The 56,949-nt window shown below is 72.7% G+C and carries 52 protein-coding genes (1 of these 52 only partly in view); 19 read left to right on the top strand and 33 right to left on the bottom strand.

The features are described from left to right. Nucleotides 1-260 carry the 5' portion of a VOC family protein gene (locus OO54_RS45890; RefSeq protein ID WP_017238730.1) on the bottom strand. It extends 121 nt beyond the left edge of the window, so 260 of the gene's 381 nt are visible here — the first part of the coding sequence; it begins with the start codon at nucleotides 258-260; the stop codon falls past the left edge of the window. A 51-nt stretch (nucleotides 261-311) separates the two neighbouring features. Continuing rightward, on the bottom strand, nucleotides 312-488 hold the full coding sequence (locus OO54_RS47460; RefSeq protein ID WP_234439462.1) for a hypothetical protein: 177 nt from the start codon (nucleotides 486-488) through the stop codon (nucleotides 312-314). On the opposite strand from OO54_RS47460, the gene OO54_RS19045 reads away from it, so the two are divergent. Further along, the gene (locus tag OO54_RS19045) at nucleotides 474-1,073 is read left to right on the top strand and encodes an aldo/keto reductase (protein ID WP_234439461.1); all 600 of its coding nucleotides are present in this window, start codon (nucleotides 474-476) and stop codon (nucleotides 1,071-1,073) included. The genes OO54_RS47460 and OO54_RS19045 overlap by 15 nt on opposite strands. A gap of 91 nt (nucleotides 1,074-1,164) precedes the next feature. On the opposite strand, the gene OO54_RS19040 is transcribed toward OO54_RS19045, so the two are convergent. After that, nucleotides 1,165-1,884 carry a vWA domain-containing protein gene (locus OO54_RS19040; RefSeq protein WP_033204662.1) on the bottom strand — a complete coding sequence of 240 codons (720 nt, stop codon included), beginning with the start codon at nucleotides 1,882-1,884 and terminating at the stop codon, nucleotides 1,165-1,167. After that, nucleotides 1,875-2,459 (bottom strand): PadR family transcriptional regulator, encoded by a 585-nt coding sequence (locus OO54_RS19035; protein WP_017238733.1) that lies wholly within the window; start codon nucleotides 2,457-2,459, stop codon nucleotides 1,875-1,877. The genes OO54_RS19040 and OO54_RS19035 overlap by 10 nt, the downstream gene beginning before the upstream one ends. Before the next feature lie 95 nt (nucleotides 2,460-2,554). Here OO54_RS19035 and OO54_RS19030 point away from each other — a divergent pair, with 95 nt between their 5' ends. The 4 genes from OO54_RS19030 to OO54_RS19010 all read left to right on the top strand — a co-directional run bounded on the left by OO54_RS19030 (nucleotide 2,555) and on the right by OO54_RS19010 (nucleotide 9,693). Beyond that, nucleotides 2,555-3,682 (top strand): LLM class flavin-dependent oxidoreductase, encoded by a 1,128-nt coding sequence (locus OO54_RS19030; RefSeq protein WP_033204660.1) that lies wholly within the window; start codon nucleotides 2,555-2,557, stop codon nucleotides 3,680-3,682. A gap of 89 nt (nucleotides 3,683-3,771) precedes the next feature. Next, nucleotides 3,772-7,950: an HD domain-containing protein gene (locus tag OO54_RS19025; protein WP_033204658.1), complete on the top strand. Its 4,179-nt coding sequence runs from the start codon at nucleotides 3,772-3,774 to the stop codon at nucleotides 7,948-7,950. Further along, complete coding sequence (locus OO54_RS19020) at nucleotides 7,947-8,924, top strand: wHTH domain-containing protein (protein ID WP_033204656.1); 978 nt, start codon at nucleotides 7,947-7,949, stop codon at nucleotides 8,922-8,924. The genes OO54_RS19025 and OO54_RS19020 overlap by 4 nt, the downstream gene beginning before the upstream one ends. A gap of 316 nt (nucleotides 8,925-9,240) precedes the next feature. Then, nucleotides 9,241-9,693, top strand: coding sequence for a hypothetical protein (locus tag OO54_RS19010; RefSeq protein ID WP_033204711.1), 453 nt, complete (start codon nucleotides 9,241-9,243; stop codon nucleotides 9,691-9,693). Nucleotides 9,694-9,834: 141 nt separating this feature from the next. Here OO54_RS19010 and OO54_RS19005 read toward each other — a convergent pair whose 3' ends face one another. From OO54_RS19005 to OO54_RS18995, 3 genes are all read right to left on the bottom strand, one after another. Further along, nucleotides 9,835-11,295 (bottom strand): glutamate synthase subunit beta, encoded by a 1,461-nt coding sequence (locus OO54_RS19005; protein WP_033204652.1) that lies wholly within the window; start codon nucleotides 11,293-11,295, stop codon nucleotides 9,835-9,837. Continuing rightward, on the bottom strand, nucleotides 11,288-15,847 hold the full coding sequence (gene gltB / locus OO54_RS19000) for a glutamate synthase large subunit (RefSeq protein WP_033204650.1): 4,560 nt from the start codon (nucleotides 15,845-15,847) through the stop codon (nucleotides 11,288-11,290). The genes OO54_RS19005 and gltB overlap by 8 nt, the downstream gene beginning before the upstream one ends. A 542-nt stretch (nucleotides 15,848-16,389) precedes the next feature. Next, the gene (locus OO54_RS18995; protein WP_033204648.1) at nucleotides 16,390-17,118 is read right to left on the bottom strand and encodes a VIT1/CCC1 transporter family protein; all 729 of its coding nucleotides are present in this window, start codon (nucleotides 17,116-17,118) and stop codon (nucleotides 16,390-16,392) included. A 253-nt stretch (nucleotides 17,119-17,371) separates the two neighbouring features. Here OO54_RS18995 and OO54_RS18990 point away from each other — a divergent pair, with 253 nt between their 5' ends. The 7 genes from OO54_RS18990 to OO54_RS18960 are packed head-to-tail and all read left to right on the top strand — an operon-like array spanning nucleotide 17,372 to nucleotide 25,290. After that, nucleotides 17,372-18,370, top strand: coding sequence for an ADP-ribosylglycohydrolase family protein (locus tag OO54_RS18990; RefSeq protein ID WP_033204646.1), 999 nt, complete (start codon nucleotides 17,372-17,374; stop codon nucleotides 18,368-18,370). Next, nucleotides 18,367-19,785 carry an ADP-ribosylglycohydrolase family protein gene (locus OO54_RS18985; protein ID WP_078905259.1) on the top strand — a complete coding sequence of 473 codons (1,419 nt, stop codon included), beginning with the start codon at nucleotides 18,367-18,369 and terminating at the stop codon, nucleotides 19,783-19,785. The genes OO54_RS18990 and OO54_RS18985 overlap by 4 nt, the downstream gene beginning before the upstream one ends. After that, on the top strand, nucleotides 19,721-20,917 hold the full coding sequence (locus tag OO54_RS18980; protein ID WP_033204644.1) for an ADP-ribosylglycohydrolase family protein: 1,197 nt from the start codon (nucleotides 19,721-19,723) through the stop codon (nucleotides 20,915-20,917). The genes OO54_RS18985 and OO54_RS18980 overlap by 65 nt, the downstream gene beginning before the upstream one ends. Further along, a complete protein-coding gene (locus OO54_RS18975; protein ID WP_033204643.1) occupies nucleotides 20,914-22,326 on the top strand; it encodes an ADP-ribosylglycohydrolase family protein in 1,413 nt (470 codons plus the stop codon). The genes OO54_RS18980 and OO54_RS18975 overlap by 4 nt, the downstream gene beginning before the upstream one ends. After that, a complete protein-coding gene (rbsK, locus tag OO54_RS18970) occupies nucleotides 22,323-23,243 on the top strand; it encodes a ribokinase (protein ID WP_033204641.1) in 921 nt (306 codons plus the stop codon). The genes OO54_RS18975 and rbsK overlap by 4 nt, the downstream gene beginning before the upstream one ends. Next, entirely contained in the window at nucleotides 23,240-24,478 is a 1,239-nt protein-coding gene (locus OO54_RS18965) for a CaiB/BaiF CoA transferase family protein (protein ID WP_033204639.1), read from the top strand. Before rbsK ends, OO54_RS18965 begins: the two co-directional genes overlap by 4 nt. Next, nucleotides 24,475-25,290, top strand: coding sequence for an HpcH/HpaI aldolase/citrate lyase family protein (locus OO54_RS18960; RefSeq protein WP_033204637.1), 816 nt, complete (start codon nucleotides 24,475-24,477; stop codon nucleotides 25,288-25,290). Before OO54_RS18965 ends, OO54_RS18960 begins: the two co-directional genes overlap by 4 nt. A gap of 63 nt (nucleotides 25,291-25,353) precedes the next feature. Here the strand turns inward: OO54_RS18960 and lgt are convergent, their stop codons facing one another. From lgt to hisI, 11 genes are all read right to left on the bottom strand, one after another. Beyond that, entirely contained in the window at nucleotides 25,354-26,340 is a 987-nt protein-coding gene (lgt, locus tag OO54_RS18955; RefSeq protein ID WP_053194528.1) for a prolipoprotein diacylglyceryl transferase, read from the bottom strand. 64 nt (nucleotides 26,341-26,404) lie between these two features. Further along, nucleotides 26,405-27,226, bottom strand: coding sequence for a DsbA family protein (locus tag OO54_RS18950; protein ID WP_033204633.1), 822 nt, complete (start codon nucleotides 27,224-27,226; stop codon nucleotides 26,405-26,407). Nucleotides 27,227-27,289: 63 nt separating this feature from the next. Next, complete coding sequence (gene trpA / locus OO54_RS18945; protein ID WP_017238748.1) at nucleotides 27,290-28,111, bottom strand: tryptophan synthase subunit alpha; 822 nt, start codon at nucleotides 28,109-28,111, stop codon at nucleotides 27,290-27,292. Next, nucleotides 28,108-29,346, bottom strand: a complete 1,239-nt coding sequence (gene trpB, locus OO54_RS18940) for a tryptophan synthase subunit beta (RefSeq protein WP_017238749.1) — start codon at nucleotides 29,344-29,346, stop codon at nucleotides 28,108-28,110. The genes trpA and trpB overlap by 4 nt, the downstream gene beginning before the upstream one ends. Nucleotides 29,347-29,547: 201 nt before the next feature. Continuing rightward, entirely contained in the window at nucleotides 29,548-29,829 is a 282-nt protein-coding gene (gene trpM / locus OO54_RS18935) for a tryptophan biosynthesis modulator TrpM (protein WP_106970049.1), read from the bottom strand. A gap of 7 nt (nucleotides 29,830-29,836) precedes the next feature. After that, a complete protein-coding gene (gene trpC, locus OO54_RS18930) occupies nucleotides 29,837-30,646 on the bottom strand; it encodes an indole-3-glycerol phosphate synthase TrpC (protein ID WP_026058123.1) in 810 nt (269 codons plus the stop codon). Between the two features lie 147 nt (nucleotides 30,647-30,793). Then, entirely contained in the window at nucleotides 30,794-31,240 is a 447-nt protein-coding gene (locus tag OO54_RS46790) for a DUF2752 domain-containing protein (RefSeq protein ID WP_324611688.1), read from the bottom strand. A 287-nt stretch (nucleotides 31,241-31,527) separates the two neighbouring features. After that, nucleotides 31,528-31,782 carry an HGxxPAAW family protein gene (locus tag OO54_RS18920; RefSeq protein WP_033204629.1) on the bottom strand — a complete coding sequence of 85 codons (255 nt, stop codon included), beginning with the start codon at nucleotides 31,780-31,782 and terminating at the stop codon, nucleotides 31,528-31,530. A 137-nt stretch (nucleotides 31,783-31,919) separates the two neighbouring features. After that, nucleotides 31,920-32,570, bottom strand: a complete 651-nt coding sequence (locus tag OO54_RS18915) for a TIGR02234 family membrane protein (protein ID WP_033204627.1) — start codon at nucleotides 32,568-32,570, stop codon at nucleotides 31,920-31,922. Between the two features lie 14 nt (nucleotides 32,571-32,584). After that, a complete protein-coding gene (locus OO54_RS18910) occupies nucleotides 32,585-34,075 on the bottom strand; it encodes an anthranilate synthase component I (protein ID WP_033204626.1) in 1,491 nt (496 codons plus the stop codon). A gap of 11 nt (nucleotides 34,076-34,086) precedes the next feature. Next, complete coding sequence (hisI, locus tag OO54_RS18905; RefSeq protein ID WP_033204624.1) at nucleotides 34,087-34,437, bottom strand: phosphoribosyl-AMP cyclohydrolase; 351 nt, start codon at nucleotides 34,435-34,437, stop codon at nucleotides 34,087-34,089. An 84-nt stretch (nucleotides 34,438-34,521) separates the two neighbouring features. Between hisI and OO54_RS18900 the strand changes: the two genes are divergently transcribed. Continuing rightward, nucleotides 34,522-35,157 (top strand): TIGR03085 family metal-binding protein, encoded by a 636-nt coding sequence (locus OO54_RS18900; protein WP_033204622.1) that lies wholly within the window; start codon nucleotides 34,522-34,524, stop codon nucleotides 35,155-35,157. A 6-nt stretch (nucleotides 35,158-35,163) separates the two neighbouring features. Here the strand turns inward: OO54_RS18900 and OO54_RS18895 are convergent, their stop codons facing one another. The 10 genes from OO54_RS18895 to hisD all read right to left on the bottom strand — a co-directional run bounded on the left by OO54_RS18895 (nucleotide 35,164) and on the right by hisD (nucleotide 42,848). Continuing rightward, nucleotides 35,164-36,417, bottom strand: a complete 1,254-nt coding sequence (locus OO54_RS18895; protein WP_033204620.1) for an MFS transporter — start codon at nucleotides 36,415-36,417, stop codon at nucleotides 35,164-35,166. Nucleotides 36,418-36,419: 2 nt separating this feature from the next. Continuing rightward, a complete protein-coding gene (locus OO54_RS18890; protein WP_017238758.1) occupies nucleotides 36,420-37,007 on the bottom strand; it encodes an ArsR/SmtB family transcription factor in 588 nt (195 codons plus the stop codon). Between the two features lie 118 nt (nucleotides 37,008-37,125). Continuing rightward, a complete protein-coding gene (gene hisF / locus OO54_RS18885) occupies nucleotides 37,126-37,881 on the bottom strand; it encodes an imidazole glycerol phosphate synthase subunit HisF (RefSeq protein ID WP_033204619.1) in 756 nt (251 codons plus the stop codon). Continuing rightward, the gene (locus OO54_RS18880; RefSeq protein WP_033204617.1) at nucleotides 37,878-38,279 is read right to left on the bottom strand and encodes a RidA family protein; all 402 of its coding nucleotides are present in this window, start codon (nucleotides 38,277-38,279) and stop codon (nucleotides 37,878-37,880) included. The genes hisF and OO54_RS18880 overlap by 4 nt, the downstream gene beginning before the upstream one ends. Further along, nucleotides 38,276-39,004: a bifunctional 1-(5-phosphoribosyl)-5-((5-phosphoribosylamino)methylideneamino)imidazole-4-carboxamide isomerase/phosphoribosylanthranilate isomerase PriA gene (gene priA, locus OO54_RS18875; RefSeq protein ID WP_017238761.1), complete on the bottom strand. Its 729-nt coding sequence runs from the start codon at nucleotides 39,002-39,004 to the stop codon at nucleotides 38,276-38,278. The genes OO54_RS18880 and priA overlap by 4 nt, the downstream gene beginning before the upstream one ends. Next, nucleotides 39,001-39,648, bottom strand: a complete 648-nt coding sequence (hisH, locus tag OO54_RS18870; protein ID WP_033204615.1) for an imidazole glycerol phosphate synthase subunit HisH — start codon at nucleotides 39,646-39,648, stop codon at nucleotides 39,001-39,003. Before hisH ends, priA begins: the two co-directional genes overlap by 4 nt. After that, nucleotides 39,645-39,809, bottom strand: coding sequence for a hypothetical protein (locus tag OO54_RS46430; protein ID WP_017238763.1), 165 nt, complete (start codon nucleotides 39,807-39,809; stop codon nucleotides 39,645-39,647). Before OO54_RS46430 ends, hisH begins: the two co-directional genes overlap by 4 nt. A 2-nt stretch (nucleotides 39,810-39,811) precedes the next feature. Next, on the bottom strand, nucleotides 39,812-40,405 hold the full coding sequence (gene hisB, locus OO54_RS18860) for an imidazoleglycerol-phosphate dehydratase HisB (protein ID WP_017238764.1): 594 nt from the start codon (nucleotides 40,403-40,405) through the stop codon (nucleotides 39,812-39,814). Further along, entirely contained in the window at nucleotides 40,402-41,529 is a 1,128-nt protein-coding gene (locus OO54_RS18855; RefSeq protein WP_078905258.1) for a histidinol-phosphate transaminase, read from the bottom strand. The genes hisB and OO54_RS18855 overlap by 4 nt, the downstream gene beginning before the upstream one ends. Continuing rightward, complete coding sequence (gene hisD / locus OO54_RS18850) at nucleotides 41,505-42,848, bottom strand: histidinol dehydrogenase (protein WP_033204611.1); 1,344 nt, start codon at nucleotides 42,846-42,848, stop codon at nucleotides 41,505-41,507. Before hisD ends, OO54_RS18855 begins: the two co-directional genes overlap by 25 nt. A 225-nt stretch (nucleotides 42,849-43,073) precedes the next feature. On the opposite strand from hisD, the gene OO54_RS18845 reads away from it, so the two are divergent. From OO54_RS18845 to ybaK, 4 genes are all read left to right on the top strand, one after another. Beyond that, nucleotides 43,074-44,693, top strand: a complete 1,620-nt coding sequence (locus tag OO54_RS18845) for a hypothetical protein (protein ID WP_033204610.1) — start codon at nucleotides 43,074-43,076, stop codon at nucleotides 44,691-44,693. Between the two features lie 203 nt (nucleotides 44,694-44,896). Beyond that, a complete protein-coding gene (locus tag OO54_RS18840) occupies nucleotides 44,897-45,988 on the top strand; it encodes a hypothetical protein (protein ID WP_051787035.1) in 1,092 nt (363 codons plus the stop codon). 11 nt (nucleotides 45,989-45,999) lie between these two features. Next, nucleotides 46,000-46,737: an LON peptidase substrate-binding domain-containing protein gene (locus OO54_RS18835; RefSeq protein ID WP_033204606.1), complete on the top strand. Its 738-nt coding sequence runs from the start codon at nucleotides 46,000-46,002 to the stop codon at nucleotides 46,735-46,737. A 40-nt stretch (nucleotides 46,738-46,777) separates the two neighbouring features. Further along, nucleotides 46,778-47,275, top strand: a complete 498-nt coding sequence (ybaK, locus tag OO54_RS18830) for a Cys-tRNA(Pro) deacylase (RefSeq protein ID WP_033204604.1) — start codon at nucleotides 46,778-46,780, stop codon at nucleotides 47,273-47,275. Nucleotides 47,276-47,308: 33 nt separating this feature from the next. On the opposite strand, the gene OO54_RS18825 is transcribed toward ybaK, so the two are convergent. The 4 genes from OO54_RS18825 to OO54_RS41605 all read right to left on the bottom strand — a co-directional run bounded on the left by OO54_RS18825 (nucleotide 47,309) and on the right by OO54_RS41605 (nucleotide 51,341). After that, nucleotides 47,309-47,947: a hypothetical protein gene (locus OO54_RS18825; protein WP_017238771.1), complete on the bottom strand. Its 639-nt coding sequence runs from the start codon at nucleotides 47,945-47,947 to the stop codon at nucleotides 47,309-47,311. A gap of 34 nt (nucleotides 47,948-47,981) precedes the next feature. Then, on the bottom strand, nucleotides 47,982-48,809 hold the full coding sequence (locus OO54_RS18820) for an ABC transporter permease (RefSeq protein ID WP_033204602.1): 828 nt from the start codon (nucleotides 48,807-48,809) through the stop codon (nucleotides 47,982-47,984). A gap of 67 nt (nucleotides 48,810-48,876) precedes the next feature. Next, a complete protein-coding gene (locus OO54_RS18815) occupies nucleotides 48,877-49,848 on the bottom strand; it encodes an ABC transporter ATP-binding protein (RefSeq protein ID WP_200146701.1) in 972 nt (323 codons plus the stop codon). Between the two features lie 20 nt (nucleotides 49,849-49,868). Next, the gene (locus OO54_RS41605) at nucleotides 49,869-51,341 is read right to left on the bottom strand and encodes an NYN domain-containing protein (RefSeq protein WP_037944638.1); all 1,473 of its coding nucleotides are present in this window, start codon (nucleotides 51,339-51,341) and stop codon (nucleotides 49,869-49,871) included. 217 nt (nucleotides 51,342-51,558) lie between these two features. Here OO54_RS41605 and OO54_RS46425 point away from each other — a divergent pair, with 217 nt between their 5' ends. Continuing rightward, nucleotides 51,559-51,732, top strand: coding sequence for a hypothetical protein (locus OO54_RS46425; protein WP_017238775.1), 174 nt, complete (start codon nucleotides 51,559-51,561; stop codon nucleotides 51,730-51,732). A gap of 67 nt (nucleotides 51,733-51,799) precedes the next feature. Here OO54_RS46425 and dnaE read toward each other — a convergent pair whose 3' ends face one another. Then, nucleotides 51,800-55,339 (bottom strand): DNA polymerase III subunit alpha, encoded by a 3,540-nt coding sequence (gene dnaE, locus OO54_RS18805; protein ID WP_033204599.1) that lies wholly within the window; start codon nucleotides 55,337-55,339, stop codon nucleotides 51,800-51,802. A gap of 190 nt (nucleotides 55,340-55,529) precedes the next feature. Here dnaE and OO54_RS18800 point away from each other — a divergent pair, with 190 nt between their 5' ends. Then, nucleotides 55,530-56,855: a DUF2252 domain-containing protein gene (locus OO54_RS18800; protein ID WP_033204597.1), complete on the top strand. Its 1,326-nt coding sequence runs from the start codon at nucleotides 55,530-55,532 to the stop codon at nucleotides 56,853-56,855. The last annotated feature ends 94 nt before the right edge of the window (nucleotides 56,856-56,949 follow it).

The raw sequence follows: 56,949 nt of genomic DNA, 5'->3' as shown, positions 1-56,949 counted from the left end.
CCGAGGCCGATCAGCCGCTCGACCTCCTCGTCGCGGGTGCGGTCCTGCGGCTGGAGGTCGAGGTGGACACGGTTCTTCACCGCCTTCGGCTCGGGCACCTGGATGAAGAGGAGGCCCGCGCCGGCCGACTCGACGAGCGCCTCCTCGTCACCCGGCTGGTCGTCGTCGGAGACCTTGGAGTCGAGGACGCCGGCCCAGAAGGTCGCCAGGGCGTAGGCGTCGGCGCAGTCGATGGTCACGTGTCGCACGAGAGAAGTCATGGCCTCATGATCGCCCGCGTCCGCGACGGCGGGCCACCGGATTCCCATCCCTCAGTCGCCGGCGGCCAGTTGCCTTCCCTCGGTCGCCGCCACGAGCGCGGCGAGGGAGGAGCGGGTGCCCTGGAGGCCGTGGATCTCCTCGTCGATGGCGTCGAGTCGGGCGACGAGCAGCGGGCTGAGGTGGGCGTGGTCCGGCCGTCCCCCACCGACTGGGTGCCGCTCGGCCACCCCGCCTACCTGTGCCGGCAGGCCGAGCTGAGCCTGCGCCGGCTCCGTACCGAGCGCATCGACCTCCTCCACCTGCACCGCCTCGACGAGAACTTCCCGGTCGCCGAGCAGGTGGGCGCCCTGCGGCGGCTCCAGGAGGAGGGCAAGGCCCGGCACATCGGCCTCTCGGAGGCGACGGTCGCCCAGCTGGAGGAGGCCGAGGCCGTCGCGCCGATCGCGGCCGTCCAGAACCTCTACAACCTCGCCACCCGCGACCACGAGGCCGTGGTCGAGCACACCGCCGGACGCGGCATCGCCTTCGTGCCGTTCTTCCCGGTCGCCATGGGCGGTCACGCGGGGCCGGACGGCCCGGTGGCCCGGGCCGCCCGCGAAGTCGGCGCCACCCCATCCCAGACGGCCCTGGCCTGGCTCCTCCACCGGGCCCCGCACATCCTCCCGATCCCCGGCACGTCCTCGGCCGCCCACCTCCTGGAGAACCTGGGCGCCCTCGACGTCACCCTCACCGAGGAGCAGTTCGCGCCTCGGCGAGGAGGTGGGAGCGGCGTCGGCCGCGTGACGCAGCGCCGCACGACCGGGGGCTCGTGACCGGGGGCTCGTGCTCGTGACCGGGAGCTCGCGACCGGCCCGTACCGCAGACCGGCCGCTCACGACGTCCGCCCGTACGCGGCCGGCCGGTTCAGGACCGGACGATGCCCTGGGCCCGGGCCGCGGCGAGCCAGGCGGGGAACTCGGAGACGATCCTGTCGTACAGCTCCGCGTCCGGGACGCGGTTGGGGTCCTGCCCCGCGTGGAAGAAGCCCGCGTTGTCGACGGGTCGTTTCGTCGGCACGGCCAGCTCGTCGAGCCGGCGCAGGAACTCGAACTGCCGGCTCGCGGGGTCGCCGAAGCCGATGAACTGCCAGAAGATCGGCAGCCGGGCCGCCTTGCAGACGTACCGCTCGGCCGCCAGCTTGTTGATCGGCCCCCCGTCGGTCTGGAAGACGACGAGCGCGGGGGCGGTGGAGCCGCTGTCCAGGTAGTGGTCGATGACGGCGTCCATGGCGAGGTGGTAGCTCGTCTTGCCCATGTGGCCGAGCCCGGCGACGATCCGGTCGATCCTGCCCGCGTGGTCGTCCAGCCGGATGTCGGTCTCGGCGTCGATGTCGGTGGAGAAGAACACCACCGGCACCCGGCCGTCGTCGTCGAAGTGCGCGGAGAGCCCCAGCACCCGGTCCGCCAGCGCCTGGACGCTCCCGTTGTTGTAGTACGGCTTCATCGACCCCGAGTAGTCGACCACGAGGTAGACCGCGACGCGCTGCCCGCTGATCCCGTGCCGCTGGAGCGAGGCCCCCGCCGATTTGTAGAGACTGACCAGCGCGGGCGCGGTCTCCTCGACCTTCCGCAGGCTCAGTGCCATGGACGTTCCCTCTCCCACTCCTCGATGTCCGCGAGCATGGCGTCGGCCAGGTCGCGCTCGGCCGCGTAGTACCGCTCGGCCCAGGTGAGGGTGAGCCGGGGAAAGGCCCACGCCTCGTCGGCGCCCGCGTCCGCCGCGTCCGTCTCGGCGCGCTGCCGCATGCCCTCGGCGTACTCCCGGTGCCCGGCGAGGATCTCCCGCATCCGGTCGGGTTCGAGGAGGTGGCCGAGCCAGAGCCGCAGCATCGGCCCGTGCTTGAGGACCGGCGGATCGAGGGGCGCCTCGCGGGCCCAGGCGGTGACGGCCGCGAGTCCCTCGTCGGTGATGCGGTAGGCGCGCTTGTCGCGGCTGCCGGATTCGGGGGCGACGAGGCGCGATGTCGCGTAGCCGCCGTTCTCCAGTCGTTTCAGCTCGCTGTAGACCTGGCTGAAGGACGGGCTCCAGTAGAAGAGGCCCAGCGACCGGTCCGCCCACTTCTTGACGTCGTAGCCGGACAACTCCCGCCCGAACGACAGCAGTCCGAGCACCGCCCAGCCGGTCGCCGGAAGGCCCGGCACGGTCTCTTCGTCCGCCACGGACGGCAGTCTACGGCCCTTCACTCCTCCACCTGTGCCTGCTAGAAGTATTTCGATTAGGCATAGTCGCCTGGCCTTCCTGGGAGGAGCTCCCGTTGAAGTTCTCCATGATCTTCGAAGCACAGCTCGTCGACCCCACCCCCGACCGCGAGCACCGCGTCCTCCACGACTGCGTCGAACAGGCCGTCCTCGCCGAGGAGATGGGCTTCGACCGGATCTGGGCGGTCGAGCACCACTCCCTCACCCAGTACGCCCACATGAGCGCCTCCGAGATCTTCCTGACCTGGGTGGCCGCCCGCACCCGCACCCTCCGCGTCGGCCACGGCGTGGTCACCATGCCCTTCGGCTACCAGCACCCCGTCCGCGTCGCCGAACGGGCCGCCATGCTCGACGTGCTCTCCGGCGGCCGCGTCGACATCGGCGCCGGCCGGGGCGCGACCCGCCAGGAGATGCGGATGTTCGGGGTGCGCCCCGACGACACCCGCCCGCAGACGGAGGAGGCCCTGCGGATCTTCGCCGCCGCCTGGCGCGAGCCGGAGTTCGAGTGGCACGGCTCCCTCGACATCGGCCCCGGCGCCGTCCTGCCCCGCCCCGTCCAGCGCCCGCACCCGCCCCTCTTCATGGCCTGTTCGCAGCACGAATCGCTCCGCCAGGCCGCCGAACTCGGCATCGGCGCCCTGGTCATGGGCTTCGCCGGCGCCGACGACGTCCGCGCGATGCGAGCGGTGTACGACGAGGCCATCGCCGCACGCGACGGCTCCCGGTTCGTGTCCACGGAGGTCAACGACCACTTCTCCGTCCTCTGCCCGACGACCGTCCTCGACGACGCCGACCGCGCCCTCCGGCTCGGCACCCGCGGGCAGCGCTTCTTCGCCGAGTCGATCGCCCACTGGTACGGAGGCGCACCCGCCCCCACCGGATACGCCGAGGACGAGGACCACGCGGGCGCGCTCTCCCGCGAACGGGAGGCCCTCGTCGCCCGCCTCCACGAGGCGGACGTCCCCGCCCGCCCGGTCGACACCGGCACGTACGACACCGACCACGCATACGGCGACGCCGACACCGCGATCGCCTACGTCGAACGGCTCCGGGAGATCGGCGTCGACGAGGTCATGTGCCTGATCCAGATGGGAACCGTCCCGCAGGACGTCTGCCTGGAGACCATCCGCCAGTGGGGCACCAAGGTCATCCCCCACTTCCGCGAACCGGCGCCCGCCGCCTGACCGACCTCCTCAACGGCCCCTGGGCGGCACGCGCGTTCTGGAATCATGGACGTCCAGGGCGGGGCCGCACAGGGGAGTCGGGGGTAAGGGTGAGCGCGACGACGGACACGTCGGCGGACACGACCGAGGAGCAGGTCACCGGCAGACGGCGGGCCCTGCTCATCGGAGTGGGCCGGACCGACTTCCTGGAACGCGACGAGGCCCTCTCCCGGCGCTTCCCCCCGCTCGGCTTCGTCGACCGGGACGTCGAACTCGTCGGCACCGCCCTCGCCGCGTCCGGCTACACGGTCGCCGCCCTCCACCCCGGCCACCCCCGCCCCGAGCGGCAGGACACGGGCGTGGGCTCGATCGTCAGCGCCGTCGAGGAGTTCCTCCTCTCCTGCACGGCCGGGGACACGGCGTTCCTGTACGTCTCCGCCCACGGCGTGACCGTCGGCGAACGCGAGTACCTCCTCACCTCCGACGCCCGCCCCCGAGCCGACGGCTCCCTGATCGCGCAGACGATCCTCGAGACCGCGCCCGACGTCCTCCTCGGCGCGATACCCGAGGGCGTCACCGTCGTCGTCTGCCTCGACACGTGCCGCAGCGACCAGCCGTCGTCCGCCACGCAGCCGCGTCTGACGCGCCTCGTGGACTCCTCGTACGAGAACGTGGCCTGGCTGCGCGGCAGCGGCCCCGGGCAACCCGCCTACGCCGACCCCGAGAAGGGCAGCTTCTTCGGCATCGCCCTGTCGGAGGCCCTCTCCCCGCAGAGCCCGCCCCGGACGTTCGAGAAGGTCCACGCGTTCGTACGCGCCCGGGTCCACCGGCTCACCTCCCTCCTCACGGAACCCCCGCCGACCGTCGAGTTCCAGTGCGCGGAGGAGCTCGCCGCCCGGCTGGTCCTCTGCGAGGGCTCCGAGGAGACCGAACTCTGGACCGAGGCGGTCGACGCCTCCGTCCTCTGGCGGCACACCTCGCAGCCCGCCGTCCACGAACGGGTCAAGGACCGGCTGGCCGACCTGGCCCGCGAAGTGGCCAAGAGCCGTCTCGGCACGGACTCGGCCCTCGCCACCCCCTGGAGCGATCCCGGCTACCCGATCCGCGTCGTGGAGCGCCTCGGCCACCTCGTCGAATCCGCCGCACTCACCGGTCGCGAACTCCTCTCCCCCGCCGAGACCGCGGCCCTGCTCGCCGCTCCCCTCCTCCACGAGGGCGTCGTCGCCGTCGCCCTGAGCGAACTGGCGGCGCTGCGTCCGGACCGGATCGACCGCAGCGAGGACGGCCGCGGCCGTACCGTGACCACCTCCCACGACCGCCTGGTGTGCGACGCCGCACGCGACGTCTCACGCGCCCACTCCCAGGTCGGCCAGACGGCCGAGACCCTCCGCCGGCGCCACCTCCCCGCACCGGCCACCGCCGCCGACCACTGGCTCCGGCACCGCTTCATCGCCGACTGGGACCTCCTGTGGGACGGCACGGGCGACTACGCGGCGATCGACCACCTCATCGACCGCGTGGTCACGGCCGTCGCCGCCGGTGGTCCCGGCGAACCCTCCCCGCAGAACCGCGTCCTGATCGACCGCCAGATCCGCCAGGTCCTCGCCCACGTCACCGTCGCCCCGGGCAGCAGCCCCCGCATCAACCACACCGGCGAGCCCCGCTGGAGCGAACACCCGGCCGTGTCCGGCAACACCTGGCGCGCCCGCGACCTCGCCTACCTCGTCTGGCTCGCCTCCCTCCTCGCCGCCGACCCCCGCCGCATGTCCAGCGCCCTCGTCGACCACCTCGGCTCCGCCCACCGCCGCCTGGTGCCCTCCGAAGTCGTCGCGGCCCTCGCCGAGTACCGTCTCCACCCCCTCGCCGAACCCCCGACGAACGGCACCGACGGCGCCTACGACCTCGCCGTCAACTTCCACTGTCCCCACCCCGCGCTCCACGCGGCCCTGGAAGAACTCGCCGCGATCGCCGACGCCTCGGTCCGCGCCCTCCACAAGAGCTGGAAGGAGGCCCGCACCACCGCCCCCGACCTGCTGCGCGGCATCCCCCGCAAGGTCACCACCGAGTTCCTGGAGCCCCTGGAGCAGCAGTACACCAAGCCCCTGGAGCGCTTCCGCCTCGCCGAGGACGAGATCCGCCCCCTCCTCATGGGCACCCAGCTCTACGGCGACAAGATGCTCGCCGTCCGCGAGCTCTACCAGAACGCCCTCGACGCCTGCCGCCACCGCCAGCTCCGCGCTGCCTACGGCGAAAAGCTCGGCAAGTGCGGGGCCACCGACCGCGAACCGGACATCACCTTCGTCCAGGGCTACGACGACGAGGACCGCCCCTACATCGAGTGCCGCGACACCGGCACCGGCATGAGCCGCAAGAAGCTCACCTCCATGTTCGCCCGCGCCGGCAAGCGCTACGAACAGGACCCCGACTTCGTCCAGGAGCGCCGCAACTGGCGCCGCGCCGGCATCGAACCCGTTCCCTTCAACAGCCGCTTCGGCATCGGCGTCTTCAGCTACTTCATGCTCGCCGAGGAAGTCGTCGTCACCACCGCCGCCGTCGACCCCCACGGCAACCCCTCCCGCACCGAAGCCCCCCTCCAGGCCACCATCCAGTCCGGCTCCGGCCTCCTCGAGATCCGCGACACCACCACCGCCCCCACCACCGGCGGCACCACCGTCCGCCTCTACCTCAACGCCGACGGCGAGACCCCACCGTCCCTGGTGGAGACCCTGCGGAACCTGTTGTGGGTGAGCGACCACGCTGTGACGGCGGTGGAGCTGGACCGGGAGGGCGGGACGATCCGGTCGGAGGAATGGACACCGGGCCGGCTCCAGGCCTCGGAGCACTGGACCACCGCGCCCGCCCGAGCCGGGGACGACGCGTGGATCGTCCAGGGCCGAGGCCAGCTGCTGCTCGACGGCGTCGTGGTCAAGAACGCGCCCGACGTGCACGGCTACGTCTTCAACCTGCGCGAGCGGGACCAGCCCGTACCCACCGTCGACCGCAACGGTCTGCTGCGCTACGACGAGGAGGGGGTGACGCGCCGGGTCCTGGCCGGCGTGCCCGAGGCGGTCGCCGCGTTCGAGGAGGTGTCGCTGCGGTGGCTGTGGAAACTCGCCGGCCAGGAGCCCAGGCTGGCGGTGAGAATCTTCGACTCGCTGGACGACGACTCTGTGGGAGTCCTGCACCCGACGCACGAGGAACGCAGCCTGGCCGCCTCGTCCTTCCCCCTGCGCAAGGTGGGATGCCACCCGCCCGACCAGGCATCGTTGAGCCAGCACCAACTCATTCGCCCTTTCGGGCAGGAGCGGTTGCACGAAGGCGCCTTGCACCATCGGTGGCGCACCACCTTGCTGGGCGTCCTCGGTGGCACGCGGGAGGCGTTCGCGCCTCGCGGGTACCCCGATCCCGTCGGACTCGACATGTTGATCTTCGGGCGTGGCGCGCCCAACGGGTCCTGGGCGGGGCCACTGCGCGTGGCCGCGCTCGCCGGTGAATCCCTCACGGCGGCCGTGCGCGCCCAACGACGCTTCGCCATCGCCGGATTGAAGGTGCCCGAGATCGCGGACATCGGTGCGCTCCGGGAGATGTTCCCGACCGTGGTCGCAGCCGACCTCTGCGCCGCGTACGGACCGGTGGACGGCGGACCCGAAGCGGGAAAACCGGATCCGGCCGTCACCGCGATTCTTCCGATCATGGCCACCCACGACGTGCCCCTGTCCGAGGCTCTCGCCACGGTCCGGGACCTCGCGAGCCGCCTGCCGCTACCGCGCTGGAACGACATCCCCCAGGTCGAGGAAGACGTCCTCCCCGAGTCGGACAGGATCGCGGCCTTCTTCACGGAGGTGGGGGCGGCCCACTGGCAGAAGGGGATCGCCCACCCCGTCGACCTCCTCGTGGACGCCCCCTCCGTCGAGCAGCGCAGGCACCTCGTCGACCGGATCGAGAGCTTGAAGCCGTTCGGCTTCTTCCTGGGTACGGGGTGTTCGCCCGCGACTCTCGCCCATCGCGCCCTGAACGGCGACGAGCGCCGTCTCCTGTCGCGGGGGGTGGACGGCGAATCACCGTGGCTCGAAGGCGACCTGACCATGCTCGACGTCCTGGAACGCTCCCGAGCCATGAGCATCCCGATCGGCCGCGTGGTGGAGCAGGTCAACGCCCTCACGCCCGCGACGGGTATATCGGCACCACCGGTCCCCGGCACGGTCACCGACTGGACGGTCCCCCATGGGTCGCCGCCCTCGTTCCGTGGCCGGACGAGGAGTCCGGCCCCTTCGGCCCTTGGCGTGTGACCGCCGCGCTGCGGCACGCCGCTCCGTCCGACTTCGCGTCGACGCGTCAGGACCTGCGCCATCTGGATGCCTGCGGACTCCTGGCACCGGGTTGCCTGTCGCTCGTCGAAGCCCACAGCGAGCGGATCACCGAGGACTCCGCCGTCGACGATCTGCTGGAGATCGTGCACCCGTTCTCGAAGTACGGCCACGGGCGGTGGGATCTCGACAGCCGCGGTCTCGGCGTCGAACCGCTGATCCACCTCGCGTCCGGGAGCAGGTCCACACTGGGCTCCGAGGCGGAGCGCCTGGCGACCCTCGGCCTACCCTTCCCCCTGGCGGTCGCCGACCTCCCGGACTCCCTCCGCTCGCTCACCCCGGGTACCGGGTTCCGGTTCCTCTTCGAGATGGGCAGGGGCCGCAGCATGGCGTTCCGGAGCGCCCTCACCCTCGGGCAGCTCCTCGCCCACGCCGTCTACGAACCGGACGGCCTCGGCGAGACCGTCCGCACCGCACAGGCCTTCCTCCCCGTCGGCGGCCCCACCCTCCCCGGCCCCTTCACCGGCCCCGACGCCGAAGCCCTGGAGCACTTCACGCCCGACGACTTCGACCTGGCCGCGTTCGACCCGGGTCTCCTCGGCCCCGGCCTCCTCGGCCCCCTCGAACTCGTCCTCGTCGCCGGCCGCTTCGGCTGGACGCTCGGGAAGGCGTACGACCGCTACGCGCCCTTCCGTTGCCTCGGGCTCGACGTGACGGTCGAGGCGCCCACCGGGGACGAGCGCGAGATCGTGCCCGACTGGCGGGACGTCATCGTGCTGACGGCGCGGCTGACGGGGCGGGCGCCGGCGGTCGAGGGGGCCGTGGAGCCCGATCACGTACTGCTCTGCTCGGAGGAGACGGACCTGTCCGAGGAGGAGGTCATGGACCGGTTCCGCCGGTACGAACGACTTTTCAAGCTCATACTTCCCACCACCGTTGGAGGCCCGCGCCCATGAGTTCGACCGTTCCCTACCGCGTCACGGACCGGCCGTTGACCTCGCCCGTCACCACGTTCCTGTGGGAGTCGAGGGGAGGGGGCCGGGTGGAGGCGTCGGGTGAGTGCCCGGAGTGCCGGTGTGTGACGGTGCGGGTGTGGGAGGACGTGCAGTACGTGACGAAGGGGCCGGGGTCGTCGCGGGGGCCGTCGGGGGACGGCGGGGTGCCGAGGTACGCGCGGTGTGCGTGTACGACGTGGCATGTGGACCGGCCGGCGGGGGTCGAGCAGGGGTGCGGGGCGTCGTTCTGGATCGCACCGCCTCGGGGGGCCGCGCGGTGAGCGAGTTCACGCCCGCGGAGTTGCGGGAGGCCGATGAGCGCGTCCTGGCGATGGCGAAGCCGGAGGAGCAGTTGAGGGCGGCGCTCGCGCAGGCGGAGGGGTACCGGAACTTCCTGACGACGCTGACGGGGCTGCTGACGGTCGTCTTCGTGCTGAAGGGGCAGGAGAACCTGAGCAAGATGACCACCGGGCCGCGGTGGTGGGTGATCGGGCTGCTCGCCGGGGCGTTCCTGGTGCTCGTGCTGGCGTCGTGGCTGATGGTGTCGGCGGTGCACGAGCGACCGGGCCGGAAGCTGCGGTCGGGGGCGGAGGATCTGCTGCGGTACGAGAAGCGGCGGGCCGGGGCCGTGCGCCGGATGACGGGGTGGGCGCGGTGGATGGGCCTGGTCGGGGTGCTTGCGGTGTCGGCGGCCTCGCTGATCACGTGGATCTGGCCAGGGAAGAGCTAGGGAGGGCCCGCGGGGGTGCGCGCCCGGTGCCGGAACGCGCATCGGCGCCCTCCCAGTCGTCCGGTCGGGGACATTCGGGGGGCGCCGCGCTCAGTTCCGTACGTCGTTGTACGGGACGTGTTGGGGGGTGATCCGGTCGGATCAGACCATCAGGGAACGGTCCGTCGGGCGGATCGGGGCCGGCAGGGAGCTGGCTCCGGTCAGGTAGCGGTCCACGCCACGGGCGGCGGAGCGGCCCTCGGCGATGGCCCAGACGATGAGGGACTGGCCACGGCCGGCGTCGCCGGCGACGAAGACGCCATCGACGTTGGTGGCGAAGTCCGCGTCACGTGCGATGTTACCCCGCTCGTCGAGGTCCAGACCAAACTGGGAGACGAGGCCGTTCTCCACGTCCGTGCCGGTGAAGCCCATCGCGAGCGTGACCAGCTGGGCGGGGATCCTGCGCTCCGTGCCCGGCTTCTGGGTCAGCTTGCCGTCGACGAACTCGACCTCGATGAGGTGGAGGAACTGGACGTTGCCGTCCTCGTCGCCCTCGAAGTGGGTGGTGGAGACGGAGTAGACCCGCTCGCCGCCCTCCTCGTGCGCGGAGGTGACCTTGTAGAGCATGGGGAAGGTCGGCCAGGGCTGGCCGGCGTTCCGCTCCTCGCCCGGCTTGGGCATGATCTCCAGCTGCGTGACCGAGGCCGCGCCCTGGCGGTGTGCCGTGCCGACGCAGTCGGCGCCGGTGTCGCCGCCGCCGATGACGACGACGTGCTTGCCCTCGGCGGTGATCGGCGGGGCCACGAAGTCGCCTTCGACGACCTTGTTGGCGAGCGGCAGGTACTCCATCGCCTGGTGGATGCCGCCCAGCTCGCGGCCCGGGACGGGCAGGTCGCGGGCGGTGGTGGCGCCGGCGGCGATGACGACCGCGTCGTACCGGTTGCGGAGCGCCGTGGCCGGCATGTCGCGGCCGATCTCGACGCCGGTGCGGAACTTGGTGCCCTCCGCGCGCATCTGCTCGATGCGGCGGTTGATGTGCCGCTTCTCCATCTTGAACTCGGGGATGCCGTACCGGAGGAGGCCTCCGATGCGGTCCGCGCGCTCGTAGACGGCGACGGTGTGGCCGGCCCGGGTCAGCTGCTGGGCGGCGGCGAGACCGGCCGGGCCGGAGCCGATGACGGCGACGGTCTTGCCGGAGAGGCGGTCGGGCGCCTGCGGCTTGACGTCGTTGGCGTCCCAGGCCTTGTCGATGATGGAGACTTCGACGTTCTTGATGGTGACGGCCGGCTGGTTGATGCCGAGCACGCACGCCGACTCGCACGGAGCCGGGCACAGGCGGCCGGTGAACTCCGGGAAGTTGTTGGTGGCGTGCAGGCGCTCCTGCGCCGCCGACCAGTCCTCGCGGTAGGCGAAGTCGTTCCACTCGGGGATGAGGTTCCCGAGGGGACAGCCGTTGTGGCAGAACGGGATGCCGCAGTCCATGCAGCGGCCGGCCTGCTTGCTGATGATCGGCAGCAGGGAGCCGGGGACGTAGACCTCGTTCCAGTCCCTGACGCGCTCGCCCACCGGACGGGTCTCGGCGACTTCGCGCCCGGTGGTCAGGAAGCCCTTGGGGTCAGCCATTGGTCGCCGCCTCCATCATCTTCTCGGTGGTCTCGGTCTCGGAGAGACCGGCGAGCTCAGCGGCGTCCTTGGCGGCGAGCACTGCCTTGTACGTGGTGGGGATGATCTTGCTGAACCGGGCCGCCGCGGCGTCCCAGTCGGCGAGGAGCTTCTCGGCGACCGTGGAGCCGGTCTCCTCGAAGTGGCGGCGCACGACGTCGTGCAGCCAGGTCTTGTCGGTGTCCGACAGGGCCTCGATCGCCTCCAGGTTGCCGGAGTTGACGTTGTCCCGGTCGAGGTCGACGACGTAGGCGACACCGCCCGACATGCCGGCCGCGAAGTTGCGGCCGGTCTCGCCGAGGACGACGGCCTGGCCGCCGGTCATGTACTCGCAGCCGTGGTCGCCCACGCCCTCCGAGACGACGAGGGCGCCGGAGTTGCGGACGCAGAAGCGCTCGCCGGTGCGGCCGCGGAGGAAGAGCTCGCCGCCGGTCGCGCCGTATCCGATGGTGTTGCCCGCGATGGTCGAGTACTCGGCCAGGTGGTCGGCGCCGCGGTCCGGGCGGACGATCACGCGGCCGCCGGAGAGGCCCTTGCCGACGTAGTCGTTGGCGTCGCCCTCCAGGCGGAGGGTGACACCGCTCGGCAGGAAGGCGCCGAAGGACTGGCCGGCGGAGCCGGTGAAGGTGATGTCGATGGTGTCGGCCGGGAGGCCGGCGCCACCGAACTTCTTCGTGACCTGGTGGCCGAGCATGGTGCCGACCGTGCGGTTGATGTTGCGGATCGCGACCTGGGCGCGGACCGGCTGGGCCTCTTCGGCGGTGGCCGCGTTCAGGGCCTCGGCGGCGAGCTGGATCAGCTCGTTGTCGAGGGCCTTCTCCAGGCCGTGGTCCTGCTCGATCAGGGCGTGGCGGACCGCGCCCTCGGGCAGCTCCGGCACGTAGAAGAGCGGCTCCAGGTCGAGCCCCTGCGCCTTCCAGTGGGTGACGGCGCGGCTGGTGTCGAGCAGCTCGGCGTGGCCGACGGCCTCTTCGATCGTGCGGAAGCCCAGCTCGGCGAGGAGCTCGCGGACCTCCTCGGCGATGAACTCGAAGAAGTTGACGACGTACTCGGCCTTGCCGGAGAACCGGTCGCGGAGCGCCGGGTTCTGGGTGGCGATGCCGACCGGGCAGGTGTCCAGGTGGCAGACGCGCATCATGACGCAGCCGGAGACGACGAGCGGCGCGGTCGCGAAACCGAACTCCTCGGCGCCGAGGAGCGCGGCGATGATCACGTCGCGGCCGGTCTTGAGCTGGCCGTCGGTCTGGACGACGATCCGGTCGCGCAGGCCGTTGAGCAGCAGCGTCTGCTGGGTCTCGGCGAGGCCGAGCTCCCAGGGGCCGCCCGCGTGCTTGAGCGAGGTCAGCGGGGAGGCGCCCGTTCCGCCGTCGTGGCCGGAGATGAGGACGACGTCCGCGTGGGCCTTGGAGACACCGGCGGCGACCGTGCCGACGCCGACCTCGGACACCAGCTTCACGTGGATGCGGGCGACCGGGTTGGCGTTCTTGAGGTCGTGGATCAGCTGAGCCAGGTCCTCGATGGAGTAGATGTCGTGGTGCGGCGGCGGCGAGATGAGGCCGACGCCGGGCGTCGAGTGACGCGTCTTGGCGACCCACGGGTAGACCTTGTGGCCGGGCAGCTGGCCGCCCTCGCCGGGCTTGGCTCCCTGGGCCATCTTGATCTGGATGTCGTCGGCGTTGACCAGGTACTCGCTGGTGACGCCGAAGCGGCCGGAGGCGACCTGCTTGATCGCGGAGCGGCGCGCCGGGTCGTACAGGCGGTCCGGGTCCTCGCCGCCCTCACCGGTGTTGGACTTGGCGCCCAGCTGGTTCATGGCGATGGCGAGGGTCTCGTGCGCCTCGCGGGAGATGGAGCCGTACGACATGGCGCCGGTGGAGAAGCGCTTGACGATCTCGGAGGCCGGCTCGACCTCGTCGAGGGGGATGGAGGGGCGGTCCGAGGTGAAGCCGAAGAGGCCGCGGAGCGTCATGAGGCGCTCGGACTGCTCGTTCACCCGCTCCGTGTACTTCTTGAAGATGTCGTACCGCTTGGTGCGCGTGGCGTGCTGGAGGCGGAAGACCGTCTCCGGGTCGAACAGGTGCGGCTCGCCCTCGCGGCGCCACTGGTACTCGCCGCCGATCTCCAGTGCGCGGTGCGCGGAGGGGACGCCGGAGACGGGGTACGCCTTGGCGTGGCGGGCGGCGACCTCCTTGGCGACGACGTCGAGACCGGCGCCGCCGATCTTGGTGGCCGTGCCGTTGAAGTACGTGGCGACGAAGGTCGCGTCGAGGCCGACGGCCTCGAAGACCTGGGCGCCGCGGTAGGAGGCGACGGTGGAGATGCCCATCTTGGACATGACCTTGAGGACGCCCTTGCCGAGCGCGTAGATCAGGTTCCGGATGGCCTGCTCGGGCTCCAGGCCCTCGATGAAGGTGCCGGCGCGGACCAGGTCCTCGACGGACTCCATGGCGAGGTACGGGTTGACCGCCGCGGCGCCGTAGCCGATGAGCAGGGCGACGTGGTGGACCTCGCGGACATCGCCGGCCTCGACGAGCAGACCCACCTTGGTGCGCTGCTTGGTGCGGATGAGGTGGTGGTGGACGGCCGCGGTGAGCAGCAGCGAGGGGATCGGCGCGTGCTCGGCGTCGGAGTGCCGGTCGGAGAGCACGATCAGGCGGGCGCCGCCCTCGATGGCGGTGTCGGCCTCGGCGCAGATGGCCTCGATGCGGGCGGCGAGGGCGTCGCCGCCGCCGGAGACCCGGTAGAGGCCGGAGAGGGTCGCGGCCTTCATGCCGGGCATGTCGCCGTCGGCGTTGATGTGGATGAGCTTGGCCAGCTCGTCGTTGTCGATCACCGGGAAGGGCAGGGTGACGCTGCGGCACGACGAGGCGGTGGGCTCGAGCAGGTTGCTGCCGGGGCCGAGGGAGGAGTGGAGGCTCGTCACCAGCTCTTCACGGATGGCGTCCAGCGGCGGGTTCGTGACCTGCGCGAACAGCTGCGTGAAGTAGTCGAAGAGCAGCCGCGGGCGGGCGGACAGGGCCGCGATCGGCGAGTCCGTGCCCATGGAGCCGAGCGGCTCGCCGGCGGTGCGGGCCATCGGCGCGAGGATGACGCGGAGCTCTTCCTCGGTGTAGCCGAAGGTCTGCTGGCGGCGGGTGACCGAGGCGTGGGTGTGCACGATGTGCTCGCGCTCGGGGAGGTCGGAGAGCTCGATCTCGCCGGTCTCCAGCCACTCCGCGTAGGGGTGCTCGGCGGCGAGGGCGGCCTTGATCTCGTCGTCCTCGACGATGCGGTGCTCGGCGGTGTCGACGAGGAACATCTTGCCGGGCTGGAGGCGGCCCTTGCGGACGACCTTGGCGGGGTCGATGTCGAGGACGCCGACCTCGGAGGAGAGGACGACGAGGCCCTCGTCGGTGACCCAGTAGCGGCCGGGGCGCAGGCCGTTGCGGTCGAGGACCGCGCCGACCTGGACGCCGTCGGTGAAGGTGACGCAGGCCGGGCCGTCCCAGGGCTCCATCAGCGTGGAGTGGTACTGGTAGAAGGCGCGGCGGTCCGGGTCCATGGTCTCGTGGTTCTCCCACGCCTCCGGGACCATCATCAGGACGGCGTGCGGCAGCGAGCGGCCGCCGAGGTGGAGCAGCTCCAGGACCTCGTCGAAGGAGGCCGAGTCGGAGGCGTCCGGGGTGCAGATCGGGAAGATCCGCTCCAGCGAGCCCTCGCCGAAGGCGGTGGACTCGAGCTGGGCCTCACGGGCGGTCATCCAGTTCCGGTTGCCCTTGACGGTGTTGATCTCACCGTTGTGGGCGACGAAGCGGTACGGGTGGGCCAGCGGCCAGCTCGGGAAGGTGTTGGTGGAGAACCGGGAGTGGACCAGGGCCACGGCGGTGGCGCAGCGGCGGTCCGACAGGTCCGGGAAGAAGGGCTCCAGCTGGCCGGTGGTCAGCATGCCCTTGTAGACGATGGTGCGGGCGGAGAGCGACGGGAAGTAGGTCGCGGCCTCGCGCTCGGCGCGCTTGCGCAGGACGAACGCCTTGCGGTCCAGCGCGATGCCCGTGTTCTCGCCGGCGGCGACGAAGAGCTGGCGGAAGACCGGCATGGTGGCGCGGGCGGAGGCGCCGAGCAGCTCGGGGGCGACGGGGACCTCGCGCCAGCCGAGGACGGTCAGGCCCTCTTCGGCGGCGATCGTCTCGATCTTGGCGACGGTCTCGTCGGTGCCGTCCTCGGGGAGGAAGGCGATGCCGACGGCGTACGCGCCGGCCTCGGGGAGCTCGAATCCGGCGACCTCGCGGAGGAAGGCGTCCGGGACCTGGAACAGGATGCCGGCGCCGTCACCGGAGTCGGGCTCGGAGCCGGTGGCGCCGCGGTGCTCGAGGTTGCGCAGTACGGTCAGCGCCTGCTCGACCAGCGCGTGGCTGGCTACACCGGTGAGGGTGGCCACGAACCCGACACCACAGGCGTCGTGTTCGTTACGGGGGTCGTACATCCCCTGCTGAGCGGGGCGACCGTCCATGGGCGACCAGGCGTCGGAACGCATCGGCTCTCCCGTCGTCGTCGTGGCATATGCAGATGCCGAGGGACGACGTTGGCCCTCCGCGAAATTTCGTGCAGGTTACATGATGGCTGGCTTCTCGCGAAGTGGATAGCTCATTCCAGCATGCGGACACCGCCGATACGGAGCGGTGGTGTGGGTTCACCTTGTGAGGTGCGAGGACAGAGGCTGCCCCGCGGGGACGGATCGAAGGAGTCGGAGGATCTCCGGGGCTCCGGCGGTCCGTCACTGGGCGGGCATCGTCGCCCGCTCGAAGGGGGCCTCATTGCCCCACGACGCTCATGCCTCATTCCCGTTGGTCACGGGTTCGAAACCGCCGAGTAACCGGCTATATATGTGGCGCCCCGCATAGTGTCTCATCGCTGCGGCGGATCGGACCAGGGAGATACGTCACAGCCGATTCACCCCGTACGTCCGGAAAAGTCGCCCCGAAAAGACCGAAAGGCCCCTTCAGGGGCCTCTCGGTCTTCCGTACGGGTACGAAATCCGCGCCGCCGCGGAATCCGCACCGGCGCGGGCGCACGGCGCTACAAGGCCGCCCCGAAGAGCATGCCGAGCCCGTACGTGACGGCCGCGGCGGCGCCGCCCAGGAGGAGCTGGCGCATCCCGCTGAAGAACCAGCCGCGGGCGGTCACCCGCGCCACCAGGGCACCGCAGGCGAAGAGGCCGAGGAGCGCGAGCAGCACGGCCGGCCAGAGCGCGGTGGCGCCGAGCAGGTACGGCAGCACGGGAAGCAACGCGCCGAGCGCGAAGGAACCGAAGGACGAGACCGCGGCGACCATCGGCGACGGCAGGTCGTCCGGGTCGATGCCGAGCTCCTCGCGGGCGTGGATCTCCAGCGCCTGCTCGGGGTCCCTCGACAGCTGCATCGCGACCTCGCGGGCGAGCGCCGGCTCGACGCCGCGCGACACGTAGAGCGCGGCGAGCTCCTCCATCTCGTCGATCGGATGCTTGCGCAACTGCCGACGCTCGACGTCCAGTTCCGCCTGGACGAGTTCGCGCTGCGAGGCGACGGAGGTGTACTCGCCGGCGGCCATCGAGAAGGCGCCGGCCGCGAGGCCGGCGAGGCCGGTGATGACGAGGGTCTGCGAGGAGACCGAACCGCCCGCGACACCGGTCATCAGGGCGAGGTTGGAGACGAGTCCGTCCATCGCGCCGAACACCGCCGGCCGCAGCCAACCGCCGTTCACGTCACGGTGGGTGTGGTTGTCGCGGTGGGCCTCGTGCAGTGGCGCCTGAGCTTCGATGATGGACATGACTCTCCCCTCGTTCCGGCGGGCCGGGATGCACCCGCCGCCCCCAACACCCTCGAAAATACGCCCGATGTAAGGGGTCCGCCAGCAAGGCAGGCCGTACTTACTAAGGCCTCCCTCACCTGACGGACCGGATTCTGGCGAGGTGTCAGCCGGGTGACAGAGACGTTTCTTCGGCGAGTTCGCGGCCCGCGGTGGCACAGATGCAGGCATCGGGGCGCCGACCGCGCGCCCCACCCGAGGAAGGGGCCGCGAGATGGTGACCACCACGGCAGGCGACACGCGCGAACGGGCGAGGGGGGCGCTCCTCGGCCTCGCCGTCGGCGACGCGCTCGGCGCTCCCGCCGAGAACATGCGCCCCTCCGAGATCCGCCGCCGCTGGGGCCGCATCGAAGGATTCGTCACGGAGAGCCCGGCCGGCACCGACGACACCGAGTACGCGATCTTCTCCGCGCTCCTCCTCGCCCGCCACGGCTCGGCCCTCACCGTCCACCACGTCGAACGGGCCTGGCACCACTGGATCGCCGACCTCGACGAAGGCCCCTTCCGCGGCGCCGGCTTCTCCGAACGCGGCACCCTGGAGAACCTCCGCCGTGGCCTCGCCGCCCCCATCTCCGCCCAGCACCGGCACGCCTGGAGCGACGGACTCGCCATGCGCGCCGCGCCCTTCGGCGTCTTCGCCGCCGGCCGCCCGGCGGAGGCCGCCCGCCTCGTCGCCATCGACGGCAGCGTCAGCCACGACGGCGAGGGCATCTACGGCGGCCAGGCGGTCGCGGCGGGCGTCGCCGCGGCGATGGGCGGTGCGGGGGTCACCTCCGTCATCGCCGCCGCCCTCTCCGTCGTCCCGATGGACTCCTGGACCGCCCGCTCCCTGCGCCGGGCGGTCGTCGCCGCCCAGCGCGTCCAGCCCGACCCCCTCACCCGCGAACGCCAGGTCCGCTCCGCCGTCGTCATCGGCGGCTACCCCTGGACGGACCTCGCCCCCGAGGCCGTCGGCCTCGCCTTCGGCGCCTTCGCCGCCGCCCGCGGCGACTTCCGCACGGCCGTCCTCACCGCCGTCAACATGGGCCGCGACGCCGACACCACGGCCGCCGTGGCCGGCGCCCTCGCCGGCGCGGCCGGCGGCCTGGGCTCCATCCCGCACGACTGGGCCTCCGCCATCGCCCCCGTGACGGGCAGCTGCCTCCCCTCCATGCGCGGCTACCACGTCCTCGACATCGCCGACCTCCTCACACCGGAAGCAGACCCCCGATGAGCGCAGACCCGACGACCCCCGCCTCGGCCACCGCCGCCTCCACCCCCGCCACCCCCGCTGTGGGCAATCGTCCCGCAGGGCGGGACGGGTGGGCACAGCCCCCGTTGCCGGGTCCCGGCCCCCTGCTCGGCACCCCGCAGGGCCCGCCTCCCGCCGCCCCGGTCCGCGGCACCGGCTCATGGGGCGGCCCCCAGGAGAGCCCGCACCGACACGAGACCCCCCACCGCCCCACCCGCGACGCGGTCGAAGGCCTTCTCCTGGGGATCGCCGCGGGCGACGCCGCAGGATGGCCGGCCGCCCGCCACCGCGCCGCCCGCATGCCGGAGTGGACCCGCCGCCTCACCCGCGAACTCGACACCTTCGCGGAGCAGAACGCGACGACGACCCTCCCCGTCCCCATCGCCCTCAACCAGCCCCCCGAGCCGCTCCGACTCGGCCCGTCGGACGACGCCGAGTGGGCGGTGTTCACGGCCGAGGCGGTCCTCGCCTCCGCGGGCCCGGTCTTCGCGGGACTCCCCCCGGAGCGCCGGCTGCGGGCCGCCGTCGACCTGGCGTGGAACTCCCTCGCGGGCCAGGTCGCCGCCGCGGCCGAGCGCGCGCCCGAGGTCGAGTCGGCCGTCCTCCCCCTCCGCGCCCGGATCTCGGTCCGCGCGGGCCTCGGCAACCTCGCCACCGGTCTGCGCCCGCCCGCCACCGGTCACGACAACCCGCACTTCTTCGACGACGCCGCCTGCGTCCGCGCCGCGGTCCTCGCGGTGGTCCACCCCGGCGACCCGCGCGCCGCCGCCGAACTCGCCGAGTTCGACGCCCGGTACACGCAGGACGGCGACGGCGTGCACGGCGCCCGCGCGACGGCGGCCGCGGTCGCGGCGGCGCTGGGCGGGGCGTCGGTCGACGAGGCCGTGGGGGCGGCGGTCGCCGAACTCCCGCCGGTCACCGAGATCGGCCGCAACGCCCGGCACGCGCTGAAGCTGGCCGGGACCGTCGGTTCGGCGTTCGAGCTGGTCCCGCTCCTGGAGCACCAGATCGTGGACCACGTCTACAGCTACGGCATCGCGGCCGCCGAGACCGTCCCGGTCGCCCTGGCCCTCGCGACCGCCGCCCGGGGCGAGATGACGGCGGCGGTACCGGCCGCCGCCTGCCTCTCCCGGGTCGCCGACTCGGCGCCGGCGCTCGCGGGCGCGCTCACCGGTGCGCTGGGCGGCGGCCGTTCGGTCCCGCCGAGCTGGCGGGACGCCTGCCGGACGCTGGCGGGCTGCGCGCTGCCCCGGCTCGCGGGTACGGATCTGGTGGAACTCGCCGGGCTGCTCGGAGCCACGGAACCGGCCGCCTCAGGTGGACAATTCCGACATGACACCCACACAGGACGTGCCCGCGCCGGCCGTACCGACGGCGGACGTACCCACGCTGGATGACCGGATCACCGGAAGCCTCGTCGGGGCCGCCGTCGGCGACGCCCTCGGCGGCCCCGTCGAGGGCTACACCCCGGAACAGATCCTGGAACGCCACGGCGGCCGCGTCACCGGCATCGTCGGCCCCTGGAACGGCGGCGACTGGCGCACCGCCCGCCCCATCGCCCCGTACCACAAGGGCGACGGGCACGTCACCGACGACACCTTGATGACCCACGCCCTGATCCGGGTGTACGAGAAGGTCCGCGGCCACCTCGACGCGTACGCGGTCGCGGACCACCTCGTGCCCGAACTCATGGGCTCCCCCGTCTGGATCCCCGAGCTGGAGGCCGAGGCCCTCCCCCTCCAGCGGATCTTCCTCGCCGAGAAGTGGATCGTGACCCGGCTCCACTACGGCCATGTCGACCCGCGCGAGGCGGGCGCCGGCAACGTCGTCAACTGCGGTGCCGCGATGTACATGGCGCCCGTCGGCCTGGTCAACGCCGGCCACCCCGCCGCCGCCTACGCCGAGGCGATCGACCTCACGGGCGCCCACCAGTCCTCGTACGGCCGGGAGGCGGCCGGTGTCTTCGCGGCCGCCGTGGCGGCGGCCTGCGCGCCCGGCGCCACCCCGGAATCCGTGGTCGCGGCCGCCCTCTCGCTGGCGAAGGACGGCACGCGCGCGGCCGTCGAGGCGGTCACCGAAGCGGCCCGCGGACACCGGGACTTCGAATCCGCACTCGCCCCCCTCCGCAGGGCGGTCGCCCCCTTCGACTCGGTCGGCCCCGACTACCGCTCCCCCTCCCTCGGCGCCCGCCGCCCCTCCCGGCTCCACGCCATCGAGGAACTCCCCGTCGCCCTGGGCATGCTGCTCGTCGGAGGGGGCGACTTCCGTCGTACGGTCCTCGGTGCCGTCAACTACGGCCGCGACTGCGACTCGATCGCCACGATGGCCGGCGCGATCGTCGGCGCCCTGCACGGCGAGTCCGGCGTGCCCTCCGAGTGGGCGAAGCGGGTGGCGGAGGCCAGCCGGCTCGACCTGCACGCCCCGGCGAGGGCCCTGAGCACGGTGGCCCGCGAGATCTTCGCCCGCGACACCGCGCTGCGGCGCGCCCACGAGTCGGCCTTCGCGACGCTGACGAGCGCCGACCGGTGACCCTCCGCCTGACCTGGGTCCAGCCGGAGGACCTGGTGGGCCACGAACTCCGCCAGGCGGCGGAGGACGGCCGCGACGGCCGCGCCCTCGCGGCCCGTTGGGCGGCGGCGGGCGGGCCGCCCGCCCCGAGGACCGCCGGCGCCTCGGAGACCCCCCGCCCGGACCTCCGCCCCCTGGCGGAGGAACTCCTGGACGCCCTCGCCGCCCTCCCCGCCCCCCTGTCGGCGGACGAACCCACCTCCCTCCCCGCGATCCGATCCCTGACGCCCCCCGAACCCGCCCCCGGACGGGCCACGGGCCCGGCCGGCCCTGTGGAACGGCCGGGAGCGGGGAGAGGCGTGGAGGAAGCCGCCACCGCCCGCGACCGCCTGCACGCCGCCTGGCTGGGCCGCGCCGCCGGCTGCCTCCTCGGCAAGCCGGTCGAGAAGCTCCCCCTCCCCGCCATCCGCGCGCTCGCCCGCGCCGCCGGCAACTGGCCCCTCACCACCTGGTTCACCGCCCGCGGCGTCCCGCCGGAGCTGCTCGCCGCGCACCCCTGGAACCGCCGCTCGGCCGCCACCTCCCTCGCCGAGAACATCGACGGCATGCCCGAGGACGACGACCTCAACTACCCCCTCCTCGACCTGCTCCTCCTCCAGCGGTGCGGCCGCGACTTCACCACCGCCGACGTCGCCCGCCTCTGGCTCGACGAACTCCCCGCCGGCCGCACCTTCACGGCCGAGCGCGTCGCCTACCGCAACCTCCTCGACGGGGTCGAACCCCCGCTGACCGCCGTACGCCGCAACCCCTTCCGCGAGTGGATCGGCGCCCAGATCCGGGCCGACGTGCACGGCTGGACCAACCCGGGCGACCCGGCGGCCGCCGCGGCGCAGGCCTACCGGGACGCGGCGCTCACGCACACGGCGAACGGGGTCTACGGCGCCATGTTCGTCGCGGCGACCCTGGCCGCGGCGGCGACGGGCACCGCCGACGTGCACCGGGCACTCGCCGCCGGCCTGGGGGTGATCCCGCCGCGCTCGCGTCTGGCGGCGGCCGTCCGCCTCGGCATCGCGGCGGCCCGCGCCACATCCGACTTCGACGCCGTCGTGGACCGGCTGCACGCCGAGCTCGGCGGGTACCACTGGGTGCATGCCGTCCCCAACGCCGCCGTGCTCGCCGCCGCCCTCACGCACGGCGACGGCGACTTCTCCCGTTCGATCTGCGCGGCGGTGTCGGGCGGCTGGGACACCGACTCCAACGGCGCCACCGCCGGTTCCGTCGCCGGCCTCCTGGCCGGGCACCCCGACCGGCTGCCGGAGCGCTGGACCACTCCCCTCAAGAACCGCCTGGCGACGTCGATCCCGTCCTACGACGGCATCGGCTTCGACACGCTGGCCGAACTGACACACACGGAGGCAGTACGCCCATGACCAGCATCGTCGTGCTCGGCAGCACGAACATGGACCTGGTGGCCTACGTACCGAGGGCCCCGGCCCTCGGCGAGACGGTCACCGGCCGCGCGTTCCGCACGATCCCGGGCGGCAAGGGAGCCAACCAGGCCGTCGCCGCCGCTCGCGCGGGCGCCGAGGTCGCGATGATCGGCGCGGTCGGCGCGGACGACTTCGGGGTACGGCTCCGGGCCGCCCTCGAGCACTGCGCGGTGGACACCGACCTGTTGCGCACCGTCGAGGGCCCCTCCGGCACGGCCCACATCGTCGTCGACGACGAGGGCGGCAACGCGATCGTCGTCGTCCCCGGCGCCAACGGCACCCTCACCTCCCTCAGCCACGGCGACGAGGCCCTCATCGGCACCGCCGACGCCCTGCTCCTCCAGCTCGAACTCCCCCTCCCCGTCGTCGTCGAGGGCGCCGTCACCGCCCGCCGGCTCGGCGTCCGCACGGTCCTCACCCCCGCCCCGGCCCAACCGCTCCCTCCGGAACTCCTCGCCGCCACCGACCTGTTGGTGCCCAACGAGCACGAGGCCGCCGCCCTCACCGGCCTCACCGACCCGCGCGCGGCCGCCCAGGCCCTGCTGCGGTTCGTCCCCGAGGTGGTGATCACCCTGGGCGCGGCCGGCAGCCTGTACGCGTCCCGCGGCGCCGAGCCGGTCACCGTGCCCGCCCCCCGGGTCCGGGCGGTGGACACCACCGGGGCCGGCGACACGTTCGTCGGCGCCCTGGCGGTCGCCCTCGGCGAGGGCCGGCCCGCCCCGGAGGCGCTCGCCTGGGCGCAGACCGCCGCCGCGCTCTCCGTCCAGCGCGAGGGCGCGTCGACCTCGATGCCGTACCGCGTCGAGATCGAGGCGGCCTTCCTCTCCCCCCACATCCTGGAGGTCGACTCCGCATGACCGTCCACGCACCGGCCACCGCGCCGACCGGCCCCGCCTCCCCCGCCGCCGGAGCCCCGCTCCGGGGACTGCGCGTCCTGGACCTCGCCACCCTCTTCGCCGGGCCGCTCGCGGCCACGATGCTCGGCGACTTCGGCGCCGACGTCGTCAAGGTCGAGCACCCCCGCAAGCCCGACCCGTCCCGCGGGCACGGTCCCGCCAAGGACGGCATCGGTCTCTGGTGGAAGGTCCTCGGCCGCAACAAGCGGACGATCACCCTGGACCTGTCGTCCCCCGGCGGCCGCGACACCCTGCTCGCGCTCGCCGCCGACGCGGACGTGATCGTGGAGAACTTCCGCCCCGGCACCCTGGAGCGCTGGGGTCTGGGCTGGGAGGAGCTCTCCACCGTCAACCCGCGGCTGGTCCTCGCCCGGGTCACCGGCTTCGGCCAGTTCGGTCCGTACTCCCACCGTCCCGGTTTCGGCACGCTCGCCGAGGCCATGAGCGGCTTCGCCGCCATCACCGGCGAGCCCGACGGCCCGCCCACCCTGCCCCCCTTCGGTCTGGCCGACTCGATCGCCGCCCTCGCCACCGCGTACGCGGTGATGACCGCGCTGACCGCCAGGAACACGACCGGCCGCGGCCAGGTCGTCGACATGGCGATCATCGAACCGATGCTCTCCGTCATCGGACCCCACCCCCTCTGGTACGACCAGCTCGGTTACGTCCAGCCCCGGACCGGCAACCGCTCCCGCAACAACGCCCCGCGCAACACGTACCGGACCGCCGACGGTTCCTGGGTCGCCGTCTCCACCTCCGCCCAGTCGATCGCCGAGCGCGTGCTGCGCCTGGTCGGCCGCCCGGAGCTGATCGACGAGCCGTGGTTCGCCGACGGCACCGGCCGGGCCGAGCACGCGGACGAACTGGACGAGGCGGTCGGCACCTGGATCGCGCGCCACACCCGCGACGAGGCCATGGACGCCTTCGAGAAGGCGGAGGCCGCCATCGCCCCGGTCTACGACGTCCGGGACGTCCTCGACGATCCGCAGTACCGGGCGCTCAACACCGTCACCGAGGTGCACGACCCGGAACTCGGCCCGATCAAGATGCAGAACGTGCTCTTCCGGCTCTCCGAGACCCCCGGGGCGATCCGCTGGGCCGGCCGCCCGCACGGCGCCGACACCACGGACGTCCTCACCGAACTCGGCCTCACGCCCGCCGAGATCGACGCCCTCCGCGACCAAGGAGCGGTATGAACGGTATGGAGCGGCTGCGCACTCCCCTCACCTGGCTGTACGCACCCGGCGACCGCCCCGAGGTCGTGGGCAAGGCCCTGGCCTCCGGCGCCGACATCGTCATCGTCGACCTGGAGGACGCGGTCGCCCCGCACCGCAAGGCGTACGCCCTCGCCGCCACGGTCGATCTGCTCGCCGACGCCCACCCCGTCCCGGTGCACGTCCGCGTCCACTCCCCGCTCGACATCCCCACCCTGGCCCCCCTCCCCGGCCTCTGCGGTCTCCGTGTACCCAAGGTGACACACGCCACTGACATCCACCGGATCGCCGGCCTCGCCCCCGGCCTGCCCCTCTACCCGCTCCTGGAGAACGCCCTCGCCGTGGAGCACGCCTACGCCATCGCCACCGCCCACCCCGACGTGCGCGGCATCGCCCTCGGCGAGGCCGATCTCCGCGCCGACCTGGGGGTACGGGACGACAGCGGCCTCGACTGGCCGCGCAGCCGCGTCGTGGTCGCCGCCCGCGCGGCCGCCCTGCCGCCCCCGGCCCAGTCGGTCCACCCCGACATCGGCGACCTGGACACCTTGGCCGCCGGCTGCGCCCGGGGCCGGGCGATGGGCTTCCTCGGCCGGGCCGCGATCCACCCCCGCCAGCTCCCCGTCATCGAGCGGGCCTACCTCCCCACCCCGGAGGAGGTCGACGCGGCGTGGGAGGTCGTCGCAGCGGCCCGGACCGACCGGGGTGCCCTGGCCCTCCCCGACGGCCGGTTCGTCGACGCGGCGGTCGTGGAGGGCGCCCACCGGGTCCTCGCCCTCGCCGCCCGCGCGGCCTGACCCGCCGTACGCGAAAGGGCCGTCGGAACCTCTCGGTCCCGACGGCCCTGTGACGAGGGAGGATCAGCCCTTGGCGGCCGACCCGGCGCCGTTGCCGGCGCCGTGTTCCACGTCCGTATCGGCAGCCGTGTCCGTATCCGTTTCCGCGTCCGGGGCGGCGTCCTCGGGCTCGCCGTCCACGACGTCGTCGTCGGACAGCTCGGCCCCGTCGGCCTCACCGGCCTTCTCGGTCTTCTCCGCCTTGGGCTCCACGATCTCCTCGCGGCCCGGCCGGATCCGCGCCGAGATGACGATGTAAGTCACCGCGAGCAGGAAGACGACGATCGCCGTCCACACGTTCAGCCGCAGGCCGAGCACGTGGTGCGCCTCGTCGACGCGCATGTACTCGATCCAGCCGCGGCCGGCGCAGTACGCGGCGACGTACACCGCGAAGGCCCGCCCGTGGCCGAGCTTGAAGCGGCGGTCGGCCCAGACGACGAGGACGGCGACGCCGACGCACCAGAGCGACTCGTACAGGAAGGTCGGGTGGTACAGCCCGGCCTCGCGGTTCGCGCCCTCGGTGATCTTCAGGGCCCAGGGCAGGTCGGTCGGCTTGCCGTAGAGCTCCTGGTTGAACCAGTTGCCCCAGCGGCCGATGGCCTGGGCGAGGGCGATGCCGGGCGCGATCGCGTCCGCGTACGCCGGGAGCGGGATGCCCCGGCGGCGGCAGCCGATCCAGGCACCCACCGCGCCGAGCGCGATGGCGCCCCAGATGCCGAGGCCGCCCTCCCAGATCTTGAAGGCGTCGACCCAGTTCTCACCCTCGCTGAAGTACAGCTGGTAGTCGGTGATCACGTGGTACAGGCGTCCGCCGACGAGGCCGAAGGGCACCGCCCAGACGGCGATGTCGGCCACGGTGCCGGCTGTGCCGCCCCGGGCGATCCAGCGCTTGTTGCCGTACCAGACGGCGACGAAGACACCGATGATGATGCAGAAGGCATAGCCGCGCAGCGGGATCGGTCCGAGGTGGATCACGCCGGTCGACGGGCTGGGAATGTAGGCAAGGTCCATGGCAGGACCGACGCTACCCTGCCGGGCGGGCGGGACGGCAGCCCGCCCGGCAACGTATGGGTAACTAACCCGCCGAGGGGGAGGCCGTGCCGGCCTTCTTGCCCTTGTTGGCCTCGGCCACCCACTTCTTCAGGTTCTCCGGGGAGATCTGCTCGTCCCCCTTGGTCGGGAAGATCGATTCGCCGTTGAGGAGGACGGACGGGGTGCCGCGGAAGCCGCCGTTCTGGAAGGCCTCGTTCGACTTGGCGACCCAGCCGTCGTGCGTGCCGTCGTTCACACAGCTGCGGAACGCGGGCGTGTCGAGCCCCGGGACCTTCGCCGACAGCTCGATCAGCTTGGCGTTGTTCCCGAAGGCGTCGTCCGTCTCCTGCGGCTGGTTCGTGTAGAGCGTGTCGTGGTACGCGGTGAACTTGCCCGCGTCCTGCGCGCACGCGGCCGCGTTCGCCGCGCGCAGCGAGCCGCTGCCGCCCATGTTCCCGTCGATGAGGGTGGCGAGGTGGTACTCGGCCTTGAGCGCGCCGGAGGCCTCCAGCTCGTGGATGGTGTCCCGCATGACGTTCTCGAACTGGGCGCACGCCGGGCAGCGGAAGTCCTCCCAGACGGCGAGCGTCGAAGGGGCGTCCGTCCGGCCCGTGGGGATCGCGGGCTTGTCGCCCTCGATCGATCCGGCCGGCGCGACCACCGGACCCGCCTTGTCGGATCCGCCGTCCTTGTCGCCGCTCGCGGCGATCACCCCGACGACCGCGGCGAGGCCGAGGACCCCGACCACCGCCGCCGACACGATCAGGACGCGCCGCTGCTTCTCGCGGGCCTTGTCGCGCTCGCGCTGCTGCTGGAGGCGCTCCCGCGCGCTCCGGTTACCGTCACCACGGTTCTTCTCGCTCACGCCTCAGGAACGAACCGGGGAGGCACGTACGTGCCTCCCCGGTCGCAGGTCCACCCATATGGGTTACGAAACGCGGCGGACACCCTCGGCGAGTTCGCCCGCCAGTTCCCTTACGGCGGCGAGTCCGGCGGCCTCGTCGCCGTCGGCGTCGAGGATGCGCTGCACGAACGCGGAGCCGACGATGACGCCGTCGGCGAAGCCGGCGACCTCCTTGGCCTGGGTGGCGTTGGAGACGCCGAGCCCGACGCAGACCGGGAGCCCGGAGGTGGCCCGGGTGCGGCGGACCAGGTCGGCGGCCTGCTCGCCGACCGACTCGCGGGTGCCGGTGACGCCCATGAGCGAGGCGGCGTAGACGAAGCCGGAGCCGACCGACGTGATGGTGGCGAGGCGCGCGTCCTTGCTGCTGGGCGCGACGACGAACACGGTGGCGAGACCGCGCTTGTCGGCGTGCTCGCGCCAGACCGCGGACTCCTGGACCGGCAGGTCGGGCAGGATGCAGCCCGCGCCGCCGGCCGCGGCGAGCTCCTCGGTGAAGCGCTCGATGCCGTACCGGTCGATCGGGTTCCAGTAGGTCATGACGAGGACCGGCTTCCCGGTGGCCTCGTGGGCCTCGCGGACCGTCCGCATGACGTCGGCGATCTTGACGCCGCCGCGCAGGGCGATGTCGTCGGCGGTCTGGATGACCGGCCCGTCGAGGACCGGGTCGCTGTGCGGGAGGCCGACCTCGACCACGTCGGCGCCGCCGTCGAAGGCGGCCTTGATCGCCGCGATGCCGCCGTCGACGGTCGGGAAGCCGGCCGGCAGGTACGCGATGAGCGCGGCCCTGTTCTCGGCCTTCGCCTTGGCGAGGGTGTCGCTCAGCAGCTGGATGTTCCCGTTCGTCACTTGGAGCCCTCCCCGTCGTACAGCCCGAAGTAGCGGGCGGCCGTGTCCATGTCCTTGTCGCCGCGCCCCGAGAGGTTCACGACGAGCAGCGCGTCCTTGCCGAGCTCCTTGCCGACCTCCAGGGCCCCGGCGAGGGCGTGCGCCGACTCGATCGCGGGGATGATGCCCTCGGTACGGGAGAGCAGCCGCAGCGCCTGCATGGCGGCGTCGTCGGTGACGGCCCGGTACTCGCCGCGCCCGCTGTCCTTGAGGTAGGCGTGCTCGGGGCCGATGCCGGGGTAGTCGAGTCCGGCCGAGATCGAGTACGGCTCGGTGATCTGGCCCTCCTCGTCCTGGAGGACGTACGAGCGCGAGCCGTGCAGGATGCCGGGCTCGCCCGCGGTGAGGGTGGCCGCGTGCTCGCCGGTCTCGACGCCGTGGCCGGCCGGCTCGCAGCCGATCAGGCGCACGCCGGCGTCCGGGACGAAGGCGTGGAAGAGGCCGATGGCGTTGGAGCCGCCGCCGACGCAGGCGATCGCCGCGTCGGGCAGGCGCCCGGCGCGCTCCAGGATCTGGCGGCGGGCCTCGACGCCGATGACCCGGTGGAAGTCGCGGACCATGGCGGGGAAGGGGTGCGGGCCGGCCACGGTGCCGAACAGGTAGTGCGTCCTGTCGACGTTCGCGACCCAGTCGCGGAACGCCTCGTTGATGGCGTCCTTGAGGGTGCGGCTGCCGGACTTCACCGCGATGACCTCGGCGCCGAGCATGCGCATCCGGGCGACGTTCAGGGCCTGGCGCTGGGTGTCGACCTCGCCCATGTAGATGGTGCAGTCGAGGCCGAACAGGGCGCAGGCGGTGGCCGTGGCCACGCCGTGCTGGCCGGCGCCGGTCTCGGCGATGACCCGCGTCTTGCCCATGCGCTTGGTCAGCAGAGCCTGACCGAGCACGTTGTTGATCTTGTGCGAGCCGGTGTGGTTCAGGTCCTCGCGCTTGAGGAAGATCCGGGCGCCGCCCGCGTGCTCGGCGAACCGGGGCACCTCGGTGAGGGCGCTCGGGCGGCCCGTGTAGTTGACCATCAGGTCGTTGAGCTCACGCGCGAACTCGGGGTCGGCCTTCGCCTTGTCGTACTCGACGGCGACCTCGTCCACGGCGGCGACCAGTGCCTCCGGGATGAACTTTCCGCCGAAATCGCCGAAGTAGCCCTCGGCGTTGGGGACCTGGCCCTCCAGGTCCGGAATGAAGAACTCGCTCGTCATGCGGATGCTCCTCGCGGGGCGGGTGCCCCGGGATACGTGTGGTCGATGGTCACGTTATGCGCGCGCCACGCTCACGCACGGCAACACGGACGCCTGTCGGCCCGCCCCGTCATGGGCGCCCGCCCCGTTGTGGGCAATCGTCCGCCAGGGGCGGGACGATTGCCCACACGGGCGGTGGCGACGGGCCCTACGCGACAGGGGTCAGGCGTTGTGTGTGGAGGTGCGCGGGGCGCGCGGGCGCCATCGCATGCCGTTGACCTGGCCCGGCTCGGAGCCGATGACGTAGCGGACCCGGCGGCCGTGGACTCGGCGGGCGGGCGCGCGGCAGCCGCGCGGACGGCAGCCCCTGGCCAGCGGAGCGTGCTTGGAGACGGGGGCCGCGGCGGTACGGAGCCGGCCGCGACGGCCCGAGGCGTCCGCGGGCACGACCGGTCCGCCCGGGGCGGTGCCCTGGGCGGTCGGCGTGGCGCGGACGGGGGTCATGGCGGGGTCAGCTCCGGCCGTGACGGAGGGCCGGGTGGGCGCCGGCGGCGACGAGGTCGGCGACGGCGGCCTTCGGGTCGCGGCCGGTGACGAGGGACTCGCCGACCAGGACCGCGTCCGCGCCGGCGTTGGCGTAGGCGATGAGGTCGTGCGGGCCGCGGACGCCGGACTCGGCGATCTTGACGATGTGCGCCGGGATCTCGGGGGCGACGCGCTCGAAGGTGGAGCGGTCGACCTTGAGGGTCTTGAGGTTGCGGGCGTTGACGCCGATGATCCGGGCGCCCGCGTCGACGGCGCGCTCGACCTCCTCCTCGTCGTGGACCTCGACCAGCGGGGTCAGCCCGATGGACTCGGCACGCTCGATGAGGGAGACCAGCGCCTCCTGCTCCAGGGCGGCGACGATGAGGAGCGCGAGATCCGCTCCGTACGCCCGGGCCTCCCAGAGCTGGTACGCGGTGACGATGAAGTCCTTGCGCAGCACCGGGATGTCGACCCGGGCCCGGACGGCCTCCAGGTCGGCGAGCGAGCCGCCGAAGCGGCGCTGCTCGGTGAGGACGGAGATGACGGCGGCGCCGCCGGCCTCGTAGTCCGCGGCGAGTCCGGCCGGGTCGGCGATCGCGGCGAGTGCGCCCTTGGACGGGCTGGAGCGCTTGACCTCGCAGATCACCTTGACGCCGTCCCCGCGCAGTGCGGCGACGCCGTCCTTGGCCTGCGGCGCCTTGGCGGCGCGCTCCTTGAGCTCGTCGAGGGTGACCCGCGCCTGTCGCTCTGCGAGGTCGGCGCGTACGCCTTCGATGATCTCGTCGAGCACACTCACGCGAGGGGCCCCCTTCCGGGACGGTGATGATGAAACAGGTTCAGCCACTTCGATCCTATCCGCAGGACGGCTCCGGAATCGCATCGGCCGGAGCGCGTCCCATCTGCTGGGACTCCCGTCGGGGTCCCCGAACGCCCGTGACGGGCCTCAGGGGGCCAGCGCGGAGCCGAAGGGAAGGTTCCGGACCAGGGTGAAGAGGGCGAGGACAGCCCCGATCCCCCACCACCAGGCCGGGGCGATCGCGAGGCGCATCGGTACCCCGCGGATGGCACGAATCAGCCAGAGGGTCATGACGACGGCGAAGAGTCCGTAGCCGGCGACGGCCAGGGCGTTGGCGCCGACGGCGGCCGGCAGGTCGCCGGTGACGAAGGCGTGGGCGCTGCGGAGTCCGCCGCATCCGGGGCAGTACAGACCGGTGAAGCGGAGCAGCGGGCAGACGGGGTAGTGCCCGGGTTCGTTGGGGTCGACGGCCCCGACGTACGCGAACGCGGCGGCGACCCCGGCGAGCGTCCCGACCGGGGCGAGCAGCCGTCGCGCGAGCGGCCGGTGCGAGGGCGGCACGGGACCGCCCTGGCCTCCGTGCCACGGCGGCACGGGACCGCCCGGACCTCCGTGCCACACGGGTGGGGCACCGTCCGGATCCGCGTGCCACGCCGGTGCGGCACCGTCCGGGGCATGGGACCGCGCGGCGTGGGTCGGGGACGGGCCGGGGCCGACCGGGCCGGGGCCCCCGGGCGGGGTGGATTCACCCGGTCGGGTGGGGGAAGCGTCGGTCGCGGCGCCGGCCGTCGGGTGCGTGTCCACCCGGTGATTCTCGCCCCTGACGCGCGAGGGCGCAGCCCGGCACGGCCGGACTGCGCCCTCGGGTGCGTCGTGTCGCGTCAGGAACGGGCCCGCGCGGTCGCGGTGGCCGCCTCACGGGCGGCGGCGACGGCCGCCGACTCCTTCGGCATGCCGAGGCCCGCCGCCTTCATCGCGCCGCCGACGATGCCGCCGAGGACGATGACACCCACGCCGGCCCAGAAACCGGGCAGGTTGGCGGCCACCATGAAGACGCCGGCGATGCAGAAGCCGATGAAGGAGATGATGACACCGGTCCAGGCGGCCGGGGTGTGTCCGTGGGCGCTGCCCGCCATGAGTTGCTCCTCGTTGCAGTTGCTCGATGGTGAGGTCTCGCGTGCGCGGACACTCGGCGCTCATTGTCCCGCACGTGGGCGCGCGAGGATGAATCGGGGGTGCCGGGACGATCACGCGTCGCGATCGGTCGTACGGGTCAGCCGCCGTGCGTGGGGTCCTCGCCGCGGTCGAGGGCCTTCCACAGGTCCTCGGGCCGGTCGGGGTCGGTGGCGGGTGCCTTGCGGCCGCCGCGCGGGGGTCCGGAGCGCTCGTAGCGGCCGCCCATGGCCGGCCAGCTCTTGCCGAAGCGCAGCGCGAAGAGGCCGGCGAGCAGGATGAGGGCGGCGCCGACGGCGGTCACGTACGGCCAGACGGTGTGGGTGAGGCCGGCCACGGCGGCGGCGGTGTCGCCGCTGATGCGGGCGGCCTCGGCGTCGAGGGCGGCGCTGTCGGAGGCGCCGAGGACCGCGGCGAGCGCGGCTCCGGCGCCGCTGAGCGCGAGGAGCGCGGCGACGAGGGTGCGGCCGGTGCGGCGGACGGCGAAGACCGCGAAGAGGGCGGCGAGGCCGACGATCGCGAGGGCGGTCGGCACGCCGGTGACGGCGCCGCCGTCGGCCTCGACGGGGACGCTGCCGCCGCCGACGGACGCGGTGCCCTCGGCCCAGATCTGGCCGGCGGAGAGCAGGACGACGGTGGCGCCGAGCGCGCCGAGGAGGAGGGCCGCGGCCAGGCTGCGGCGGCCGCCGGTGGGGACGGCCGCACGGGCGGCCCGGGGCTGGGGTACGGGTACGGCACTCACGTACCCCACTATCCCCTACGTCCTCAGTTGTCGTTCATCCGGTTGGCGGTGTGGACGGCGCGGAGGACGGCCGCGGCCTTGTTGCGGCACTCGTTGTCCTCGGCGACGGGGTCGGAGTCGGCGACGACACCGGCTCCGGCCTGCACGTACGCGGTGCCGTCGCGGAGCAGGGCGGTGCGGATGGCGATGGCGGTGTCCGCGTCGCCGGCGAAATCGAGATAACCGACACATCCGCCGTACAGGCCGCGCCGGGAGGGTTCGAGCTCCTCGATGATCTGCATCGCGCGGGGCTTGGGGGCTCCGGAGAGCGTGCCGGCGGGGAAGCAGGCGGTGAGGACGTCGAAGGCGGTCCGTCCGTCGGCGACCCGGCCGGTCACGGTGGAGACGATGTGCATGACGTGCGAGTAGCGCTCGATCGACATGAAGTCGACGACCTCCACCGAGCCGGGCGAGCAGACGCGGCCGAGGTCGTTGCGGCCGAGGTCGACGAGCATGAGGTGCTCGGCGCGCTCCTTGGGGTCGGCGAGCAGTTCCTCGGCGAGGTCGTGGTCCTCCTGGGGGGTGGCGCCGCGGTGCCGGGTTCCGGCGATGGGGTGGAGCATCGCCTGCCCGTCCTCGACCTTGACGAGGGCCTCGGGGCTGGATCCGACGACGTCGAAGCCGTTCTCGAAGCGGAAGAGGTACATGTACGGGGACGGGTTGGTGGCCCGGAGGACCCGGTAGACGTCGAGCGCGGAGGCGGCGCACGGGGTCTCGAAGCGCTGCGAGGGCACGACCTGGAAGGCTTCGCCGGCGCGGATGCGCTCCTTGATGTCCTCGACGGCGTCCTGGTACGCCGGGCCGCCCCAGAGCGCGGAGAACTCGGGGAGCTCGGAGGCCGGGAGCGCGGTGGGTGCGGTGGCGACCGGGCGGGCGAGGTCGGCCTGCATGGCGTCGAGGCGGGCGACGGCGTGTGCGTACGCCTCGTCGACGCCGGTCTCCAGGTCGTTGTGGTTGATCGCGTTGGCGATCAGCAGGACCGAGCCGTCCCAGTGGTCGAGGACGGCGAGGTCGCTGGTGAGGAGCATGGTGAGCTCGGGGAGCCGCAGGTCGTCGCGGCCGTGCTCGCCGATCCGCTCCAGGCGGCGGACGATGTCGTAGCCGAGGTAGCCGACCATGCCGCCGGTGAACGGGGGCATCCCGGTGGAGAGGTCCCGGGGGGTGTGGAGGGCTTCGACGGTGGCGCGCAGGGCGTCGAGGGGGTCGCCGTCGGTGGGGACGCCGACGGGCGGGGTGCCGAGCCAGTGGGCCTCGCCGTCCCGCACCGTCAGGGTGGCGTCGCTGCGCACTCCGATGAAGGAGTACCGGGACCAGGAGCGGCCGTTCTCCGCGGATTCGAGGAGGAAGGTGCCGGGCCGTTCGGCGGCGAGCTTGCGGTAGAGCCCGACCGGGGTGTCGCCGTCCGCGAGGAGCCTGCGGCTGACGGGGATGACGCGGCGGTCGGCCGCCAGCTTGCGGAACGTCTCGAGATCCATGGCGCCAGACCTTACTGGGATACGGGGAGCACGTCGGTGTCGAAGCAGGTGCGGGTGCCGGTGTGGCAGGCGGCCCCGACCTGGTCGACCTTGACGAGGACGGTGTCGGCGTCGCAGTCGAGGGCGACGGCCTTGACGTGCTGGACGTGGCCGGAGGTGTCGCCCTTGACCCAGTACTCCTGGCGGCTGCGGGACCAGTAGGTGGCGCGGCCGGTGGTGAGGGTGCGGTGCAGGGCCTCGTCGTCCATCCAGCCGAGCATCAGCACCTCGCCGGTGTCGTACTGCTGGGCGATGGCGGGGACGAGCCCGTCGGGGCTGCGCTTGAGCCGGGCGGAGACGGCCGGGTCGAGATTGCTGCTCATGGCGTCATTGTGCCGTGGTCCGGGACGGTGTCCGGCCGGGCGTCCACTGGGCGGACCGGTCGTCCCGGTCGTACGCTGGCGGGCATGTCGACCCATGCGAAACGTGAACGGCTTCTGCTCGCCGATCTGTTGGAGGCGGCGGGCCCGGACGCCCCGACGCTCTGCGAGGGCTGGCGCACCCGGGACCTCGCGGCCCATGTGGTGGTGCGCGAGCGGCGGCCGGACGCGGCGGCGGGTGCGGTCGTGCCGGTGCTGAAGGATCGGATGGACCGGGTGACGGCGGAGTTCGCCGACAAGCCGTACGAGGAGCTGATCCGGCTCATCCGTACGGGCCCGCCGAAGTTCTCGCCGTTCACCATCAAGCAGGTGGACGAGGGGGCGAACGTCGTCGAGTTCTACGTCCACGCGGAGGACGTGCGCCGGGCCCAGCCCGAGTGGTCGGCGCGCGAGCTGGACCCGGTCTTCGCGGACGCCCTCTGGTCCCGTCTGGAGAAGTCGGCCCGCCTGCTCGGCCGCAAGGCCCCCGTGGGCCTGGTGCTCCGCCGTCCGAACGGCCAGACGGCGGTGGCCCACCGCGGCACCCCGGTGGTGACGGCCTCCGGGGAGCCGGGCGAGCTGGTGATGTACCTGTACGGGCGCCAGGACGCGGCGAAGGTGGCGCTGGACGGGGAGCCGGAGGCGATCGAGCGGCTGCGGGAGACGAAGCAGCTGGGGATCTGACGCGGGCTACTTCGGGAGTTCGGCGCGGCGGAGGGCCGGGACCGCGAGGGCGTACACGCCGGACAGGGCGCAGACCGCCGCGCTGGCGACGAAGACCGGGCCGGGGCCCCACAGGCCGATGGCCGCGCCGGTGACCGGGAAGCTCAGCGGGGCGAGGCCGAGGCTGCCGAGGCTGGAGACGGCGCTCACCCGGCCGAGGTAGGCGGGGTCGCACTCGGTCTGCACGAGGGCGTTGCACAGGGCTCCGGAGAGTCCGGCGAGCAGGCCGATGGAGACCGCGGCGAGGGCGGCGAGCGGCAGCAGCGGGATGTAGGCGAGGGCGCCGATCGATACGGCTCCGACCGCCATGGTCCAGCCCATGACGAGGCCGGCCCGGGGGACGTGGCCCTTGACGGTCAGCAGCAGGGAGGCGCCGGCGGCGCCCGTGCCGAAGCCGGCGAGGACCCAGCCGATGCCGGAGGCGCCCCAGCCGCGCTGTTCGGAGAGGACGGCGAGGCCGACGTTGAGGGGGCCGGTGAAGCCGAGGTCGGCGAGCAGGACGACGATCATCAGCGGGCCGAGCGCCTGGTGGCCGCGGAGGTAGCGCAGGCCGTCGGCGAGGTCGCGCAGGGCGGTGCCGTCGCGTGTCTCCTCCTGCGGCAGCGAGCGGAGCTTGAGCGCGCCGAGCAGGGGCAGGGAGAGCGCGAAGAGGATCCCGGCGATGCCGAAGGCGGTGGCCGGGCCGCCGAGGGCGACGGCGAGGCCGCCCAGCGGGGCGCCGAGGACGGCGCCGAGCCGGTGGGCCAGGCCGCGCATGCCCTGGACGCGGGCGAGCTGGTCGCGTTCGGCGATGCGGGGCGGCAGGGCGCCGACGGCGGGCAGGAACAGGGCGTCGACGACGCCGAAGACGAGGGCGACGGCGGCGAGCGCCCACAGGCCGGGCGAGGCGAGGAACAGGGTCGCGGCGAGGCCGAGGACGACCAGGCAGCGGACGGCGTCGGAGGCGATGACGACGCGGCGCGGGCCGAGGCGGTCGGCTATCACTCCCCCGCCGAGCATCAGCAGCGCGCGGGGTACGGCGGCGACGGCCATGACGAGGCCGGCCTGGGCGGGGCTGCCGCTGCTGACGGCGGACCAGGAGAGCGTGAGGTAGTAGACGCTGTCGCCGAGCGTGGAGGCGGTGTAGGCGCCGAGCCAGCGCAGGACCTGGGGGCTGCGGTGGGCGGGGCGGGTGGCCTCGGGGACGGTGGCGGTGGCGGTGGCGGCGTTCGTCGTGGTCATCGTCAGCCTCGGTAGGGGAAGCCGTGCAGGTGGATGGCGACGTTCTCGCGGCCTTCGGTGTCGCCGGCGTCCTCGGCGGCGCGGGCCCGCTGGTCGTACTTCTTGAGGAGCGCGTCGAGCTCGTCGCCGAGGGCGGCGAGTTCGGCGGCGGTGAGGCGCGGCAGCCACTCGGAGCTGATGGCCGCCGAGCGCCATTCGTCGGGCCAGGTGAGCCGCTCGTCGATGAAGCGGCGGTGGAGCGCGGTGCGCTGCTCGTGGATGGTCCGGCCGACGGCGTCGCTCGCGGCGGCCATCTCCGGGTTTCCCCGGACGTCCTCGTCGCGGATGGACAGCCCGTACGAGCTGGGCTGCCACCAGCGCTCGCGGCCGTCGGTGGACTGCGTCTCGGCTTCCTCGATGAGGCCGTGCTCGGCGAGTTTGCGCAGGTGGTAGCTGACGAGCGAGACGGCCTCGTCGACCTGCTCGGCGAGCTGGGAGGCGGTCGCGGTGCGGGCCACGAACAGGGCCCGGTAGAGGCGCATGCGCAGGGGGTGCGCGATGGCCTTCAGGGTGCCGAGGTCGTCGATGCGGCGGTTCTCCTGCGAGGTCATGTCCACGACCCTAGATACGAAAGAAAACTTGCGCAACAAGATTTGCACAAATAATCCTGCGCACTTGGCGAAGAAGAAGGGCCCCCGAGGGGGCCCTTCCCGCAAGCGGAACGACGGCTCAGCGGACCGGGTGGCCCGCTTCCCGCAGTGCGTCCTTGACCTGCGCGATCCGCAGGTCGCCGAAGTGGAAGACGGAGGCCGCGAGCACCGCGTCCGCGCCCGCCGCCACGGCCGGCGCGAAGTCGGAGAGCTTGCCGGCGCCGCCGGACGCGATCACCGGCACCGTGACGTGCTTGCGCACCGCCGCGATCATCTCGGTGTCGTAGCCGTCCTTCGTGCCGTCCGCGTCCATCGAGTTGAGCAGGATCTCGCCCGCGCCGAGCTCGGCGGCGCGGTGCGCCCACTCGACGGCGTCGATGCCGGTGCCCCGGCGACCGCCGTGCGTGGTGACCTCGAAGGAGCCGGACCCGGTGCGGCGCGCGTCCACGGACAGGACGAGCACCTGGCGGCCGAAGCGCTCCGCGATCTCCTGGATCAGCTCGGGGCGCGCGATGGCGGCGGTGTTGACGCCCACCTTGTCGGCGCCGGCCCGCAGCAGTTTGTCGACGTCCTCCGCAGACCGGACGCCGCCGCCGACCGTGAGCGGGATGAAGACCTGCTCGGCGGTGCGGCGCACCACGTCGTAGGTGGTCTCCCGGTTCCCGGAGGAGGCGGTGATGTCCAGGAAGGTCAGCTCGTCGGCGCCCTCGGCGTCGTACAGCTTGGCCATCTCGACGGGGTCGCCCGCGTCCCGGAGGTTCTGGAAGTTGACGCCCTTGACGACCCGGCCGTTGTCCACGTCCAGGCAGGGGATCACACGTACGGCGAGACTCATGCCGACTCACCGTCCCGGTAGGCCTCGACCTCGACCTCGACGACCAGGCGCGGGTCGACGAAGCCGGAGACGATGATCATCGACGCGGCGGGGCGGACGGCGTCGAACAGCTCCTTGTGTGCCCGGCCGACCTCCTCCACGTCCCGCGCGTGGGTGATGTACATCCGGGTCCTGACGACGTGCTCGGCGCCCAGGTCCAGCTGCTTCAGCGCCCCGAGGGCCACGTTGAAGGAGTTGACCGCCTGGTCGTACGGACCGCCGTCGGCGATCTGGCCGTCGACCACCGACGTACAGCCGGAGACGAGGACGGTTCCGTTCGGCAGCTCCACCGCGCGCGAGTAGCCGAACTGCTCCTCCCAGGGAGCGCCGGTGACGACCTTGCGTACGGAGTCGGTCATACGGCAGCCACCGCCGCGATCGCCTCTTCGAGGGTGAAGGCCTTGGCGTACAGAGCCTTGCCGACGATCGCGCCCTCGACGCCGAGCGGGACGAGACCGGACAGGGCCCGCAGGTCGTCCAGGGAGGAGACGCCGCCGGAGGCGACGACGGGCTTGTCGGTGGCCGCGCAGACGTTCTTCAGGAGCTCCAGGTTGGGGCCCTGGAGGGTGCCGTCCTTGGCGATGTCGGTGACGACGTACCGCGCGCAGCCCTCGGAGTCGAGGCGGGCCAGAGTCTCGTACAGGTCGCCGCCGTCGCGGGTCCAGCCGCGGCCGCGCAGCGTGGTGCCGCGCACGTCGAGGCCGACGGCGATCTTGTCGCCGAACTCGGCGATGACCTTGGCGACCCACTCGGGAGTCTCCAGGGCCGCGGTGCCGAGGTTGACGCGGGTGCAGCCGGTGGCGAGGGCCGCGGCGAGCGAGGCGTCGTCGCGGATGCCGCCGGACAGCTCGACCTTGATGTCCATGGCCTCGGTGACCTGGCGGACCAGGTCGCGGTTGTCGCCCGTGCCGAAGGCGGCGTCCAGGTCGACCAGGTGGAGCCACTCGGCGCCGGCCCGCTGCCAGGCCAGGGCGGCCTCCAGCGGAGAGCCGTAGGAGGTCTCGCTGCCGGACTCGCCGTGGACGAGCCGGACGGCCTGGCCGTCGCGGACGTCGACGGCGGGGAGGAGTTCGAGAGTGCTCACAGGGTTCCGATCCAGTTGGTGAGGAGCTGGGCTCCGGCGTCGCCGGACTTCTCGGGGTGGAACTGGGTCGCCCACAGGGCACCGTTCTCCACGGCCGCGACGAAGGGCTCGCCGTGCGTCGCCCAGGTGACCTTGGGGGCGCGGATGTTCTTGTTGCCGACCTCCAGGGTCCACTCGCGCACCGCGTAGGAGTGCACGAAGTAGTACCGGGCGTCGGCGTCGAGGCCGGCGAACAGCTGGCTGTCGGCGGGCGCGTCGACCGTGTTCCAGCCCATGTGGGGGACGACGGGGGCGTTCAACGGCTCGACCGTACCCGGCCACTCGTCGAGGCCCTCGCTCTCCACGCCGTGCTCGATGCCCTGGGCGAAGAGGATCTGCATGCCGACGCAGATGCCCATGACGGGGCGGCCGCCGGAGAGGCGACGGCCGACGATCCAGTCGCCGCGGGCCTCCTTGAGGCCCTTCATGCAGGCGGAGAAGGCGCCGACGCCGGGGACGAGGAGTCCGTCGGCGTTCATCGCCTTGTCGTAGTCGCGGGTGATCTCGACGTCCGCGCCGACCCGGGCGAGCGCGCGCTCGGCCGAACGGACGTTGCCGAAGCCGTAGTCGAAGACGACGACCTTCTTCGGGGAGGCCGCGCTCATGCCCACACGTCCAGCCGCAGCACGCCGGCGCCGAGGCACATCGCGGCAGCCAGGGCGACGAGCACGATCACGCCCTTGGGCATCTGCTGCTTGACGAAGGAGTAGATGCCGCCGAGCAGGAAGAGCCCGACGACGATCAGGATGGTGGAGAGGCCGTTCACGACTAGAGCGCGCCCTTCGTGGAGGGGAGGATTCCGGCGGCGCGGGGGTCGCGCTCGGCGGCGTAGCGGAGCGCGCGGGCCAGGGCCTTGAACTGGCACTCCACGATGTGGTGGGCGTTGCGGCCGTACGGCACGTGGATGTGCAGCGCGATCTGCGCCTGGGCGACGAACGACTCGAAGATGTGCCGGGTCATCGTCGTGTCGTACGAGCCGATCATCGGCGCCATGTTCTCGGGCTCGGTGTGCACGAGGTACGGGCGGCCGGAGAGGTCGACGGTCACCTGGGCGAGCGACTCGTCCAGCGGGACGGTGCAGTTGCCGAACCGGTAGATGCCGACCTTGTCGCCGAGGGCCTGCTTGAAGGCGGCACCGAGGGCGAGGGCGGTGTCCTCGATGGTGTGGTGCGAGTCGATGTGCAGGTCGCCGTCGGTCTTGACGGTCAGGTCGAACAGACCGTGCCGGCCGAGCTGGTCGAGCATGTGGTCGTAGAAGCCGACCCCGGTCGACACGTCGACCTTTCCGGTGCCGTCGAGGTCGATCTCGACGACGACGGAGGTCTCCTTGGTGGTGCGCTCAACGCGGCCTACGCGGCTCATCGTTCCTGCTCCTTCATCAATTCACGGACCGCGTCGAGGAACGCGTCGTTCTCTTCGGGGGTGCCGGCGGTGACCCGCAGCCATCCCGGTACGCCGTTGTCCCGGACCAGGACGCCCCGGTCGAGGATCCGCTGCCAGGCGGCGTGCGTGTCGGCGAACCTGCCGAACTGCACGAAGTTGGCGTCGGACTCGGTGACCTCGCAGCCGATCGCCCGCAGCTCGGCGACGAGCCGGTCGCGCTCGGCCTTGAGCTGTTCGACGTACCCGAGGAGGGTGTCGGTGTGCTCGAGGGCGGCGAGCGCGGTGGCCTGGGTGACGGCCGAGAGGTGGTACGGGAGGCGGACCAGCTGGACGGCGTCGACCACGGCCGGGTGGGCGGCGAGGTAGCCGAGGCGCAGTCCGGCGGCGCCGAACGCCTTGGACATGGTCCGGGAGACCACCAGGTGGGGGCGGCCCTCCAGGAGCGGCAGCAGCGACTCCCGGTGGCTGAACTCCACGTACGCCTCGTCGACGACGACCATCGAGGGCTTGGCCGCCTGGGCCGCCTCGTACAGGGCGCGCACGGTGGCGGCGTCGACCGCGGTGCCGGTGGGGTTGTTGGGCGAGGTGACGAAGACGACGTCGGGCCGGTGCTCGGCGATCGCCTTCTCGGCCGCCGCCAGGTCGATGGTGAAGTCGTCGTTGCGCGGGCCGGAGATCCAGCCGGTGCCGGTGCCGCGGGCGATCAGGGCGTGCATCGAGTACGAGGGCTCGAAGCCGATCGCGGTACGGCCGGGGCCGCCGAAGGTCTGCAGCAGTTGCTGGAGGACCTCGTTGGAGCCGTTGGCCGCCCACACGTTCTCCACGGCGACCGGGTGCTTCCCGGTCCGGGTGAGGTAGCGGGCGAGCTCGGTGCGCAGTTCGACCGCGTCCCGGTCGGGGTAGCGGTTGAGGCCGCGGGCGGCCTCGGCGACCCGCTCCGCGATCCGGGCCACCAGCGGCTCGGGCAGCGGGTAGGGGTTCTCGTTGGTGTTCAGCTGGACGGGGACGTCGAGCTGGGGCGCGCCGTACGGGGACTTTCCGCGCAGCTCGTCCCGGACGGGGAGATCGTCGATTCCGGTCACTTGGTCTCCGGCACCTTCCATCCGAACCTGGCCTTGATCGCGGCGCCGTGGGCCGGGAGGTCCTCGGCCTCGGCGAGGGTCACCACGTGGTGGGCGACGTCGGCGAGCGCGTCGCGCGTGTAGTCCACGATGTGCACCCCGCGCAGGAAGGACTGCACGGAGAGGCCCGAGGAGTGGCAGGCGCAGCCGCCGGTGGGCAGGACGTGGTTGGAGCCGGCGCAGTAGTCGCCGAGCGAGACCGGCGCCCAGGGGCCGACGAAGACCGCGCCCGCGTTGCGGACCCGGTCGGCGACGGCGGCGGCGTCGGCGGTCTGGATCTCCAGGTGCTCGGCGCCGTACGCGTCGACGACCTTGAGGCCGTCGGCGAGGTCGCGGACGAGGACGATCGCGGACTGACGGCCGGCGAGCGCCGGGACGATCCGGTCGTCGACGTGCTTGGAGGCGGCGACCTGCGTCTTCAGCTCGGCCTCGGTGGCGGCGGCCAGCTCGTCCGAGTCGGTGACGAGGACGGAGGCGGCCATCGGGTCGTGCTCGGCCTGGCTGATGAGGTCGGCGGCGACGTGGACGGGGTCGGCGGTGGAGTCCGCGAGGATCGCGATCTCCGTCGGGCCGGCCTCGGCGTCGATGCCGATGCGGCCCTTGAGGAGGCGCTTGGCGGCGGCCACGTAGATGTTGCCGGGGCCGGTGACGAGGTTGACGGGGGCACAGCCGGGCTCGTCGGCGGTGGACCCGGTGCCGTACGCGAACATGGCGATGGCCTGGGCGCCGCCGGCGGCGTAGACCTCGTCGACGCCGAGCAGGGCGCAGGCGGCCAGGATCGTCGGGTGCGGCAGGCCGCCGAACTCCTTCTGCGGGGGCGAGGCGATGGCGATGCCGTCGACTCCGGCCTCCTGGGCCGGGACGACGTTCATCACGACGGAGGACGGGTAGACGGAGCGGCCACCCGGCACGTACAGGCCGACGCGCTCGACCGGGATCCACTTCTCGGTGACCGTGCCGCCGGGGACGACCTGGGTGGTGTGGGTGGTGCGGCGCTGCTCGCGGTGGACGAGCCGGGCGCGCCGGATGGACTCCTCGAGGGCGGCACGGACGGCCGGGTCGAGCTCGTCGAGGGCGCGGGTGATCGCCTCGGCGGGGACGCGGAGACCCGGGACGCGGACGCCGTCGAATTTCTCCCCGTAGTCGATCACCGCGGCCGCGCCATGATGCCGGACGTCCTCGCAGATCGGCCGCACCTTCTCCAGGGCGGCTTCCACGTCGAACTCGGCACGGGGCAGCAGGTCGCGCAGGGCGGAACCCTCGGGCAGGGTCTCACCGCGCAGATCGATTCGAGAGATCACGGGTCAATTCTCGCAGACGGCCCATCCACGCCGGTGGCCCGTATCAACAGCTGATACATGCCAATCACTGACCGATACACGCCACAGTGGCGTCTTGTCGCCACGCCTGACCGTTAGCGTTCAGCCCGTCACACAGCGGGAAGAACGGCTGTACGAATCCACGAATCCCGGTGTGAGAGATCGGTGGAGTCGTGGGAGCGGATCGTGGAAAGCGAGGGGGCGGCATTGACCGAGCCGCACGAGGACGGGATGCCGGAGGGCCTCACGGGCCCGGAGCGGGCCGTGTGGCGGGCGTTCCGGATCGGCAGGACGTGCGATCTCACGGAGGGGATCGCGGAGCGGGACGACCCGTTCAGGGAGCGGGAGTGGGAGTGGGGCGAAGAGCGCAGCGTCCGCGCCGACGTGGTGGCGCTGCTGCTGCTCGCCGGGCCGGCGGCCCGGTCCGGGCGGGTGGCCGCGCTGAAGCTGCGCGGGGTGCGGATCACCGGCGTGCTGAACCTGGCGGGCGGGACCATAGCGCCGTACGTGGAACTGCACGGCTGCCGTTTCGACGGCGAGGTGGTGCTGCCCGAGGCGCGCTTCGGGACGCTGCGGATGGTGGAGTGCGCGCTGCCGCGGCTTGAGGCGGCCCGGCTGCACACGGAGGGGGACCTGCACCTGCCGCGCTGCCGGGTGCGGCACGGCATCCGGCTGACGGACGCCCAGATCGGCACGGACCTGCTCATCAACCAGATCCAGGTGTGGCCGGACCGGCGCGGCCGGGCGATCACGGCGGACGGCATGGTGGTGGCGCAGGACGTCCAGGCCGAGCTGATCGAGACGCACGGCGAGCTGAGCCTGCGCGGGGCGAAGGTCGGGGTGTCGCTCAGCCTGCGGGGCAGCGTGCTGCGCGGGGCGCAGGGCCGCCGCGCGCTGAACGCCCCGCAGCTCACGGTGGAGCGCTCGCTCTATCTGAACGCGGCCTGGGTGTACGCCGACTCGGGGGACTACTACTCCTCCTCCAGCTCCACGGCCACCCCGCCGTACGGGGTGACGCCCGCCCTGGGCACCCGGCGCAAACCCGTGGAGTGCCACGGCGGGGTGCGGCTCGACGACGGGCGGTTCGGGGACGCGGTGGACCTGCACCACGCCCGGTTCGTGCTGAACGGCGCGCGCCGGGAGGAGGTGTCGCTGCGCCGGATCGTCACCCCCGAGCTGCGGTTCAACGGCGAGCGGCCGGAGGAGGGCCGGGTCGTGCTGAACGGCGCCAAGGTCGTCACGCTGATCGACCTGTCGACCAGCTGGCCGGGCCCCGGCGGCCTCGCGATGGGCGGCTTCGCCTACGAGAACCTCGTGCCGTACGGGCCGTTCCCCCTGGCCCGACGCCTGGAATGGGTCGCGGCGGCGACCCCGGAGTACGCCCCCGAGCCGTACGAGCGGCTCGCGACGGTCCTGCGCAACAGCGGCGAGGACGCCGACGCCCGCGAGGTGCTGCTCGCCAAGCAGCGGCGCAGACGGGAGACGCTCCCCGTGGCCGGGAAGCTGTGGGGGTACCTCCAGGACTTGACGGTGGCGTACGGCTACCGGCCCGGCCGGGCGGCGCTGTGGATGGCGGTGCTCTGGGCGGCGGGCACGGTGGTCTTCTCGCACTACCGCCCGATAGCGCTGAAGGGCGACGAGGCACCCGAGTGGAACGGCCCGCTGTACGCCCTCGACCTCCTGCTCCCGGTGATCAATCTCGGCCAGGACGGCTACTGGCGCCTGGAGGGCCTCTGGCAGTGGGTGGCGGCCGTGCTCATCCTGCTCGGCTGGATCCTCGCGACGACGGTGGCGGCGGGCGCCACACGACTGCTGCGGCGCGGCTGACGGGCGACCGCGGCCAGGCGGCCGCGCGGCGGAGGCGGGGCGGGCCGGGCGACGGCGACGGCGACGGGCGACCGCGGCGGAAGTGGAGCGCTCGGCGGACCCGCCGGGTCGGCCGGGCCCGCGGGAGCCGGGGTGTGGGCCCGGTGGAATGAGGGTGAAAGGGCTGGGCAGGCGGGCGCGCGGGATCGGGGCGCAATGGGAAAATGCTTCGCACGATGGCCTTGCTCCGCGCCCTGGTCGGCGCCGTCCGCTCGGTCCGGCACGCGCCGCGGCTCGCCGCGGGGTTCGTGCCGGACGACGACGTGCTGCTCGACGCCCCGGACGACCGGCTCGCCCCCGCCCTCGTCGCCGCCGCCCTCGCCGATCCGGAACCCGCGGCGAAGCTGCTCGCCACCACCCGGGACTCCGGCGAGTGGGAGGACCGCGACCGGTACGTCACCCGGCTCGCCACCTTCGCGTACAGCAGGGACGGGTGGCTGACGCACTGGCTCGCCGCCGCGCCCCGCGACCCCGACGCCCTCCTCGTCACGGCGCAGCTCGCCGTCCGCCGGGCCTGGGAGTCTCCGGCGCGGGCCGAGCGGCTGCGCGAACTCGCCCCGCTGATCGCCGCCGTCGCGGAGGGGGCGCCGCGGGACCCGGTGCCGTGGCGCCTCGCCCTCGACCACGCGCGCGGGGCGCACGCCGGGCACACGGTCTTCGAGTCGCACTGGGAGCAGGCCGTGCGCCGCTCCCCGCACCACTACGGCTGCCATGTCGCGGCGCTGAAGTACCTCTCCGCCCAGTGGTACGGCTCGCACCGCGCCGCCTTCGACTTCGCCGAACAGGCCGCGGACGACGCCGCCGAGGGCTCGCTCGTGCGGGCGCTGCCGGTCCGGGCGGCCTACGACCGGCTGCGGATGGACGCCGCCGAGGACCGGTCCGTGCCCCCGGCGCGGATCGACCGGGCCGCGGACCGCGCCCTGGCCCTGTCGGCGGCCTACCCCGTGGGCGACCCGTGGCCCGCCGAGGTCCGCAACCTGCTGGCGTACGTGCTGGTCCAGCGGGGCCGGTGGGACGAGGCCCGGGCGGAGTTCGGCCGGATCGGCCCGTACGCGACCTCGTTCCCCTGGGGGGCGGCGCGGGGCTCCGCACCGGAGGATCCTCCCCCGAGCTCTCGGCTTCGCTCGAGCAGGGGGGACCCCCTCCTCGGATTCCTGGCCGCGCGGGACCGCGTCCGGGTCGAGCTGGCCCGCCGGACACCGCTGTGGGAGACCGGAGTCGGACGGGGCGGACGGGGCGGACCCGGCGGCCATTAGGCTAGGCGGCTGTGACCACCGCTCGCCTGCCTCTGTTCCCGCTCAACACGGTGCTTTTCCCGGGCCTCGTGCTGCCGCTGAACGTCTTCGAGGCGCGTTATCGCGCCATGATGCGCGAGCTGCTCACGATCGACGAGTCGGAGCCGCGCCGCTTCGCCGTCGTCGCCATCCGCGACGGCCGCGAGGTCGCGCCGACCGCCCCGGGCATGCCGGACCAGACGGCGCTGCCGGAGAAGGGCCCCGCGGCCGGCTTCGGCTCCGACCCGATCCAGTCCTTCCACCGGGTCGGCTGCGTCGCCGACGCGGCGTCGATCCGGGAGCGCGCCGACGGCAGCTTCGAGGTGATGGCGACCGGCACCACCCGGGTGAAGCTGCTCTCGGTCGACGCGAGCGGGCCGTTCCTGGTCGCCGAGGTCGAGGAGATCCCCGAGGAGCGGGGCGAGGAGGCCGGCACGCTCTCCGAGGGCGTGCTGCGGGCCTTCCGGAACTACCAGAAGCGGCTCGCGGGGGCGCGGGAGCGCTCGCTGACGACGAGTGAGCTGCCCGACGACCCGTCGGTGGTGTCGTACCTGGTCGCGGCGGCGGCGGTGCTCGACACCCCGTCGAAGCAGCGGCTGCTCCAGGCACCGGACACGGCGACGCGGCTGCGCGAGGAGCTGACGCTGCTGCGCGCGGAGACGGCGGTGCTCCGCCACCTTCCGTCGCTGCCGGCGGTGGACCTGACGCAGGGCCCGACGTACCCGAACTGAGCCGGACCCCAGCGGGACCGACCGAGCCGAGGATGAGCGCGTGACGAAGAAGCAGAAGAAGAACGGCGGGGGCACCCCGGCGACGGTGGCTCTGGCGGCGGCCGGCACCCCGTTCACCCTGCACGCGTACGAGCACGACCCGGCCTCCCCCTCCTACGGCGAGGAGGCGGCGGAGGCCCTCGGGGTCTCCCCCGACCGGGTCTTCAAGACGCTGGTGGCCGACGTCGACGGCGAGCTCACCGTGGCGGTCGTCCCGGTGGCGGGCCAGCTGGACCTGAAGGCGCTGGCCTCGGCGGTCGGCGGGAAGCGCGCGGCGATGGCGGACCCGGCGGCGGCGGAGCGCACGACGGGGTACGTCCGGGGCGGGATCTCCCCGCTCGGCCAGCGCAAGCGTCTGCGTACCGTCCTCGACGCGTCGGCCTCGGACCACGCGACCGTCTGCGTCTCGGCGGGCCGGCGCGGCCTGGAGGTCGAGCTCTCCCCCGCGGACCTGGCGGCCCTCACCTCGGCGGTCGTCGCCCCCATCGGCCGCGCCTGACGCTCGGCGCGGCCGTCTCGGACACCGGGTCCGTCAGCCGGTGCCCGGGCCCTGGGTGTACGGCTTCGGCTGGTCCCACGGCTCCGGTTCCGGGTCGCGGGGGCCGAAGGCGGCGGTCAGGGCGAGGTGCACGATCATCGCCGCGAGCGGCCAGGCCAGCATCGCGGCGGCGGCCAGGTTCAGCTCGAGCGGCGCCTCGAAGGTGACGTTGGGGCCGACCGCCTTGGCGTGCGCGACGACGTCGTCCGTCGGACCGAACGTGGTGCCGATGCCCCACGCGAGGAGCGAGCCGAGGACGCCGCCCAGGGCCAGGCCGAGCACCAGCGGGACCCCGCCCTTGCGGCGCAGCAGGAAGACGACGAGCGCGGCGACCGCACCGAAGGCCAGGGCGAGGAGCACGAAGGTGCCGTCCGCGCCGATCGCCGACTCCCCCTCGGAGTCGCGCAGGTAGACCCCCTTGCCGTCCGAGATGAGCAGGACGCGGGGGGCCAGGGTCAGCCACAGGAATCCGAGCACCGCGCCCGCGACCGCCGAGACGAGGGTCACCACGACGCCCTGGACGACCTCGGCGCCCGTGATCGGGTCGCCGGCCGGCCCGTGATGCGGCGGGGGCTGCGGGGGCCAGTCGGGGTCGTGCGGCGGCTGGTGAGGCGGAGTCAGGGGTGCGGTCACCCCGCCATCGTGCCAGGTGTCCCTGTGGCCCGCCTCAGCGGACGGCGGCCCGCCGGTACGCCCAGGTGGCGACCGCGAGGGAGAGGACGCCGACCGCCCCGCACACGGCGAGGTCGAGGCCGACGACCGCCCAGTCCGGGTGCGGGTCGAAGGTGCGGGCCAGGGCCTCCACTCCGTACGTCGACGGCAGCAGGTCCCGCGCCCACCCGATCGGTCCGGGCAGCCGCTCCGCCGGGAGCACGCCGAGGAGCAGCGCCGCCGACATGCCGAGCTGGCCGAGCAGGGTGGCCAGCTCCGGCCGGGGCGCGAGCAGTCCGAGGGCCGCGCCGAGTCCGGCGAGCGCGGCCCCGGAGAGGGGGACGACGGCGGCGAGGATCCACAGGTGGCCGAGCGGAAGGCCGAACAGCACGGAGCCGGCGACGGCGGTGACGACCGTCCCCGGCACGGTGAAGGAGGCGTACGCCCCGGCCGCCCCGAGCACCACGGCGGCGGGCGGCACGGGCAGGGTGGCGTAGTGGTCGAGGCCGCCGCCGGCCCGCAGCTGCCCGAAGTACTGGGCGAGCAGGTTGAGCGCGACGAAGGCGACGACCAGGACGGTGGAGCCGGCCACGACGGCACGTGCCTCGGTGCCGCCGTCGACGACCCCACGCATCAGGACCATGATCCCGATGGACTGGAAGGTGGCCACGAAGAGCAGCGGGATGCGGGCGACCCGGGCCCGGGAGAGCTGCGCGCGGTAGACGGCGGCCAGGGCGGGCAGCAGCCGGGCGCGCGGGGCGAGGGGCGCGGCGCCGTCCTCGTCGCCGCGGGACCGGGGGGTCGGCGCGGCGGTCGGCAGGACCTCCGCGGGCACGGTGCTCACTGCGGGCAGCTCCTGACGGTGACGTGCGGTACGTGGGGGCCGCGCGGGGCGCGGGGATCGCGGCGGGTCACGCCTTCACCAGCCCCTCGGTCTCCCCGCCCAGTGCGAGGTACACGTCCTCCAGGCTGGGCGTGGCCAGGGTGAAGTCGTCGAGCGCGGCGAAGGCGGCGCCGCCGGTGACGGTGGCGACGGCCGCGCGGGCGGCGTCGGGGGCGAGCCGGAGGCTCCAGCGCCGGCCGGTCTCCTGGGCCAGTTCCCGCAGCGCGGCGACCTCGGGGAGGTGGAGCGGGGCGGAGTCGCGCCAGACCAGTTCGACGCGGACCTCACCGGCGACGCGCTCCTTGAGCCCGGCGGGGGTGTCGCTGGCGATGACCCGGCCGTGGTCGAGGACGGCGACCCGGTCGAGGACGGTCTCGGCCTCGATGACGTTGTGGGTGACGAGCAGCACGGTGGTGCCGTGTTCGGCGCGGCGCCGGTCGACGGCGGCCCAGACGGCGCGCCGGGCGACGGGGTCCATGCCGGTGGTGGGTTCGTCGAGGACGAGGACGGGCCTGCCGCCGACGAGCGCGGCGGCGACGCAGGCGAGCCGCCGCTGTCCGCCGGAGAGCTTCTTGAGGGGCCGGGAGGCGAGCGCCGTGAGGCCCAGCTCGTCCAGGACGGCGTCGCGCTCGGCGCGGGCGTCGTGGGCGGTGAGACCGCGCAGCCGCCCGGTGGTCTCGGCGGCGAGGGCGACGGTCAGCTCGTCGAGGGCGGTGGACTCCTGGCCGAGGTAGGCGAGGAGCCGGGACGCCCGCTCCGGGTGGCGGACGAGGTCGTGGCCGAGGAGCTCGACGGTGCCGGAGTCGGGGCGCATGAGGCCGGTGAGCTGGCGGACCAGGGTGGACTTGCCCGCTCCGTTGGGGCCGAGCAGCCCGAAGATCTCGCCGCCGCGCACGTCGAGGCTGACCCCGTCGGTGGCCCGCACCTCGGGTGTCGCGGGCGCACCGCGCCTGCCGCGCGTGGCGGGGTACGTCTTGACCAGATCCCGCACCACGCACACCGTACTCACGGGGGAAGAGCCTACGGGGTCGCCGGGCCCGCTCCGGGCGCGGGGGCGTGTTCGGCGGCGGCCCGGACGTCGATCTCGCGCCAGAACCCGGCCCGGATGGCGTACCGGTCGTGCTCGTCGATCTGGTCGTCCTTGTGGGCGAGCAGGCCGAAACGCGCGGCGTAGCGGAGGAGTTCGCCGTCGATGCGGTGCGGGATGCGGGGGTAGAGGACGGACAGCTTCTGTACGTGGCTCTGCTCGGGCAGCCGCTCCATCCAACGGCGGGCGAACACCTGCCCGACCTCGAACGGGTCGCCGCCGACGGTGGTGATGTCCTCCTCGCGGTCGGCCCAGCGCTGCTCGGCGCTGGTGAGCATGGCGAGGGTGGGCAGGGAGGCGGTCTCGGCGGGCTCGCCGAGGGAGGGGGCGGGGCGCTCGATCCAGCCCCGGTCGGAGGACCAGCGGAGCGCGCTCGCTCCTTGCGGCACCGGGGCGGCGGACGCGGCGGGGGGCGTCGCCCCGGTGCCGGGGCCGCGGAGGCCGGCCAGGTCCTTGGGCGTGGGGACGCCCTTGCCGGAGGCCGGGGCGGGGAGCCCCGTGCCGTTGAGGTGGCCGTTGCTCCTCAGGTGGCCGTCCTCGCGCAGATGGCCGCTGCCCGCGAGGTGACCGTCCTCCCGCAGGTGGCCGCTGCCCGCGAGATGGCCGTCGTCCCGCAGATGGCCGTTGCCGTGGAGGCGCTCGCCGTCGCGGACGTGGCCGTCGGCGCCGTGGTCGCGGTCGGCGGCGACGCCGGGCCCGCCGACGGGGGCGGGTCCGCCGTTGCGCGCGGCCGCGGCTTCCGCCGCCCGTTCGGCGGAGGCGGCGAGCGCGGCCTCGGGCAGCGGCGCGGAGAGGATCGCGGCGATCTCGGGGCGCGGGGCGGGCGGGGGCGCGCAGAGGCCGCTGAGGTCCTTGGCGCGGACGGCGCGGGTGATCCAGGCCCGGTCGAGGACCCGCCGTTCGTCGGCCTCGGCCACCAGGTCCTCGGACTGGTTGTAGTCGCCATCGGCGGCCTGGACGGCCCAGAGGTGGACGGCGACGCCGTGCTCCTTGGCCGACATGAGGCCGGGCAGCAGGTCGCCGTCGCCGGTGACGAGCACGATGTCGGAGCAGGCCCGGTTCCTGGCGAGTTCGGTGAGCTCGGTGTGCATGGCCGCGTCGACGCCCTTCTGCGCCCAGCGGCCCTCGCTCCTGGTCAGGGCGCCCAGCCGAACGGTGACCCGCGGCATCACGCGGAGTCGGCGGTGCTCGGGCTGGGGCACCCGGTCGGGTGCGCCGTCGAACCAGTAGATCCGCAGCAGGGGCAGGGCGGTCTCGGTCTCGGCTCGCTCGCGCAGCTGCCGGATCAGCGCGGCGTGGTCGACGGTGATCCTGGAGCGGGCCGGTTCCCCGGCGAGAAGGCTGGCGGCGGCGCCCAGGAGGTAGCCGGCGTCCACCAGGACGACGCAGCGGTCCACGTGTTCCACCCTCTTTCGGGAGCCTCGGATGCGAAAGGGTGCTTCGGGTTTCCATCGAGTCTGCCCGACTGCCGGGGGCTTGACGGCCGGAACTGGATCATCGGCGTGGCGAATATCACGTCGGCTCGCCCCTTACGCTCCGTAATGATCCAACATGCGGCGGTTCGGACCGTATGTGAATCTGACAGCGGCCCTGGCCCCTAGATCCCTTTGAGGAGGCATTCCCATGGCCAAGAACCGCAACCAGAACCGCGGTCAGAAGCAGCAGTCCCCGGCCGAGCGCGGCGCGCAGCAGGCGCAGCAGTCGGCCCTCGAATCCCAGGCCGAACAGCGCGCCGCCCAGGTGACACCGGGTGACATGGCACGCAAGGGCCGTCAGAAGCGCTTCGGCCACAACTGACGCCGCCCGACGGCAAAGGGGCGCGCCCGTGACGACGGGCGCGCCCCTTGCGCGTTCTCTACGGAGGTCAGCCCGCCAGGCAGGACGGGCCGAGCAGCACCTTCAGGTCCCCGAAGAGGGCCGGGTCGGCCTGCACCCGGTGCCGGTCGAGCCGGAGCACGGTCGTGGTCCGGGGCCCCTGGAGCTTGATCCGGACCTCGGTGTTGCCCTTGTGGTGCTTGAGGATCTCGCCGAGCCGGGTGACCATCGGCGGCGTCACCTTCACCGTCGGGATGGTGAGGATCACCGGGGCGTTGGTCCCGGCGTTCGACAGGTCGGGGACCATCAGTTCCATGGCGACGAGACGGGGGATGTCCTCGCGCTTGTCGAGCCGTCCCTTGACGAAGACGACCGTGTCCTCGACGAGCTGGGTGGAGACCAGCTGGTAGGTGGCCGGGAAGAACATGCACTCGATGGAGCCGGCGAGGTCCTCGACGGTGGCGATCGCCCAGGCGTTGCCCTGCTTGGTCATCTTGCGCTGGAGGCCCGAGATGATGCCGCCGATGGTGACGACGGCGCCGTCGCCGTGCTCGCCGCCGGTGAGCTGGGAGATCGCCGCGTCCGTCTTGTCGGACAGGACGTGCTCGATGCCGAAGAGCGGGTGGTCGGAGACGTACAGGCCGAGCATCTCGCGCTCCTGGGCGAGCAGGTACGACTTCTCCCACTCGACGTCGGAGAACTCGACGTCGAGGCCGAAGCCGGGCTCGTCGCTCGCCTCGTCGCCCATTCCGCCGAAGAGGTCGAACTGTCCCTCGGCCTCCTTGCGCTTGACCGCCACCACGTTGTCGATCATGGGCTCGTGGTGGGCGACCAGGCCCTTGCGGGTGTGGCCCATCTCGTCGAAGGCGCCGGCCTTGATCAGCGACTCGACGGTCCGCTTGTTGCAGACGACCGCCTCGACCTTGTCGAGGAAGTCCGGGAAGGAGGAGTACTTCCCCTTGGCCTTGCGCGACTTGATGATCGACTCGACGACGTTGGTGCCGACGTTGCGGACGGCGGAGAGGCCGAAGAGGATCACGTCGTCGCCCTGGGCGGCGAAGTTCGACTCGGACTCGTTCACGTTGGGCGGGAGCACCTTGATGCCCATGCGGCGGCACTCGTTGAGGTAGACCGCCGACTTGTCCTTGTCGTCCTTGACCGAGGTGAGCAGTCCCGCCATGTACTCGGCCGGGTGGTTGGCCTTGAGGTAGGCGGTCCAGTAGGAGACCAGGCCGTACGCGGCGGAGTGCGCCTTGTTGAAGGCGTAGCCGGCGAAGGGGACCAGGACGTCCCAGAGCGCCTTGATGGCCTCGTCGCTGAAGCCCTTGCTCTTGGCTCCGGCCTCGAAGATGACGAAGTTCTTCGCCAGCTCCTCGGGCTTCTTCTTGCCCATGACGCGGCGGAGGATGTCGGCCTCGCCGAGGGAGTACCCGGCGATGATCTGGGCGGCCTTCTGCACCTGCTCCTGGTACACGATGAGGCCGTAGGTGACCGCGAGCACCTCTTCGAGCGGCTTCTCCAGCTCGGGGTGGATCGGGGTGATCTCCTGCTGGCCGTTCTTGCGCAGCGCGTAGTTCGTGTGCGAGTTCATGCCCATCGGGCCCGGCCGGTACAGGGCGGACACGGCGGAGATGTCTTCGAAGTTGTCGGGCTTCATCAGCCGCAGCAGGGACCGCATGGGTCCGCCGTCGAACTGGAAGACGCCGAGGGTGTCGCCGCGCTGGAGCAGTTCGAAGGTCTTCGCGTCGTCGAGCGGCAGAGCCAGGAGATCGATGTCGATCCCCTTGTTGGACTTCACCATCTTGACGGCGTCGTCCATGATCGTCAGGTTGCGCAGGCCGAGGAAGTCCATCTTCAGCAGGCCGAGCGACTCGCACTGCGGGTAGTCCCACTGCGTGATGGTGACGCCGTCGGTGTGCCGCACCCAGATCGGGGCGTGGTCGACGATCGGCTCGCTGGACATGATGACGCCGGCGGCGTGCACGCCCATCTGGCGGACCAGGCCCTCGACGCCGCGGGCGGTGTCGATGACCTTCTTCACGTCGGGCTCGTTCTCGTACATCGCCCGGATCTCGCCCGCCTCGCTGTAGCGGGGGTGCGAGGGGTCGGTGATGCCGTTGAGGTCGATGCCCTTGCCGAGGACGTCGGCGGGCATGGCCTTGGTGAGCCGGTCGCCCATGGCGTACGGGTAGCCGAGGACGCGCGCGGAGTCCTTGATCGCGTTCTTGGCCTTGATCTTTCCGTAGGTGCCGATCATGGCGACCTTGTCGGAGCCGTACTTCTCGGTCACGTACCGGATGACCTCGACGCGCCTGCGCTCGTCGAAGTCGATGTCGACATCGGGCATCGAGATGCGCTCGGGGTTGAGGAAGCGCTCGAAGATCAGACCGTGCGGGATCGGGTCGAGGTCGGTGATGCCCATGGCGTACGCGACGATCGAGCCGGCGGCGGAGCCTCGGCCGGGGCCGACGGCGATGCCCTGCTTCTTCGCCCACATGATGAAATCGGCGACGACGAGGAAGTAGCCGGGGAAGCCCATCGAGATGATGGTGTCCATCTCGTACTCGACCTGCTTCATGCGGTCGTCCGGGATGCCACCGGGGAAGCGGCGGTGCATGCCGCGCATGGTCTCCTCGCGGAACCAGCTGACCTCGGTGTAGCCCTCCGGGATGTCGAACTTCGGCATGAGGTTCTTCTCGACGAACATGCCGTCGGTGCTGACCTGCTCCGCGACGAGGAGGGTGTTGCGGCAGCCCTCCTGCCACGCGTCCGAGGAGTCCACCGCGTACATCTCGTCCGTGGACTTCAGGTAGTAGCCGGTGCCGTCGAACTTGAAGCGGTCCGGGTCGGAGAGGTTCTTGCCGGTCTGGATGCAGAGCAGGGCGTCGTGGGCGCCGGCCTCGTGCGCGTACGTGTAGTGCGAGTCGTTGGTGACCAGCGGCGGGATGCCGAGCTTCTTGCCGATCTCCAGGAGTCCGTCGCGGACCCGGCGCTCGATCTCGATGCCGTGGTCCATCAGCTCCAGGAAGTACCGCTCCTTGCCGAAGATGTCCTGGTACTCGGAGGCCGACTTCAGGGCCTCGTCGAACTGGCCGAGGCGCAGCCGGGTCTGGAGCTCGCCGGACGGGCAGCCGGTGGAGGCGATGAGCCCCTCCGACCACTTCGAGATGGTCTCCTTGTCCATCCGGGGCCACTTCTGCAGCCAGCCCTCGGCGTACGCGTCGGAGGAGAGCTTGAAGAGGTTGTGGAGTCCGGTGGCGTTCGCGGCCCAGATCGTCTTGTGGGTGTAACCGCCGGAACCGGAGACGTCGTCCCGCTTCTGGTGCGGCTGGCCCCACTGGATCTTCCGCTTGTTGCGCCGGGACTCGGGCGCCACGTACGCCTCGATGCCGATGATCGGCGTCACCCCGGCCTTCTTCGCGGTGTGGAAGAAGTCGTACGCGCCGTGCAGGTTGCCGTGGTCGGACATCGCGATGTGCGTCATGCCCATCTCGTTGCACGCGTTGAACATGTCCTTCAGCCGCGCGGCACCGTCCAGCAGCGAGTACTGGGTGTGGACGTGGAGGTGCGTGAAGGGCGGCTTGGTCACGGCGGGAGGCCTCCGGAAAACACTGAGCGACAGGCTGCGGACAGTCTGGGGGGACAGCGTGGAAGTCTACGTCGGCCGAGTGACAGACGACGGGCACTCGCGGCTAGGGTCGCGCGTTGAGAGACCGGGAACACCTGTCCCAATTGTCATGAACAGTCTTGCAGCACGTCCGGTACCAGGAGGCACCTCGATGTCGATCCCGCAGCCCACCGCCACAGAGCGCGGTGAGCACATCCTCGGCGTCTTCGAGACCGCCTTCGGCGAGCTCCTCGCCGCCGACCCGGCGGCCTTCCGCGTGAAGTTCCGGAAGATGGCCGGCTCCGCCTTCGCCTTCTACCGGGGCACGGCCTGCCTGTTCTACGCCGACCTGGAGCGGGAGGCCCGCGGCGGCCCGTACCTGGACGAGCGCACCGGCCGGGTCTGGATCCACGGCGACCTCCACGCCGAGAACTTCGGCACGTACATGGACGCCAACGGCCGGCTGATCTTCAACGTCAACGACTTCGACGAGGCCTACGTCGGCCCCTTCACCTGGGACCTGAAGCGCTTCGCCGCCTCGCTCGCCCTGATCGGCTACACCAAGGCGCTCAGCGACGGGCAGATCACCGAGCTGGTCCGGATCTACGCCGCCGCCTACCGCGAGCGCATCCACGCCCTCGCGACCGGCGCCAAGGGCGACGAGGTCCCCGCCTTCACCCTGGAGACGGCCGACGGGGCGCTCCTCGGGGCCCTGCGCGAGGCGCGGGCGCTGACCCGCTTCGCGCTGCTCGACTCGATGACCGAGATCCGCGAGTTCGAGCGCCGCTTCTCGGCGGGCGGCGGCACGATCGAGCTGGACGCCGCCACCCGTTACAAGGTCCTGGCGGCCTTCGACGGCTACCTGGAGACGCTGCCGGAGTCCAGCCTGGCCCGGCCCGACTCGTACCGGGTCAAGGACGTCGTCGGGCGGCGCGGGATCGGCATCGGCTCGGCCGGCCTCCCCTCGTACAACATCCTCCTGGAGGGCAACAGCGACGCCCTGGAGAACGACGTCGTGATCTACCTCAAGCAGGCGCAGACCCCGGCGGTCTCGCGGCACGTCACGGACGCCGCGGTCCGCGGGTACTTCCACCACGAGGGGCACCGCACGGTGATCTCACAGCGGGCGCTCCAGGCGCACGCGGACCCGTGGCTGGGCTGGACGGAGCTGGACGGCGCCGGGCAGCTGGTCGCCGAGGTCTCGCCGTACGCGGTGGACCTGGACTGGTCCGACATCGACGACCCGGAGGAGATCGCGGCGACCGTCGCGGACCTGGGCCGGGCGACGGCGACCATGCACGCGGCGGCGGACGACTCCAGCGGGCACTCCCTGGTGCCGTTCTCGACGGAGCGGGCCATCGACGCGGCGATCGCGGCCGACGAGGAGGGCTTCGCCGAGCTCCTGGTGGACTTCGCGCACTCCTACGGGGCCCGGGCGCGGGCCGACCACCAGATCTTCGTGGACCTCTTCCGCAACGGCCGGATCCCGGGCCTCTAGGGCGTGTTTTGGAAGTAGGTTTCGCCGCTCGCCCTGTGCCGTGATGATCGCGGTGTGGGGCGAGGGGATCTTTCTGACGAGCAGTGGGCCGTGC

The organism is Streptomyces wedmorensis (assembly GCF_000716445.1).
In the GTDB taxonomy this organism is placed as follows: Bacteria; Actinomycetota; Actinomycetes; order Streptomycetales; family Streptomycetaceae; genus Streptomyces; species Streptomyces wedmorensis.
The sequence above is the reverse complement of the archived record's forward strand: the minus strand, read 5'-3'. Positions and strand labels throughout refer to the sequence as shown.

What these genes read in the sequence shown, in the direction of transcription:
- OO54_RS18855 (WP_078905258.1), bottom strand. Translation starts at nt 41,529, where the DNA reads ATGGAAGGTGCCGGAGACCAAGTGACCGGAATCGACGATCTCCCCGTC.
- hisI (WP_033204624.1), bottom strand. Translation starts at nt 34,437, where the DNA reads ATGAGCAGCAATCTCGACCCGGCCGTCTCCGCCCGGCTCAAGCGCAGC.
- hisH (WP_033204615.1), bottom strand. Translation starts at nt 39,648, where the DNA reads ATGAGCGCGGCCTCCCCGAAGAAGGTCGTCGTCTTCGACTACGGCTTC.
- OO54_RS18840 (WP_051787035.1), top strand. Translation starts at nt 44,897, where the DNA reads ATGCTTCGCACGATGGCCTTGCTCCGCGCCCTGGTCGGCGCCGTCCGC.
- OO54_RS18965 (WP_033204639.1), top strand. Translation starts at nt 23,240, where the DNA reads ATGACCGTCCACGCACCGGCCACCGCGCCGACCGGCCCCGCCTCCCCC.
- OO54_RS18800 (WP_033204597.1), top strand. Translation starts at nt 55,530, where the DNA reads ATGTCGATCCCGCAGCCCACCGCCACAGAGCGCGGTGAGCACATCCTC.
- OO54_RS19005 (WP_033204652.1), bottom strand. Translation starts at nt 11,295, where the DNA reads ATGGCTGACCCCAAGGGCTTCCTGACCACCGGGCGCGAAGTCGCCGAG.
- OO54_RS18890 (WP_017238758.1), bottom strand. Translation starts at nt 37,007, where the DNA reads ATGACCTCGCAGGAGAACCGCCGCATCGACGACCTCGGCACCCTGAAG.
- OO54_RS18895 (WP_033204620.1), bottom strand. Translation starts at nt 36,417, where the DNA reads ATGACCACGACGAACGCCGCCACCGCCACCGCCACCGTCCCCGAGGCC.
- OO54_RS18910 (WP_033204626.1), bottom strand. Translation starts at nt 34,075, where the DNA reads ATGGATCTCGAGACGTTCCGCAAGCTGGCGGCCGACCGCCGCGTCATC.
- OO54_RS18980 (WP_033204644.1), top strand. Translation starts at nt 19,721, where the DNA reads ATGACACCCACACAGGACGTGCCCGCGCCGGCCGTACCGACGGCGGAC.
- OO54_RS18960 (WP_033204637.1), top strand. Translation starts at nt 24,475, where the DNA reads ATGAACGGTATGGAGCGGCTGCGCACTCCCCTCACCTGGCTGTACGCA.
- OO54_RS18995 (WP_033204648.1), bottom strand. Translation starts at nt 17,118, where the DNA reads ATGTCCATCATCGAAGCTCAGGCGCCACTGCACGAGGCCCACCGCGAC.
- gltB (WP_033204650.1), bottom strand. Translation starts at nt 15,847, where the DNA reads ATGCGTTCCGACGCCTGGTCGCCCATGGACGGTCGCCCCGCTCAGCAG.
- OO54_RS18920 (WP_033204629.1), bottom strand. Translation starts at nt 31,782, where the DNA reads ATGGCGGGCAGCGCCCACGGACACACCCCGGCCGCCTGGACCGGTGTC.
- OO54_RS19040 (WP_033204662.1), bottom strand. Translation starts at nt 1,884, where the DNA reads ATGGCACTGAGCCTGCGGAAGGTCGAGGAGACCGCGCCCGCGCTGGTC.
- OO54_RS46425 (WP_017238775.1), top strand. Translation starts at nt 51,559, where the DNA reads ATGGCCAAGAACCGCAACCAGAACCGCGGTCAGAAGCAGCAGTCCCCG.
- OO54_RS18900 (WP_033204622.1), top strand. Translation starts at nt 34,522, where the DNA reads ATGTCGACCCATGCGAAACGTGAACGGCTTCTGCTCGCCGATCTGTTG.
- lgt (WP_053194528.1), bottom strand. Translation starts at nt 26,340, where the DNA reads ATGGACCTTGCCTACATTCCCAGCCCGTCGACCGGCGTGATCCACCTC.
- trpB (WP_017238749.1), bottom strand. Translation starts at nt 29,346, where the DNA reads ATGACGAGCGAGTTCTTCATTCCGGACCTGGAGGGCCAGGTCCCCAAC.
- hisF (WP_033204619.1), bottom strand. Translation starts at nt 37,881, where the DNA reads ATGAGTCTCGCCGTACGTGTGATCCCCTGCCTGGACGTGGACAACGGC.
- OO54_RS18880 (WP_033204617.1), bottom strand. Translation starts at nt 38,279, where the DNA reads ATGACCGACTCCGTACGCAAGGTCGTCACCGGCGCTCCCTGGGAGGAG.
- OO54_RS18985 (WP_078905259.1), top strand. Translation starts at nt 18,367, where the DNA reads ATGAGCGCAGACCCGACGACCCCCGCCTCGGCCACCGCCGCCTCCACC.
- trpM (WP_106970049.1), bottom strand. Translation starts at nt 29,829, where the DNA reads ATGACCCCCGTCCGCGCCACGCCGACCGCCCAGGGCACCGCCCCGGGC.
- rbsK (WP_033204641.1), top strand. Translation starts at nt 22,323, where the DNA reads ATGACCAGCATCGTCGTGCTCGGCAGCACGAACATGGACCTGGTGGCC.
- OO54_RS18990 (WP_033204646.1), top strand. Translation starts at nt 17,372, where the DNA reads ATGGTGACCACCACGGCAGGCGACACGCGCGAACGGGCGAGGGGGGCG.
- hisB (WP_017238764.1), bottom strand. Translation starts at nt 40,405, where the DNA reads ATGAGCCGCGTAGGCCGCGTTGAGCGCACCACCAAGGAGACCTCCGTC.